The 53797-nt window shown below is 37.4% G+C and carries 37 protein-coding genes; 26 read left to right on the top strand and 11 right to left on the bottom strand.

Annotated features, from left to right (window positions below; genetic code table 11):
• Positions 1 to 366, top strand: a 366-nt coding sequence (locus tag Q0Y70_RS02860; protein ID WP_297816272.1) for an amidohydrolase family protein, incomplete at its 5' end; no start/stop codon positions are given.
• A gap of 69 nt (positions 367 to 435) precedes the next feature.
• On the opposite strand, the gene Q0Y70_RS02865 is transcribed toward Q0Y70_RS02860, so the two are convergent.
• Positions 436 to 912, bottom strand: a complete 477-nt coding sequence (locus Q0Y70_RS02865) for a nucleoside 2-deoxyribosyltransferase (RefSeq protein WP_297816274.1) — start codon at positions 910 to 912, stop codon at positions 436 to 438.
• 143 nt (positions 913 to 1055) lie between these two features.
• Between Q0Y70_RS02865 and Q0Y70_RS02870 the strand changes: the two genes are divergently transcribed.
• Positions 1056 to 1541, top strand: a complete 486-nt coding sequence (locus tag Q0Y70_RS02870) for a PTS sugar transporter subunit IIA (protein WP_297816276.1) — start codon at positions 1056 to 1058, stop codon at positions 1539 to 1541.
• 44 nt (positions 1542 to 1585) lie between these two features.
• Here Q0Y70_RS02870 and Q0Y70_RS02875 read toward each other — a convergent pair whose 3' ends face one another.
• Positions 1586 to 2320, bottom strand: coding sequence for a GntR family transcriptional regulator (locus tag Q0Y70_RS02875; RefSeq protein WP_297816278.1), 735 nt, complete (start codon positions 2318 to 2320; stop codon positions 1586 to 1588).
• A 17-nt stretch (positions 2321 to 2337) separates the two neighbouring features.
• Complete coding sequence (locus tag Q0Y70_RS02880; RefSeq protein ID WP_297816280.1) at positions 2338 to 3138, bottom strand: tyrosine-protein phosphatase; 801 nt, start codon at positions 3136 to 3138, stop codon at positions 2338 to 2340.
• 218 nt (positions 3139 to 3356) lie between these two features.
• Between Q0Y70_RS02880 and Q0Y70_RS02885 the strand changes: the two genes are divergently transcribed.
• From Q0Y70_RS02885 to phnE (Q0Y70_RS02915), 7 genes are all read left to right on the top strand, one after another.
• Complete coding sequence (locus Q0Y70_RS02885; RefSeq protein WP_297816282.1) at positions 3357 to 3851, top strand: universal stress protein; 495 nt, start codon at positions 3357 to 3359, stop codon at positions 3849 to 3851.
• Between the two features lie 188 nt (positions 3852 to 4039).
• On the top strand, positions 4040 to 4171 hold the full coding sequence (locus Q0Y70_RS02890) for a hypothetical protein (RefSeq protein WP_297816284.1): 132 nt from the start codon (positions 4040 to 4042) through the stop codon (positions 4169 to 4171).
• Between the two features lie 112 nt (positions 4172 to 4283).
• The gene (locus Q0Y70_RS02895) at positions 4284 to 5213 is read left to right on the top strand and encodes a phosphate/phosphite/phosphonate ABC transporter substrate-binding protein (RefSeq protein WP_297816286.1); all 930 of its coding nucleotides are present in this window, start codon (positions 4284 to 4286) and stop codon (positions 5211 to 5213) included.
• A 59-nt stretch (positions 5214 to 5272) separates the two neighbouring features.
• Positions 5273 to 6199, top strand: coding sequence for a phosphate/phosphite/phosphonate ABC transporter substrate-binding protein (locus tag Q0Y70_RS02900; protein ID WP_297816288.1), 927 nt, complete (start codon positions 5273 to 5275; stop codon positions 6197 to 6199).
• Between the two features lie 19 nt (positions 6200 to 6218).
• Positions 6219 to 7001 (top strand): phosphonate ABC transporter ATP-binding protein, encoded by a 783-nt coding sequence (gene phnC, locus Q0Y70_RS02905; RefSeq protein ID WP_297816290.1) that lies wholly within the window; start codon positions 6219 to 6221, stop codon positions 6999 to 7001.
• Entirely contained in the window at positions 6994 to 7800 is an 807-nt protein-coding gene (gene phnE / locus Q0Y70_RS02910; RefSeq protein WP_297816292.1) for a phosphonate ABC transporter, permease protein PhnE, read from the top strand. Before phnC ends, phnE (Q0Y70_RS02910) begins: the two co-directional genes overlap by 8 nt.
• Complete coding sequence (gene phnE / locus Q0Y70_RS02915) at positions 7800 to 8612, top strand: phosphonate ABC transporter, permease protein PhnE (RefSeq protein WP_297816295.1); 813 nt, start codon at positions 7800 to 7802, stop codon at positions 8610 to 8612. The genes phnE (Q0Y70_RS02910) and phnE (Q0Y70_RS02915) overlap by 1 nt, the downstream gene beginning before the upstream one ends.
• Positions 8613 to 8689: 77 nt before the next feature.
• Here the strand turns inward: phnE (Q0Y70_RS02915) and Q0Y70_RS02920 are convergent, their stop codons facing one another.
• Positions 8690 to 9079: a hypothetical protein gene (locus Q0Y70_RS02920; RefSeq protein WP_297816297.1), complete on the bottom strand. Its 390-nt coding sequence runs from the start codon at positions 9077 to 9079 to the stop codon at positions 8690 to 8692.
• 208 nt (positions 9080 to 9287) lie between these two features.
• On the opposite strand from Q0Y70_RS02920, the gene Q0Y70_RS02925 reads away from it, so the two are divergent.
• From Q0Y70_RS02925 to Q0Y70_RS02990, 14 genes are all read left to right on the top strand, one after another.
• The gene (locus Q0Y70_RS02925) at positions 9288 to 9770 is read left to right on the top strand and encodes a hypothetical protein (RefSeq protein ID WP_297816299.1); all 483 of its coding nucleotides are present in this window, start codon (positions 9288 to 9290) and stop codon (positions 9768 to 9770) included.
• Positions 9771 to 9830: 60 nt separating this feature from the next.
• Positions 9831 to 11225 carry a metallophosphoesterase gene (locus Q0Y70_RS02930; protein ID WP_297816301.1) on the top strand — a complete coding sequence of 465 codons (1395 nt, stop codon included), beginning with the start codon at positions 9831 to 9833 and terminating at the stop codon, positions 11223 to 11225.
• A gap of 41 nt (positions 11226 to 11266) precedes the next feature.
• On the top strand, positions 11267 to 13216 hold the full coding sequence (gene asnB, locus Q0Y70_RS02935) for an asparagine synthase (glutamine-hydrolyzing) (RefSeq protein ID WP_297816303.1): 1950 nt from the start codon (positions 11267 to 11269) through the stop codon (positions 13214 to 13216).
• Between the two features lie 22 nt (positions 13217 to 13238).
• Positions 13239 to 14570 (top strand): carboxylate--amine ligase, encoded by a 1332-nt coding sequence (locus Q0Y70_RS02940; RefSeq protein ID WP_297816369.1) that lies wholly within the window; start codon positions 13239 to 13241, stop codon positions 14568 to 14570.
• A 241-nt stretch (positions 14571 to 14811) separates the two neighbouring features.
• A complete protein-coding gene (locus Q0Y70_RS02945; protein ID WP_297816305.1) occupies positions 14812 to 17982 on the top strand; it encodes a mucin-binding protein in 3171 nt (1056 codons plus the stop codon).
• Positions 17983 to 18211: 229 nt separating this feature from the next.
• Positions 18212 to 20422: an anaerobic ribonucleoside-triphosphate reductase gene (nrdD, locus tag Q0Y70_RS02950; protein ID WP_297816308.1), complete on the top strand. Its 2211-nt coding sequence runs from the start codon at positions 18212 to 18214 to the stop codon at positions 20420 to 20422.
• The gene (nrdG, locus tag Q0Y70_RS02955; protein WP_297816311.1) at positions 20422 to 21135 is read left to right on the top strand and encodes an anaerobic ribonucleoside-triphosphate reductase activating protein; all 714 of its coding nucleotides are present in this window, start codon (positions 20422 to 20424) and stop codon (positions 21133 to 21135) included. The genes nrdD and nrdG overlap by 1 nt, the downstream gene beginning before the upstream one ends.
• A gap of 54 nt (positions 21136 to 21189) precedes the next feature.
• Positions 21190 to 21783, top strand: a complete 594-nt coding sequence (locus tag Q0Y70_RS02960) for an iron-sulfur cluster assembly protein (RefSeq protein ID WP_297816314.1) — start codon at positions 21190 to 21192, stop codon at positions 21781 to 21783.
• A gap of 66 nt (positions 21784 to 21849) precedes the next feature.
• The gene (locus Q0Y70_RS02965; protein ID WP_297816317.1) at positions 21850 to 23058 is read left to right on the top strand and encodes a DUF438 domain-containing protein; all 1209 of its coding nucleotides are present in this window, start codon (positions 21850 to 21852) and stop codon (positions 23056 to 23058) included.
• Positions 23059 to 23242: 184 nt separating this feature from the next.
• A complete protein-coding gene (locus tag Q0Y70_RS02970; protein ID WP_297816320.1) occupies positions 23243 to 37132 on the top strand; it encodes an MBG domain-containing protein in 13890 nt (4629 codons plus the stop codon).
• A 94-nt stretch (positions 37133 to 37226) separates the two neighbouring features.
• Positions 37227 to 38444, top strand: a complete 1218-nt coding sequence (locus tag Q0Y70_RS02975; protein ID WP_297816323.1) for an MFS transporter — start codon at positions 37227 to 37229, stop codon at positions 38442 to 38444.
• Positions 38445 to 38528: 84 nt separating this feature from the next.
• Positions 38529 to 40478 carry a M13 family metallopeptidase gene (locus Q0Y70_RS02980; protein WP_297816325.1) on the top strand — a complete coding sequence of 650 codons (1950 nt, stop codon included), beginning with the start codon at positions 38529 to 38531 and terminating at the stop codon, positions 40476 to 40478.
• A 238-nt stretch (positions 40479 to 40716) separates the two neighbouring features.
• A complete protein-coding gene (locus Q0Y70_RS02985) occupies positions 40717 to 40998 on the top strand; it encodes an LPXTG cell wall anchor domain-containing protein (RefSeq protein WP_297816328.1) in 282 nt (93 codons plus the stop codon).
• A 484-nt stretch (positions 40999 to 41482) separates the two neighbouring features.
• Positions 41483 to 43141, top strand: a complete 1659-nt coding sequence (locus Q0Y70_RS02990) for a phosphoenolpyruvate carboxykinase (ATP) (protein WP_297816333.1) — start codon at positions 41483 to 41485, stop codon at positions 43139 to 43141.
• 153 nt (positions 43142 to 43294) lie between these two features.
• Here Q0Y70_RS02990 and Q0Y70_RS02995 read toward each other — a convergent pair whose 3' ends face one another.
• The 5 genes from Q0Y70_RS02995 to Q0Y70_RS03015 all read right to left on the bottom strand — a co-directional run bounded on the left by Q0Y70_RS02995 (position 43295) and on the right by Q0Y70_RS03015 (position 47840).
• Complete coding sequence (locus Q0Y70_RS02995; RefSeq protein ID WP_297816337.1) at positions 43295 to 43678, bottom strand: type II toxin-antitoxin system PemK/MazF family toxin; 384 nt, start codon at positions 43676 to 43678, stop codon at positions 43295 to 43297.
• Positions 43671 to 43928: an AbrB/MazE/SpoVT family DNA-binding domain-containing protein gene (locus Q0Y70_RS03000; protein ID WP_297816342.1), complete on the bottom strand. Its 258-nt coding sequence runs from the start codon at positions 43926 to 43928 to the stop codon at positions 43671 to 43673. The genes Q0Y70_RS02995 and Q0Y70_RS03000 overlap by 8 nt, the downstream gene beginning before the upstream one ends.
• Positions 43929 to 44248: 320 nt before the next feature.
• On the bottom strand, positions 44249 to 46288 hold the full coding sequence (locus tag Q0Y70_RS03005; protein ID WP_297816346.1) for a KUP/HAK/KT family potassium transporter: 2040 nt from the start codon (positions 46286 to 46288) through the stop codon (positions 44249 to 44251).
• A gap of 123 nt (positions 46289 to 46411) precedes the next feature.
• The gene (locus Q0Y70_RS03010) at positions 46412 to 46843 is read right to left on the bottom strand and encodes a hypothetical protein (RefSeq protein WP_297816349.1); all 432 of its coding nucleotides are present in this window, start codon (positions 46841 to 46843) and stop codon (positions 46412 to 46414) included.
• Positions 46844 to 46931: 88 nt separating this feature from the next.
• Entirely contained in the window at positions 46932 to 47840 is a 909-nt protein-coding gene (locus Q0Y70_RS03015; RefSeq protein ID WP_297816354.1) for a hypothetical protein, read from the bottom strand.
• Between the two features lie 184 nt (positions 47841 to 48024).
• Here Q0Y70_RS03015 and Q0Y70_RS03020 point away from each other — a divergent pair, with 184 nt between their 5' ends.
• The 3 genes from Q0Y70_RS03020 to Q0Y70_RS03030 all read left to right on the top strand — a co-directional run bounded on the left by Q0Y70_RS03020 (position 48025) and on the right by Q0Y70_RS03030 (position 50643).
• On the top strand, positions 48025 to 48240 hold the full coding sequence (locus tag Q0Y70_RS03020) for a DUF1659 domain-containing protein (protein WP_297816357.1): 216 nt from the start codon (positions 48025 to 48027) through the stop codon (positions 48238 to 48240).
• A 61-nt stretch (positions 48241 to 48301) separates the two neighbouring features.
• Positions 48302 to 48541, top strand: a complete 240-nt coding sequence (locus Q0Y70_RS03025; protein WP_297816360.1) for a DUF2922 domain-containing protein — start codon at positions 48302 to 48304, stop codon at positions 48539 to 48541.
• Positions 48542 to 49026: 485 nt separating this feature from the next.
• Positions 49027 to 50643, top strand: a complete 1617-nt coding sequence (locus Q0Y70_RS03030) for an SLAP domain-containing protein (protein ID WP_297816363.1) — start codon at positions 49027 to 49029, stop codon at positions 50641 to 50643.
• 145 nt (positions 50644 to 50788) lie between these two features.
• On the opposite strand, the gene Q0Y70_RS03035 is transcribed toward Q0Y70_RS03030, so the two are convergent.
• Positions 50789 to 51985 (bottom strand): ATP-binding protein, encoded by a 1197-nt coding sequence (locus Q0Y70_RS03035; protein WP_297816366.1) that lies wholly within the window; start codon positions 51983 to 51985, stop codon positions 50789 to 50791.
• Positions 51986 to 52557: 572 nt separating this feature from the next.
• Positions 52558 to 53784 (bottom strand): ATP/GTP-binding protein, encoded by a 1227-nt coding sequence (locus Q0Y70_RS03040; protein WP_297816372.1) that lies wholly within the window; start codon positions 53782 to 53784, stop codon positions 52558 to 52560.
• Between the last annotated feature and the right edge of the window lie 13 nt (positions 53785 to 53797).

Below are 53797 nucleotides of genomic sequence, written 5' to 3' on the forward strand. Positions count from 1 at the left end.
AGAGGACCTGAGCATATTGCCCTAATTACTGACTGTATGCAGGCAGGCTTAATGCCAGATGGCGACTACATGTTAGGCGAATTGCCAGTGTATGTTAAAGATGGTATGGCAAGACTTAAAGACGGCGATAATTTAGCCGGTAGTATCTTACTACTTAAAGATGCAGTTAAAAACTTGGTAAATTGGAACGTTGTCACACCAGAAGATGCTGTTATGATGGCTAGTTATGTTCCAGCTAATAGTGTTCACATGACTGATAAGTGCGGCGTTATTAAACCAGACCATGATGCAGACTTTGTGGTTTTAGATGACGATATGACTGTAGAAGAAACTTACCTAAATGGTGTAAGTCGCTATCAAAGATAGGAACGAAATTTTGTTAGTACAATAAAAAGCAAGCATTTGCTTGCTTTTTTGTCTATAAAACTATTTTTCCTAATATACAGCACCGTCGTAGAAATTAAACTTAGGCTTGTTGAAGTTAAAGTCTTTAAGATCGCTCATCTTAATAACATTGTCAGCAACGCCCCAGCTCATCAAGTTAATTGGCTCACCAAATTGGTCATCTGGAACCACTAATAATACAAACTTACCTTGTGACATGGCATAACCTAATTCCATCCCTAAACCAACGTCTTCTTCTTTAGGAACATATACGCCAAGCATGACATCGCTTGTCTTGATACCAATTAAGTCGCCACTGTAAGTAGCCTGGGCCCATTCTTTGTCGTGTAAGTATTCAGGGTGTTCATCAACGCGAATATCTTTGTATTGGTTTTGAAGTGGAACATAGCTATTTTCAAGATCAATTGTTGGGTTTTGCTCCAAGGCCTTCATTGCATCTTTGTAAGCTTTGTTTTGAGTTTCAGTAAACCAGCCAGCACCAAAATAAACGGTTTTTTGTTTAGTCATAATCAAGGTCCTTTCATAAAAAACGATTACTTGTTAACTTTAGCAAAAAATATTAAAACGCAACAGTAGTCTTCGTGTTTTTGAAACCGGTTTAAGATATAATTGATTTATGACTTTTAACGACCAGAAAGGGATAGACGCATATGAGCATTGATAAGAAAAAACTTTTTGATAAAAAGGCTGTATTTGTAACTGATAAAACGGATCGGAATGAAATCTTTAGGGATGTTTATCAAAAACTCTTAGATTTAGGCTATGTTAAAGGTGATTTTATCGAAAATATTATTGAACGCGAAGATAAATACCCAACGGGTATTTCAACGCATCCCTTATCTCACGACTTGCCAAATGTTGCTATTCCTCATACCGAAGGCAAGTTTGTAAATACACAATTGATTGTACCAATTGCCTTGAAGAATCCAGTTAAGTTCAATAATATGGTTAATCCAACCGAAAGCTTTGATGTGAAATTTTTATTCATGATTTTGAATGATAATCCTGATCTTCATTCTAATATCTTGGCACAAATCATGGACTTTTTAGCTCAAACTGAAGTGGATGACTTAAATGAGTTATTTAATGAAACCGATCCTGCTGAGATCTATGATTTTTTAGAAAATAATTTTTAACTAAAAAAACTAGCCATCAAAAGTGATGAAGCTAGTTTTTTTTATTAAATTTCTGGGTAATCTGGAGTAGTGAATGAAACTTCCGTATAGTCAAGCTTTTTGTAGTTTACCATGTAAAGTAGAACTTCACTGTTTTTAGAAGATACAATCTTCTTTTCTTGTTTAACTACATAATCGCCTTCTTTTAACCCTAAAGCTTGGGCAACTTCGCTTGAAGCTTTAACAATACTATCTTTTTCTTTAAATGGTTCATCTAAAAGATAAATGTTTGAGTCTTGGCGAATGCGGACGTAGATGTTTTGGAAGTTTGTTTGTAGATCCTTGATTTTATTATGGTTAATAAACTTAGGAGCAAAGTATGCTTGATAGTAAAGAAACGGTACATCGTTGACACTACGTACTTGAATTAAGTGATAGTGGTAAGTGTTTTTATTGATGCCAAGTTCAAAGTTGATGCTTGGATCGTCTTCTTTTTCTAAGCTAATTACTTTGATATCTTCTTTTACTGCGCCATCTTTTTGAGGAAAGAGATTTAATTCTTTGAATCGAACTAAACGTTGGTGAGGTGAGTGAGAAACGAAAGTTCCTTTACCTTGATAGCGAACAAGATAACCAGCCTTAACTAAATCTTTAACTGAACGAATTACAGTGATTGAAGAAACGTTGAATTTTTCTTTTAGTTCTTTTTCACTGTAAAACTTATCAGCATATTGAAACTGTCCAGACAAAATTTCTTCTTTTAATTCATTTTCGATTTGTAAATATTTAGGTTCGACCATTTTGTATCCATCCTTACTTAATTAAGATAAATTCTTCTTAGGTCCATAATATCGCCAGCTGACAGGTGCATGACCTTGCGTAAGTACTCATGAATTCCACCGTATTCTTCATTCAGTACTTTGACTGCATGGTCAAGATATTCTGGATAAACGGATTGAATATCCTTGATTGATTGTAGTACCTTAGCACTAGCTCCATCATGGGCAGCTTGCTTGAGCATATTTTCTACAAATTCTTTAGTTGTGACGTTAGTTAATACATAATCATATTTTATAGTTGAAAAAGGCACTCCTAATGCGGATAAAACGAGTAAAGCGCCGTACCCAGTCCGGTCTTTTCCAGCTGTACAGTGGAATAATAAGGCTTCGTTATCTTTGCTATTAGTTAAAAGTAGATCAAAAAATTTACGATAAGCTTTTTGGGCAGTTTGGCCTTTGATCATATCCTCATAAGCAAAATACATATGTTTGAAGCCGTATGTCGGATCTTTTTCTGCATTTTCTTCTAAGGCAAAGATTCCCTTAGAAGCATTCGTTAAATCATCGCTAAAAACCGGATCAAACTCATAAACAGCACCCTCTGGAACACGGTCAGGATGGTCGTGTTGTTCTTTTGCAGTTCGGAAGTCAACATCGTATTTAACTCCGTAATCACGTAAAAGATCAAGATCTGTTGGAGAAAGATCAGCTAAATTACCGGTTCTCAGCAATTTATTGTACTTAATCTTTTGACCACTGATTGTTTCATATCCACCTAGTTCGCGGAAATTTCGGCCAGATTTGATGCCAATCAGTCTAGTCTTATAATTTTCGCTCATAAATGTAGTTCCTTAATCTATTTAAAGCGCGTAGTGTATAGCTTTTAGAAGCTACGCGCTTGGGATTGTGGTTAATATAGTAATAAAATGGCATTTAGATTTTAACACTAATTAAGGTAGAGTGCTAGATTATTTGAAATCTATAGCTAATTATTTAAGAAAGAGTTATGGTAAAATAAAAGTGTTAGAAATTCGCCAAAAAGCTGGAGATGATAAAGATGATGGAAGATTATAACAATATTTTAGTACCAGTCGATGGATCTGAAACTGCAGAAAGAGCATTTGATAAAGCAGTCCAAATCGCTATTGATAATAATGCACACTTAGATGTATTGAATGTTATTGATACTCGTCAATTTATGGGTGAAATGCAAGATACCCTTATCTCAGGTGACACTATCTATCAAATGACACAAGATTCTGAAGAATACTTGAAGAGTCTAAAGAAATGGGCTCAAGAAAAGATGGACTTCAGTGATGTGAGTTACCACATTCGTTACGGTTCACCTAAGAGAATTATTGCTGTTGATTTCATCAATGACCACCACAATGACTTGATTGTGATGGGCGCAACAGGGATGAATGCAGTTGAAAGAATGTTAATGGGTAGCGTTACTGAATACGTTAACCAACATGCTTTGTCTGACGTCTTAATTGTTAAGACCGATTTGGAAAATAAAAAGGTTCCAAAGAAAAAGAAAAAGAGATTTTAAGTTAAATCCGAACATTTGAAAGCTGGTCTAGTCTATTAAAAGATCGGCTTTTTTGTTTGTGATTGGACCGTTCCAATTGAATTATTTACAAAAAATTTGACTTTTTTAAAGAAATATATGTTCAACTCCGAATATTTCTGGTATTATACTTAAGAACAAACGCCAGTTGATAATGAAAGGAGTCGCAGATGCTTTTACCATACTCAATTGAAAAAGTTATTCGTATTGCATCCGTGGCTCGTTTAAAGGCTGTTTCTACTGGAGAAGCAGTCTTAGTTCGCGTCTTTGTTTTATTTTCATCATGGATTTTACAGGCTTAATGAGTCGTCGGTTTTTCGTCGACTTGTTGAGCTTTTTTTGTACCATGAGCAGGTTGTATGTTGGGTTGTTATAGTTGTTTTATTTTTGAAGTCTGGGAGGACAAAAAACAAGATGAAAAAGTTCAAAAAAGTGCTGGTTGGCCTTTTCGCAGTCTTGCTTGCAGTAGTTGCCACTGCTTGCTCAAATAAAAAGTCAAATTCGGGCGAAGGCTACACACCTAAGTCATTAAGCGTTCAATTCGTTCCAAGTCAAGCTGCTGACAAACTTGAAGGGCGTGCTAAGCCATTGGAAAAAATGCTTTCTAAAAAATTAGGTATTCCTGTAAAAGTTACCATGTCAACTGATTACAACACAGTTGTCGAAGCTATGAAATCTAAGAAAGTTGATGTTGGTTTCTTGCCACCAGATGGTTATGTATTGGCACACAAGCAAGGTGCAGCCGATGTTTTGCTTCAAGCACAAAGATATGGTGTCAAGCAACCAAATGGTCAAGCTACCAAGGACTTAGTTGATTCTTACCGCGCTGAAATCGTAGTTAAAAAAGGGTCAAAGATCAAGAACTGGAAAGATTTAAAGGGCAAGAGCATTTCTGTTCAAAATCCAACTTCTTCAGCAGGTTACGTATTCCCAGTTGCTGAATTAAAACAAAAAGGCTTGGATGTGCTTAAGAGCTGTAAGTTAGTTACTGTAACTGGTCACGATCAAGCTATCTTGAATGTGTTAAATGGCGATACTGATGCAGCTTTCGTATTTGAAGATGCAAGAAACATCGTTAAAAAGGATCAACCTAATATTATGAAAAAGGTTGTGCCAATTTACTTCACTAAGCCAATTCCAAACGATACAGTTTGTGTAAGAAGTGACATGTCAAAAGCCTTCCAAAAGAAGCTTGCTAAAGCATTCATCGAAGTAGGTGAATCTAAAAAAGGTAAAAAGTTGATTGAATCAATTTACAGTCACGAAGGCTATGTTCGCTCAAACGATAGTAAGTTCGGTATTGTACGTAAGTACGATAAGATCATCGAATCCACTAAAAAATAAAAACTAAATAAATTTAATGTGCTAAAAATCTAGATATTGAGTTTTAATGGAGAGAAAAAATGAAGAATGTAAAAAGGATTTTCGTTGCTGCCTTTTTATTCCTAGTTGCTATTGCTAGTGTCGCTTGCTCAAATAAGAGCGCCAAGTCTCAGTCAGGATATACTCCTAAGTCTTTATCCATTCAATTTGTGCCAAGTCAAAATGCACAAACTTTAGAAGCTCGCGCTAAACCGTTAGAAAAAATGCTTTCTAAGCGTTTAGGCATCCCGGTGAAAGTTACAACTTCCACTAGTTTCAATGCACCAATCGAAGCAATGTCTTCTAAGAAAATTGACGTTGCATTCTTACCACCAGATGGTTATGTATTAGCCCACAAGCGTGGTGTAGCTGATGTTTTGCTTCAAGCTGAACGTTACGGAATTAAACAACCAAATGGTCAAGCCACTAAGAATTTAGTGAAATCATATCGTGCTGAAATTTTAGTTAGAAAGAATTCTAAAATTAAGAGCTGGAAAGATTTAAAGGGTAAGAGTATTTCAATTCAAGACCCCACTTCTTCTGGCGGCTACTTGTTCCCAGTAGCAGAATTAAAACAAAAAGGTCTAGATGTAACTAAGGACTGCAAACTTGTGACAGTTACTGGACATGATCAAGGCGTTTTAAACGTTTTAAATGGTGATACTGATGCAGCTTTTGTTTTTGAAGATGCACGTAACACTGTGAAAAAAGATCAACCAGATATTATGAATAAAGTTGTCCCAATCTACTTTACTCATGACATTCCGAATGACACTATTTCAGTTAGAAGTGATATGTCAAAGGCATTTAGAAAGAAATTAGCTAAGGCATTTATTGATATTGCTCATACTAAAGAAGGTCATAAGGTAATTGAGCAAGTTTATACTCATCAAGGTTATGCTTACACCAAAGACAGTGATTTTGATGTGATTAGACGTTACCAAAAAATTGCTGGTCAAAGTAAATAAAGTTAAGGAGTAGTTATTCATGGCAAAACAGCCAATGATTCAATTAAAAGACGTTACCAAAGTTTATGATAACGGTACTGTAGGTTTAAAAGATATCAACTTAGAAATCGATAAGGGCGAATTCGTAGTAGTTGTAGGTTTATCTGGTGCAGGTAAGTCAACATTGCTTCGTTCAATTAACCGTCTGCAAGATATTTCTGAAGGTAATATTTTGATTGATGGCAAATCGATTACTCAAGCTAAGGGCAAGAATTTACGCTTAATTCGCCGTGATATTGGGATGATTTTCCAAAGCTTTAACTTAGTTAAGCGTTCAAGCGTCTTGCGTAATGTTTTAACTGGACGAGTAGCATATTATCCTACTTGGAAAACTACATTTAACTTATTTTCTAAAGAAGATAAGCAAAAAGCATATGAAGCTTTGCAAAGAGTGGATTTAGCAGATAAGGTTTATACACGTGCCGACCAATTGTCAGGTGGTCAGCAGCAACGTGTTGCTATTGCCAGAGTTCTTACTCAAAATCCTAAGATTATCTTGGCCGATGAGCCGACTGCTTCACTTGACCCTCAAACTTCACGCCGCGTAATGCACGACTTAAAGATGCTTAATGAAGATTATGGTATGACAGTTTTGGCTAACTTGCACAGTGTGGAATTAGCACGTGAATTTGGAGATCGTGTAATTGGTGTTCGTGCAGGACAAATTGTTTACGATGGCAAGATGAGTGAAACTCCACAATCAGTCTTTGATGACATTTACAGTGGTAAGAATGGTGAAAAGACGGAGGCTGAAGATGAGTAATTCACAAATTCCAAATCATGAATTGCCTAAGAAAAAGCTCAAGGTAATGAACATCGTTTGGGTGCTCGTCTTAGTGATTGGCTTTTTCTTATCTGTTGACACAACTAACGCACATATTAGTGTCTTACTTGCACCACAAAACTTTAGTCAATTTGCGGACATCTTTGTCCAGATGTGTCGCCCTGACTGGTCATATGCTTCAACAGCTATTCCTTTAGTTATTGAAACTATTAAGATGGCAGTCTTAGGTACTGTTATCGGATCAGTAATAGCATTTATCTATTCATTATTAATTGCGCGTAATATTATTAAAAACAAAGTAGTTACTGGCGTTTTACGCTTTATTATGAACATTATCAGAACTTTACCTGACTTATTGCTCGGTGCAATCTTTGTAGCAATTGTTGGTATTGGTCCAGTAGCTGGTGTATTTGCACTTTCAGTATTTACTTTTGGTGTGGTTGTAAAATTGTTTTACGAAGCAATCGAAACCATTGATCCAGGTCCAATTGAAGCATTAACTGCTGTAGGAGCTAATAAGTTTCAGATTATCTGCTTTGCAGTTATGCCACAAATTATCACTTACTTTATTTCTTATGTTTTATATGCATTTGAAATTAATGTCAGAGCTTCAACAGTACTTGGTTATATTGGTGCTGGTGGTATCGGTCTTTACTTACAACAAACTTTGCAAGTCTTTGCTTACGACAAGACTGGAACCATCATCATCGTAATTATCATTGTGGTTGTCTTAATTGACTACATTTCATCTAAATCACGGGAGGCGTTAATGAAATAATGGAAAATACTATGAAACAATTACCACCTAAACCCGTTGATTTGAAAAAGCGTATCTATCATTGGGCAATTGCAATTGTTACAATTGTAGTTATTGTCTGGTCATGTATTGGGATTAATTTTGGCAGAATTAAAGAAAGTGCTGGTCAAATTACTGGGGCGATCTTTGCTGGGATTTTTCATCCTGACTGGTCATATGTTTATAACGGTTCAGGCGAAGATTTGATTTCTCAATTATGGGAAACTATCTGTATTGCCTTCTTAGGTACCTTTATTTCAGCTATTATTTCATTGCCATTTGCCTTTTGGGCAGCACATACCAAGCACAAAAAGTGGTATGTTTCTAGAACTGGTAAGTTGGTTTTAGCTGTAATTAGATCATTTCCAGAAATTGTCTTAGCCTTGATGTTTATTAAGGCAGTAGGTCCTGGTTCTGCAGCCGGTGTATTTGCTTTGGGATTTCACTCAGTGGGGATGCTTGCTAAGCTATTTTCTGAAGCAATTGAAAACTTGGAAACTGGAGCCAACGAAGCTGTCTCTGCAGCTGGTGGTTCTAAGTGGAACATTATTACCTTTGCGACAATGCCAAACTTGATGCCAGAATTAATTTCAAATACTTTATACCGTTTTGATGTTTCAATTCGTTCCGCATCTATTCTTGGTTTGGTTGGTGCCGGTGGTATCGGTTATCCATTGATCATTGCTTTGCAATATCGTCAATGGAACCGTGTCGGCATCATCTTATTGGGTATTATCATCATGGTTGTGATTATTGACTGGATTTCTGGCTGGATCAGAAAGAAGCTAGTTTAATAATATGTAATTAAAAACGAACAGTAATTTTTCTAAAGTTGAAAAGTTCACTGTTCGTTTTTTGTATTATAAGTTACCTATCTAAACATATTGGCAATTCCGGTAAATAAAACTACTGTACTGATGAGATAAATTTGCCAGACGGCAAGGTTACTTTCGTTTTTACTTAATTTTTTGGACATTTGGTGGCCACGCTTGTACATTAAGAAAGCTACAATAACTAATATCTCACCTAAAATAATGAAGAGCCAACGAGGAAATTGAAGATTTGTATCACCCATCAAAAATAAAATTGGGACGATAATAAATACCCCACTAAAAAAGGTTCCAAAGTAAATGACGTAAGGAGCAGTGGCTACTAATTTTTCTTTTTGATCAGCCTTATAAAATTTGAACGTTTTGTATAGTTCGAAAAAGCCAGCTGACATTGCTACAAGACAGCAAATAGTTAATGCCCAGTTTTGCATTTTATCCACACTTTCTATATTGCGCTCAATGCATAATAGATATAATTAAAGCTATTAAAAGCTATTCATTTATAGATATAATTTTATCACTCTTCAAAAATTTAATCTGAAAAAGAAATAAAAATTAATATCCTATTAAATAGGATACAAAACCGCGACAAGTCCAACTTTTTTGCTATAATGGAACTTGTATTTCGAGGAGGAAATTATGGAAAATTTGACAACCATGACTCTGGCCGATGATTTGGCTTTATCACAAGATCAAATCATCAGTGGCCAACAAGCCCTAGATACTGAAAAAATTTATCAAGAAATTGATAGCTTGGGTATTTTAGAAAAGCCAATCAAGGATTATTTCTCAATGACTCAAGATGAATATTATAATAGTGAATCTGATGGTAAGTTAACATTACTTCATTTAAAAGAGCCGATGAGTGCATTACATGACCGCATTTTGACCAATCACGTTGATGGTTATGTTGATAAAGATGAACTTAACTTAACTTATAACCATGAAGATCCATATGAAGACGACAATTATGATCGCACAACTGATATGCACGTTTTACTTTACAGTTTAAAGGTAATTGGTGCTGTTCGTGCAATCGATGCAAGTGATTTGAAGAAAGTTTTATCTAAAGATGCTGTAGTTTCTTTAGGATTAGCCGCAAACGCTTTGGCAAATAATTAATTCTTAGGGGCCAGACGAGTAATCGGTCCCTTTTGTATTGAAATAGAAGTGATTCTAACCATGAACATTATTAAGAAGACTCAGGGGATGCTAGACAAACTTTCTGGTGCAGCTCAAAAATTACGCCAGAAAAAACGTGACATACCTTTTGATGAGATGCAGCAATATGTGACTGTAGGTGAGTATCGAGTAGGCGCTAGCCAAGATACTCCTGAGGATAAAGACTTTGACTTGATTGTTTATAAAGATGATGAAGGTGTCCTTCATCAAGCTTTACGCCCAATAGATGCTTCAGATTTAGCACCTGAATATGTAAGAAAATTTGATAAACGCTTGGGTCGTTATCAAGCCTTTATCAATAAAAAGACGGGTCGACGTTATATTGTTGAAAGACAATTAGATAATTTTGTTGACTATGTCAAAAAGCATGTTCGTCAAGGGGATAATTCAGTCAATATTGGAATTTTGACTGATACTCACTATAAAGACAGTGATAGTATTGATTTTTATGGACATAACGGACTCACTCACGTTAAAGAATTTAATTATTTGGAAGATAAAGATATCTTAGATCTCAAGGCTCACTTAGGCGATTGGATGGATGGTTCTGATCCAGGCTTAGTTGACGAGCAAGAATTAATTTCTTTAAGAAAGGCCTTCCGATCCAAGAAGACTAACTTTGCGATTGTTAAAGGAAATCATGATGAAAATGATAAGTTCGATGAACATCATGATTTGAAAGCTTCATTTCCCGAAAATGAATTCGAAGATATCATGTGGCCGACGATGTACTTTCAAAAGGGCATTCACTATATTTCGCGTAAGCATGGTGTAGCTTATTTTGACAAAGACGATCTGCGCTTTATTACGGTTAATACCTCAGATGTACCTTATATTTTAGATAAGCAAGGCAAAAAGAAATACGATACAAAAATTACCTTAGCGATTCGTGAAGATCAGATGCAAGAAATAATCGAAATTCTTGAACAATCAAGCGATAAGAAAATCATTTTTATGAGTCATGCTAATCCAATTAACCGTAAAGCTGGTAACGCCTTAAAGTATAATGGCCGCTCACTACATGAATTACTAGTGGCTTTTAACCAGCGTGAAAAAGGCTATTTAAATTCACGTGATGTTCCAGAAGAATTTTCATTAGCCAACAGTTTTGACTTTACTAAGATTAAGAATGCCAAAGTCATTGCTTACTTTTGTGGTCACCGTCATACTGAAGATCAATACCGCATTAATGGTATTCAGTATGTTTTATTCAACTGTTCGGCGCTCATGGGACCAAATCACGCTTTGACTACTCAATACAATAAGCATTGGAATCGTAAATATGACCACCCTAATGAATCAGCTGGTTATATTGTAAATATTGATCCTAAGCGTCATTTGATGCAGGTGTTTGGCTATGGAGCCAGCTCACGCCGACGCTTATATCGTATCTAATAGAAAAATAACTAAACATAAAATTAAGGAGAAAGCTTTTTATGTGTGGAATCTGTGCAATTGTAGATCCAAAACTGAAAGACAAAGATCATGCAATTCAAGCAATGATGGATACAATCAAACACCGTGGTCCATCTTCAGATGGTAAATTTGTTAACGACGAAGTAGCACTTGGTTTTAGACGTTTATCAATCATTGATTTACGTGGTGGTGCACAACCTATTTGGAATGAAGACCACACACGTGCCATTATTTTTAATGGTGAAATTTACAACTTTAAGCCATTAAGAAAAGAATTAATTGAAAAAGGACACACTTTCAAAACTAAGGCAGATACTGAAGTTTTGCTTCACGGCTATGAAGAATGGGGCATGGACGGATTACTTAAGAAAGTTCGGGGGATGTTTGGTTTTGCTATTTGGGATGATAATAACAAGACCCTTTACGGTGCCCGCGACTTCTTTGGTATTAAGCCGCTATATTATTCTGACCACAATGGTCAATTGATTTTGGGTTCAGAATTAAAGAGCTTTTTAGCCGTTCCTGGTTTTAAAAAAGAGCTCAACACACGTGCAGTTAAGCCATATTTGATGAACCAATACAATGACTTGAAAGAAACTTTCTTTAAAGGGGTTTATCGTTTTCCTGCAGGTCACTGGTTCGAATATAAAGACGGTAAGATGAATATCCACAAGTACTGGGATGCTGAATACGTTGAAAATAGTTTGAGTTTTGAAGAAACTTTAGACAGAATTAACGAAGATTTGAAAGAGACCGTTGATTTATACAGAAATGCCGACGTACCAGTTGGGGCATTTTTATCTGAAGGAATTGATTCATCTTACTTAACTAGCTTGCTTCAACCAGAAGATGTTTTCTCAATTTCATTTGATGACTCAACTTATAATGAAGCTTCCAAGGCAAAAGCTTTATCTGATTTGAATGGCTGGAAGTTCTTCGCTGATAAAGTTGACGCCGACGAAGCAATGCGTGACTTCCCAGAAATGCAATATCACATGGACGAACCGGATGCTAACCCATCGATTATTCCATTATGGTACTTATGTAAATTAGCTCGTAAGCACGTTACTGTAGCACTTTCTGGTGAAGGAGCCGATGAATTGTTTGCGGGCTATGTTAACTACGGTATGCACACTCACAATAATGTCATTAAGGTCTTTACTGCAGGACTTAAGAAGCTGCCTAAAGGCGCACGTGTTAAATTGGCACATGGCATTAAGAAGATGCCGAACTTTCCAGGTAAAGTTCACATGTACACTAACCTAGCTAAGCCGAGTGAATTTTATGTCGGACAATCTGTGATCTATGACATGGATTATCCAACTATCTTTTCTTCAAAAGATGCTAATGGCATTTTGAAAGAAAAATACCAAAATGATTTAACTGTAAACGGCAATTATCAAGAAGATTTCAAGAAAGTTGAAAATCTTGATAGTGTTAAGCAAATGCAGTACATTGACTTGCACCACTTCATGCTTAATGATATCGAACAAAAGGCCGACAAGATTTCAATGGCTCACTCATTAGAATTGCGTGTCCCATATCTTGATAAAAAGATTGCCGAACTTGCTAACTCAATTCCAACTAAGTATTTAGTTAACCGTCATGATACTAAGTATGCTCTTCGTAAAGCCTCTGAAAAAGTATTGCCTAAAGAATGGGCTCAAAGACCTAAGCTTGGTTTCCCAACTCCAATTAAGCAATGGCTTAAAGAACCACGCTTTTACAAGCAAGTACGCGAACTGTTTAGCGAAGATTTTGTAAATGAAATCTTTGATCAAGAAAAGATCATTAAGCTCTTAGATGACAACTATAAAGGTGACGGTAGCGCAAGACGTCAAATCTGGGCTATTTACACATTCTTAGTTTGGTATAAGCTTTTCTTTGTGGATTACGACAATACTGTTGAAAAATACCAACACGTTCAACCTGAAGTTGCTAGTTTGATTGCATCTGGTAAGTTAGTTTAAAAAATATAAACAGAAAGAAGTTATTGTTTTGCAAAAATTTACGCCAATTCTTTTAGGTAGTGATATTAACGTTTACGGAATGGCTCGTTCATTTAACGAAGCTTATGGAATTAAAGTTAAGGCATGGGCAGCTAGTCATTTAGCAGCTACACGTTATTCAAAGATCGTTGATGTGGAAGTTCATGAAGGCTTTGCGGAAGATCCTGGCTTTATGAATGTCATGAAGAAAAAGATCGAAGAATACAAAAACCATGAAGAACCAGTTATTTTGATTGCATGTGGGGATGGCTATGCAGAGTTGCTTTCTAAGCATAGAGAAGAATTGCAAGAAGCCTTTATTGTTCCTTACATTCAATATGACTTGCTTGAAAAGTTGATTTCTAAGGAAGGCTTCTACGAAATTGCTGAAAAGTATGGTTTGCCATATCCTAAGACCAAGATCATCACAATGGCTGATTACAAGGCTGAAGACTATTTGACTATTCCATTTGACTACCCAGTTGAATTAAAGCCTGAAGATCCAGTTTCTTGGCTTGATTGTCAATTTGAAGGTCGTAAAAAAGCCTTCACTATTCACGATGAAGCTGAATTAGCTGATATTGTTGGTAAGATCTACACTCACGGCTATAAAGAAGACTTGATTTTGCAAGACTTTATTCCAGGTGATGACTCTAATATGCGTGTGCTTAATGCTTATGTAGATAAAGATCACAAGGTGAAGATGATGTGTTTGGGACACCCACTACTTGAAGACCCAACTCCTCAATCAATCGGTAACTACATGGCAATTTTGCCAGCATTTAGCCAAAAGTTATATGACACAGTTCAATCTTTCCTTGAAAAGTTGAACTATACTGGTATGGCTAACTTTGACATCAAGTACGATGCCCGCGACGGTGAATACAAGTTCTTTGAAATCAACTTGCGTCAAGGTAGATCTAGCTTCTATGTAACTTTGAACGGTTATAACTTAGCTAAGTGGTACGTTGATGACTATGTAGAAGATAGTCTAAAAGACAAGCCAACTGTTTACGGCAATAAAGATGGTAAGGACTATGTTTTATGGCTCGGCGTTCCAGTTAAGGTCTTTAAGAAATACGCTTATGACAATGGCGCTAAGCGTTTAGCTGAACGCCTTATCAAAGAAGGCCGCTACGGCACCACTGTCTTTTATAAAAAAGACGAAAGCTTCAAGCGCTGGCTGCTGATGCATTACATGTTCCACAACTACATTGGCCGTTATAAGAAATACTATCAAGTAAACAAAGGCCAATACTTTGAAAAAGCTGCTCAAAAGATTGAAAAACAAGCAGCAGGAATTGGCGAAGAAGAAAATCACGAAAACGAAATTTAATCAATTAGGCCTGCTGAGTCCAATGCTTGGTAGGTCTTTTTATATAGGCAACACTACTTTATGCTTGTGAAATGTATACGGGATTGGAATTAAAATCATTGCTATATTAAGATAGACGTTAACTTAGTATTTTAAAAAATAAGTGAAATATAACAATTAAAGTAGTTGATTTTTAAATAACCGGTGTTATCATAATCCATGAAAGAATAAAAATTATCGATGTATTAGAAGAGATGGATGAATGATGCAACAAGAACAACACCCTCGTTTTTCAATTAGAAAGTTAACTATTGGCGCTGTTAGTGTAATGTTTGGTTTGGTATTATTTGGCAACCAAAACCAAGTACATGCAGCAACAACTAATGAAAATGATAAAGATGCATCAGCAGCTGTAAAAGCTGATGATAAAGACACGACTAGTCAGAGCAATGTTACTATCTTAAAAACTAAATCTGATAACTCTGTTGAATCAACTACAGAAGTAAAGGATTCACAGGGAGCAACTGCTTCAAATGATAAATTACAAACTAAGCAAGTTGCTAAATCTGAAGCTCCTAAGCCAGGCGAAGATTACAATGCAGAATATAAAAAGAATGCCGATGCTCTTTACGAAGATCCAAAAACTAAGAATGCCAACGAATCTAAACCAAGTTTTGTAGATAAAAACGGTGTAGAAACCAAACTTACGATTTCTGCTAAAAATAAGAATAATGGTAAAGAAAGTACTGTTGAAGTAGGTCCAACCAGCAAAAATATTGTCTATAATTCCGGTGTCGCTACTGACGCAAATGTAACAATAACTATTACTAACCCTACTGATAAAACTCAACCTATTACAGGCTATGGTGACTATGCCTATATCTTTCCTACTTGGCATGGTGATAATAACTTTGCCATAGACAGTGATCGCACAGGCAAAGACGCTCAAGGTAGTATTACTTTTGGTGGTAATTATACTGAGCAAGGCTTAACTTTAGGTGGTTTTTCACTTGCTAATCCAGTAGGCTCAACTGGTTTTGGAAAGTCGGCAGTAGAAGCTGCCCAAGATCCATCTAAGATTGGTGGATTTACTGTAAGTGGTAATTTAGCTGCTGGTAAGACAGCAACTATTGTTGTGCCTTTTAAATATAAGGATCCTACAAGTTATCCAAGTATTGTTACTTCAGATCAAATAGGTATTTGGTACAAAACTGGTGTTAATCAACACCATACTGAAGTAGAGACTACTTTGGATAATCAAATTGGAAAGGATTACTTCTTAGTAGATATTACTGGAGTTAATGCAAGTACTAGAGATCTTCACTCAGTTCCCCAAACTGTTATTGATGCGTTGGTAAAAGATGGCTTATATCCTACTTATCAAAAAGGTGACGCTCAAGTTAATAACTTCTCTGGAGATACTTACCAGCCAGGAAATGATGATTACTTAACCGCAGGTGCCCAGGTAAATCTCACTGGCCCTTATAAGCGCTTGGCAGATTTACTTAAAAACTATGGCTACAAGTTAGGCGACTATGGTCGCATTACCAATGTACCTAACGGTTACTACTATCATTCTGATTTTAAATTCTATGATGCTCAAGGTAAGCAAATTAAACTTGGCACTGGCAACATTTCTAACTTCTTTATCCCAGTTGAACAGGTTATTTCTCAAAATAGTGATTCTCCAACACTGTTACAAGCTCAAATGCCTGGCGATGACGACCAAACTTATATCCAAGAAGTTAAAAACATGTTTACTCCTGACTCGGTCGTAGATACTTCAAAGATTGATATTCATAAAGCAGGTGCATATCCAGTTAAAGTGTCTAAAGATGGAACGAGTCGCATCTATAATGTTGTCGTCTTTAATACATACACACCTGACGCATACAAGACAAACGATCGTCATCACAAAGATTTGACGGCAGATAGTATAATTTTCTCTGATAGTGAGCAGCTCTTAAAAGATAATCACTACACAGTTGAATGGGTTCAAGCACCAGATTATACCAAGGCAAGTGATAGCGTTCCCGTAATTATTAAAATTGTTGACGCTGATGGAAGAGCTTACGAAGTAAAAGATCACGTTAATGTTCAGCAAAAGATAACTGTTAACTTTACCAATGAAGGGAAAACAGTTGATAGTTTTGATTTGTATAGTTATGCTGATGGCAGAAATACTTTAGGTAGGCAAGTTACAACTGATGATCAAAGCGCAAAAGCTCGCTGGGATGATGTGTTAAGTAAATTACAAAAAGACTACGTAATTAATGAATCAGATCTTAAGCAAGCTTTGGCTACTAAGTTTTTATCTCAAGCAGATGATCAAACTCTTGAAATCAAGCTTGGTAAAAACTCAACCGGAACTCCATTAGTAGATCCCGCAAAACCTACTGTAGAACAAAGAAGTCAAAACTACACCAGAACGATCAACTACGTTGATGAAAACGGCAAACAGCTAAAGGACCCAACAGTTCAAACAGTAACTGTAACTAAGTTAGTTTCAGTAGATCCAACAACAAAGAAAGAAACTGACTTAACAAAATGGAGTACTGCAAACTTTGACGAAGTAACCTTACCAAAGATCGATGGCTACTTCACAACCGAAAAAGATATCGTCAAGGCCCCAGCTACCAAGGATGAAACAGTAACCATCCACTACACTAAGAAACAAAGTGCAACAGGGGATGCTTTAGTAGATCCCGCAAAACCTGCAGTAGAACAAAGAAGCCAAGACTACACCAGAACAATCAAGTATGTTGATGAAAATGGTAAACAGTTAAAGGACCCGACAGTTCAAACAGTAACAGTAACTAAGTTAGTTTCAGTAGATCCAACAACAAAGAAAGAAACCGACTTAACAAAATGGAGTACTGCAAACTTTGACGCAGTGAAATTACCAAAGATCGACGGCTACTTTACTACAGATAAAGATGTGGCAAAAGAAGCAGCCACTAAGGACGAAACAATTACTATCCACTATGCTAAAAAACACAGTGCAACTGGTGAACCATTAGTTGATCCAGAAAAGCCAGTTTATCCAATTCCACAACCTGAACCACAACCAACTCCAGATCCTCAACCAAATATTCCAGATACTGACAATGACAATACTTCCTCCGATGTCATTGATGTTCCAGCACCTCATGGTGAAGATCAACCAACTAAGCCAGAAACTGATAATGAAGAAACAGTTAAACCACATGCAAGTGTAGTTCCAACTGCTACTAACGTAGTTGCAGTGAATACTTCAACTCATGTAGCCGTTTCACATTCAGCTTCTGCAGCTAAGTCTGCTCAAGATGATTCAACTGTAAGACCATTGCCACAAACTGGTGCAAAACAAAACAATGCATCACTCATCGGTTTAGCAATTGCTGGAGTGGCAAGTTTATTTGGAATTGCTGCAGATCGTAAAAAGAAAAACTAAATAATATTCTTTCTTATAAATCAAAATGGTGAATTCAAAATCGAGTTCACCATTTTTTGTGTCTTCTGAAAGCCTATACAAAATTTGAAAAATATTTTTAAATTTTCTTATTCCTATCCTTACAGGCTTTTTGCACCTACAAAATGTATTGTTCGGATTCTGCAACATACAATATGTTGTGTTTTCTGTTAGAATAGACATATGCTATCTAACGAAAGAAGAATTAACTATGTTAAAGCAACGCCGCGAAATACAAATTAGAAACGACTTAAACATCCCCGAAAAAGTTACTAAACGTGACGGTAGCGTTTATAATTTCGGACTCTACAAATTACAAGTGATTTTGGAAGAATTAGGCCTTCAAGATCAAGAAGCAACTTTATTACCAATCATTCTTAAAAAATTGGATAATAAAACTAATGTCCGCGCCCAAGATATTGCGGCAAGCTTTGTTGCCACTCTTAGACAAGAAGGTTTTGTCAAACAAGCTCAAAGCTACATTGACTTCCGCCGTCAAGATGAGCTTAATTTTAAAGAGCAAACCAAAACTACTAACCGTTTGCAGCGTTTGGTCCACCACGATCCAACAATCGTTAACGAAAACGCTAATAAAGATTCGCGTGTCTTTTCAACTCAGCGTGATTTAACTGCTGGTGTGGTAGGTAAGACTATTGGATTAACAATGATGCCTGAACACATTGCTAAGGCTCACTTGCGTGGTGATATTCACTGGCATGACCTAGACTACACTCCACTTAGTCCGCTCACTAACTGCTGCTTGATCGACTTTAAAGAGATGCTGGGTCATGGCTTTACGATCGGAAACGCCAATATAGAGACACCTCATTCTATTGAAACGGCAACGGCCCAAATGTCGCAAATCATTGCTAATGTAGCTTCAAGTCAATACGGTGGCTGCAGCGCCGATCGCGTTGATGAAGTACTGGCTCCATATGCAGAAAAGAACTACCACAAAAATATCAAGGAAGCTAGCGAATTCTTTGATGACGAAGAAAAGATTAAGGCTTTCGCCAAAAAGCGGACCAAAAAAGACATTTATGACGCAATGCAAGCACTTGAATACGAGATCAATACTCTATTTTCAAGCCAAGGGCAAACGCCATTTACTACTTTGGGCTTTGGCTTAGGAACTAGCTGGATTGAACGTGAAATTCAAAAAGCTATCCTTAAGATCAGAATTGAAGGTTTAGGCAAAGACAAGAGAACTGCTATCTTTCCTAAGTTAGTCTTTACCTTGAAAGAAGGACTTAACCTTCACCCAGGCGATCCTAACTATGACATCAAAGAACTTGCTTTAGAATGTTCAACTAAGAGAATGTATCCAGATGTTGTAATGTATGACACCCTTAAAAAGATCACCGGTTCATTTAAAGCACCGATGGGCTGTCGTTCATTTTTGCAAGGCTGGAAGGATCCTGAAACCGGCAAAGAAGTTAACTCAGGCCGGATGAACTTGGGAGTTGTTACTTTGAACTTGCCAAGGATTGCGATGGAATCAAAGGGTGATAAGGATTTATTCTGGCAAATCTTTAAAGAAAAAGTCCAAACTGCCCATGAAGCTTTGCAAGTTAAAGCTAAACGCTGCCGCGATGCTGTGCCTGACAATGCGCCAATACTTTATGAATACGGCGCTTTTGGCAAGCGTCTGAATGCAGATGACGATGTTAATAAACTTTTTGTTAACGGCCGCTGCACTATTTCACTTGGCTATATTGGACTGTACGAAGTAGGAACTGTCTTTTATGGACCTAACTGGGAACATAACGAAGAAGCGCACCAATTTACGATTAATATTGTCAAGCAGCTTCATGATTACTGCGCTCAGTGGGAAAAACAAGATCCTAACCACTATCACTACAGTGTATATTCAACTCCAAGTGAAAGTTTGACAGATCGCTTCTGCAGACTTGATACTGAGAAGTTCGGCAAGGTCAAAGACATCACTGATAAGGAATACTACACTAACTCATTTCACTATGATGTTAGAAAACACCCAACTCCATTTGAAAAGTTGAGCTTTGAAGCACCATATCCATACTATGCAGCTGGTGGCTTTATCCATTACTGCGAATATCCTAACTTAAAGCAAAATCCAAAAGCCTTAGAAGCTGTCTGGGATTGGGCTTATGATAAAGTTGGCTACTTAGGTACGAACACGCCAATTGACCACTGCTTCAAGTGCGGCTTTGCTGGTGAATTTAAGGCAACGGCCAAAGGCTTTGAATGTCCTAAGTGTGGTAATCATGACCCTGAAACTTGTGACTGTGTAAAGCGTACATGTGGCTATCTTGGCAACCCTCTTAAGCGGCCAATGGTTCATGGACGCCACGAAGAAATTGTCCACCGTGTAAAGCACATGAACTTAGGCATGGAAAAGCAAGTGGCAAGTAAAGAAATTAGAAAGAACAAGGAATATTAATGCCTGAAAAGGATAAAAACAACCAAGAAGGACCTGACGTCCGCGGTAATTTAATTAAAGTTAATATTGGTGGCGACACTATCTTTGTCGACGCTAACCAATATAAGCCCCAAGTCGAGCACGCTAAACAGTTAAAAAAGCAGCACCGGATGCCAAAAAATCCTAAGCCCGGTGAGTGGATATCGCAAGATTATTCTAAGCATAAAATTGCAGACTATAAGCCCTTTAACTTCGTTGACGGTGAAGGGGTGCGCTGCAGTCTTTATGTCAGCGGATGCTTGTTTGATTGTCCGGGATGCTATAACTTAGCTGCGCAAAACTTTAACTATGGTCAGCCTTACACTCAAGAATTAGAAGACAAGATCATCGAAGATATGTCACAGTCTTATGTTCAAGGCTTAACCTTATTAGGTGGCGAACCGTTTTTGAATACGTGGGTTTGTTTAAAGTTAATTAATCGCGTCCGTAAAGAGTTCGGTCATAGCAAGGACATTTGGTCTTGGTCAGGCTATACTTGGGATGAATTACAAAAAGAAACACCCGACAAAAAAGAGATGCTTTCTAAAATTGATATTTTAGTTGATGGGCGTTTTATGGATGACTTAAAAGATTTAACTCTGCAGTTCAGAGGTTCAAGCAACCAAAGAATTATTGATGTCCAAAAGTCCTTCAAAGCTGGAAAAGTTGTAATTTGGGATAAATTAGTCCGCTAAGTTCGGTAGAATAAGAGAGACGAGTTGTTTCTCTTATTTTTTTGAGGTAAAAAGATGCAAGAAAAAAATCTGCAATTAGTTGATCAAATTATGACTGCTCTTCAAAAGGTGCAAGATCCCGAGTTGCTCGTCGATGTAGTGAACTTGGGGCTGATTTATGGAATTGATATTAAAGACCGCCATGCCACTATTAAGATGACGTTAACTATCTCGGGCTGCCCCTTGTCTTCATATTTGCAAAATCAAATTCAAAAAGCAGTCTTAAGCGTAGATGGCATTGATGAATGCGATATCAAGCTGGTCTGGTATCCGGTCTGGAGCCCAGAAAAAATGACGCAGGCAGCTAAAAAGCAACTAGGGATGCTCGATAATCAGCAAGCACTTGATCAAGAAGATGAAATTGAAGACACTGAAGCAAAAGAAAAGATCATTGACTTTAGTGTTCCAATTAAAAAGCTCGCTGACGAGTATCCTGATTTTATTCAAATTATGTACGATTGTGGCTTTAGCCGGATCAAGATTCCCGGCTTATTGTCAACAGTGGGGCGAGTGATGACGATTCCATTAGGTGCTCAGGCGATGCATTTAGATCTAGATAAAATAAAAAAAGCCTTTGAAAACAAAGGCTATAAAGTGATTGATAGCTAAATAAAAAGCTAATCGCCTGAACGATTAGCCCTACCAAAACCACACTATTTTTCAACAGGAAGCAAAATGAACCAAACTAGTAAAAGACAAGCAGCACTCTTAAAGATCCTCCATTTTATTCAAGATGGTGGAGATTTAGAGACTGCGAAGAAAATGTTTAAAGAAGAATTCGACCAAGTTGATGTCAGTGAAATTACGAAAGCTGAACGTGCACTAATTGCTGGCGGCCTTGATCCGCGACAAATCCAGTACTTGTGTAATGTCCATGTGGATTTATTTAAAGATAATATTGCCCGTAGTAAAGATAATCCTGATTTTTCTGTTCCAGGTCATCCTGTGCATACTATTAAGTTAGAGAATCTGGTAATTAAGTCACTGATTGAAGATGCACTCTTGCCAGATTTTGAAAAATTAAAAAATGGCGATTCAGACGCACTAGCTAAAATTCAAAAAGAATTGCAAGACTTATCTCAAATCGATAAACATTACGCCCGTAAAGAAACGTCGATTTTTCCATTGATGAATAAATATGGCATTACCGCACCTCCTCAAGTGATGTGGGGTGTCGATGACAAAATTCGCAAATTAATCAGCCAAGCTATTGAAATTGCAAACGCTCCAAAGCTTGATATGAGTCGACTTGAGTCGGCTATTAGAAAAGTAAGTTATGAAGTGCGCGAGATGATTGTTAAAGAAGAACAAATCATGATTCCAATGCTAGATCAAGTGGCAAGCGCCCAAGATTGGTATAGTGTTAAGCAAGAAGAAGATCAAATTGGCTATACATTAATTCAAAAACCAATGAATTGGAAGGTGCGTGTTGAGCACACTCAGCCGGCAAGCGATGCGGCAACTTTTACTAATTTAGCTGACTTGATTTTGAATTTTAAAGAAGGAAAGCTAAATTTAAAGCAATTACATGCAATCTTAGATTTATTGCCATTTGCGATAACTTTTATCGATGAAAATGATAAGGTGGCTTATTTTGGCGGTGGAGCTGAGATTTTTCCTCATTCAAAAAACGCACTTGGCAATTCTGTTTATTCATGCCACCTTCCAGAAAGCGTGCCAACCGTCAAAAAAATTTTGGATTCCTTTCATTCAGGCCAAAAGGATAAGTATGAATTTTGGTTTGAACCTAAACGTATGAAGCGATATTTGTACTTACAATATTTTGCGGTGCGAGACGAGTCAGGGCAGTATTTGGGCTGCCTTGAAGTTGCCCAAGATGTGACGAAAATTCGTAAGTTTAAACAAGAAAAAAAGAGCTTATAAAAATAACTCAGCTAGATAATGTGTCAATTCATCTAGCTGAGTTATTTTATTTTATAAGGTAAAAAGGGTCTTATCGTTATATTAAATTTCTATTATTTAGCGCTAAGTAAGCGGTATTGACCACCATATAGTGTTAAAATATAGAGTGATAATTTAGATTAATATTTAAGGGGATTAGACGCAAATGTTATTCAATAAAAAAGACCTAGATACAAAACAACGTTTTAGCATCAGAAAATTAACGATCGGTGCCTGTTCAGTCTTGCTGTCTACGCTATTTTTGACAGTGAATGAAGGACAAACTGTACACGCTGATACGAATACTTCAGACGATACGACCCAACAAAGTGATAAAAAAGGCGGAGGGGGACAGACTACAACGTCTACGCCAAATGCTCCCCTTAATTTAAATAAAAAAACTTCAAATCAAGAAACTTCTACAAACGAAAATTCAAATAATATTACTAATAATACTTCTACGCAAAATACTACTTCTCAAGATTCAGAAAAAAATCAAACTCAATCCCAATCAGAATCTGCAAAAATAGATAAAACTAAAGAAAATTCCATTCCAACTCCAGTAACTCCGCATGCCGATGAAACTGAAGAAGAAGTGGTTACATCATCAAAAGCAGATCAAACTACTAAAGAAAATAGTGCTAAAAACCAACCCCAAAACCAAGGCGATACCCAAACTCTATCTTTAACTAATAAACCAGCTACCCAACTTACCGCTAATGCCCTCAAGGAAAGTAAAGTAGCTACTGAAAACACTACCCCAATTGTCTACACAATTGGAGACGGTGCGATGGCTAACGCTGGTTCAACTTTAACAGAACGCGATGCTGCTAAATTTATCCAAAATGCAGCTCAGCTTGAAGCAGCTGGCGCCAAAATTACTTGGGATGGTACTCCTGACACCGGGACTGCAGCTGACGGAGTGAATGGTGGAACCGGTAGTGGTAAGATCAAAGTCACTTATGCAAATGGACAGTCAACAACTGTTGATGTTGAATTTACACTGAACGCTCAAGTTGGTCTTCAGCAAGGACACTCTTTTTACTATGTAGGAAATGTGGGTGACACTGTTACTTCACTTGATCAACCAGACGCTAATGGCTATGTATTATATGATTCCAATGATTCAGAGCATAGTCTAATTAGTCCTGGGCAAAGTGTGGCTGGAGGCGATCCAGCTGGTGTAACTGCTCACTTAGTAAGCCCCTTAGATACTTCAACTGAAGGAATTCACTGGGCAGATGTTTTTGTTAACGATACTTCTTTGACTGGTTATAACCAAGATATGGGAATAGAAACCCCATTTCTTAATACTGTCGGAACTTATACGATTAAGGTGCCGTACATTGTTAAGGGCTTAAAATTACGCACTGATATTCCCACGGATGCAGACGGCGATCCCGTAATCAATGCTCAAGGGCAGACTTATGCTAATGATGCCGATAGTACTTTGCTTCCGTCAAATAATACTCAGCAAGTCGGCTTTGATCCCAGTAAAGGTGCGCAGACGCTGGGCCAATATTTCTATCAAGATTATGCCTTAGCTTATAGTCTCGGGGTAACGACGAACGTTAGTGATTGGACTAATCCAGCTGATTTAGCTAGCGCTAAGACTAATCACTTTACGATGTCACTAGCGGGTTTACCAAACTCAGCTGGTCAAAATGTTCAGGTTAACTATGTTCCCTTGCCAAAATTGCAAGATTTATATTTCTATAATCAAGGGACAAACCCTAATGTGCCATACCTTTCACAGTTTAGTCAAAATAATGCTTATCTCAAAAATGATGTATTTAAAAATGTCGAAGAGTTAAATAAAGAGTGGCCAGCAAAGACAGATGGATATGCTTCAACCTCTCTTTCGCATTCCAGTAATGAGAATTGGCTAAAGCTTAAAGGTGCGCGCACTCAAGGGCAATGGGCGATTACGGTTAATGCTAGTTTTGGTCAAACCAATGCTAGCGATCAACCAGTGATCTTTTCGAACTTGGATGCAAACGGCAATAGCATTTCATATGACGGCACAACTGGAACTGAGAACTTTGTTAAACAAGTTGCCCAGTACACTACTGATCTCTTCCAAAATGTCGGAACAGGTGGCACTACCAATGTAGCTGCCAACTCGCCAACTATTTACTATGGTCTAACTGCTATAGCTAGGGCACTTTATCCGACAACTGCCACTAGTCCAAACCCAATTGATGTGAGTGATGGTCCAGTTGACACAGCAGCTGCTATTCAAGCTAATATTGAAAATTCACTCCGTCACGTCCAAGCAAATCCGATTCTGGACAATAATACGAAGTGGCCAGAAGGGACAAAATTTGAATGGTTAAATCCAGCAACTAATGAACCCGAAACAATTACTCTTGATAAAGCAGGACAAACCTATACAGGAACGGTTAAGATAACTCTGCCTACTGGTACGTCTACTTTAGTCAAAGATGTTACACTTTCAACAATTGCCAATGTTCACGTAAAGAGTGAAACGGTCGACTATGGTACTGTTTTAACCGCAGCTGATTTAGTAAAAAATAAGTCGGCTTTTCCTGAAGGTACGACATTCCAGTTTACTGATGGTGAACCAACTTGGACGGTGCCAGGTTCTTACACTAACGTTCAAATTACGGCAACTTATCCATTATTTAATGCGACTGATAACAAGCCAATTTTAGATAGTACTGGTAAGCAAGAAACGACGACAACGCCAGTAGCTACCGCGGCTGTTGCAATTAACGATTCTCGTGTAATTAATATCGTCGAAGGTAGCGAAGTCCCGTCTATTGATAGTATTTTGAACTTGCCAAGCAATTGGGAAGAACACACTGCAGCTTGGACGACTGACATTAATACTAATAAAACCAACGAAGGTTTAATTACTGTTCACTACCCATCAAGTGGCCTAAATCAGGAAATCAAGGTTTACGTTAACGTAATTCCGAAGCTGACTGCAGTTGATGGCCAAGAATTTAAAACTGATGGTTCCAGCTACAGCGGTCAAGGCAATAGTATTGCTAATGGTGAAAATCAAGGCGGTAATTTAACTAATTATGATGGTAATTCAGTTAACTACCAAGCTTACACTCAGACTGGTAAAGATGGTGAACAGAGTTCTTTCCCAGAGAAGGCAACAAGCTACAAGCCAACTTTCAGCTTATCAGGCTTACCGACAAATGCTGACGGCAGTTTAGTTAGTGGTAACCAAACCGCTACCATTCGCGTATCTGTTCCAGCTGGCACTTTAGGCGCCTTAACTGATGAAAATGGTTCATACTACAATGTTCAAGCTAAGGTTGTTGTAGCGCAGCCAGTAACGTTTGAATTTGTCGATCGTAAGACTAATGATATTGTAGGTGACACTTACACTCAAGAATTCATCGCAGGCAAAGACACCAAGCTTGACTTTACAATGAAAGTTCCTGACAATTACCAACTTGTTCAAGGTGCATCAATTCCAACTTCTTACACGCTTCCTAGCTTTACTGGCGATGAGACTGTTGTGAAGGTTTCGGTAAAACAAATTATGAACTTCACACTTAAGTTCTGGGATGATGATGAAAACAAAGAACTTTATTCAGATCACTTAGTTAACCCTGGTAATGGTGGATTTGATTGGATTAAATTCCCAGCAGGAACTTTCCCAGAAGGTGTAAATGCAGGTGATTATTATTCTGTTGGAATTGACGGTGTACCAACAGGTGCTACAATTACTGGTTCATATGGTGTACCATTTACTAATCCAGACTGTAACTGGACTGTTCCAAACTTTAAGTGGGAGACCACACCTGCGGTTGAAGATGCTTTAACTGGCGCAACAATGACCATTCACCTTAAGCATAGAACTCAAGATGTGACAAATTCTGATCCACAAGCCCAAGAAACCAGAAAAGTCACTGTAAACTACGTAAAAGCAAAAGTGAATGATGATGGCACCTATACTGAAGACGGTAATGCCTTTGATTCAGCCGTATTGGATGTATACTACACCAGAAAGGCTACCAAGGACTTAGTAACTAAAAATATCACTTATGGTCCATGGCAATGGAATACTCAAAAGACAGGTAATGGCGGCAAAGCAGGATACAATGTTGTTTCTGGAAAATGGACTAATTTGCCTGAAACCTGGGGAACTGTTACAGCTGATGTGCCAACTTTAACAGGTTATACAGCTTACGTTGGTGGACCCGCTTCAAACACTAATAAAGTTCCAGCTAACCAATTCGTATATCCAACTTGGAATACTGATGGTGAAGGTGGTCAAACAGATCCATCTAAAGCTTCAACAGCATATACAAGTGCTGCTACAGCTTATGAAGCTCAGCCAGTTCATACTATTTTATATGTTCCAAATAAAACCGAAGCTAGAACAATCACCGCTAAATTTCAGATTGTTGGCGGCGACCGTGATGGTCAAGCTTTCGCACCAGATTCTAAGATTCAAGTCTTTTATGATAAGACCGGTACTTTAGATCCGACTACCAACAAGATAGTTTATGATAATAACTGGCAATGGGATACTTCTGCAGGTGATAAGGCAAATCCAGGATTCCACATTATTTCTGGTTCTTGGGGTATTCCAACTGACGGTAAGCCAAGTTCATTTAATGTCATTCCGCCAGATCCTGGAAATGACTATGTTATTGCCTATATGCAATTGAATAATGCATATTCTACTCAAACTTTTGCTACTCCAACTTATTGGACGAATACAGTCTTTACTAATAATACTGATCCAACTTGGTATATGCGTAATGAACTAACTACATACTATGTAGCAAAGCCATTAGTTGAAGAGAAGATTACCCGTACGATTAACATAACTAAGCCTGGTCAATCTACTGTTACTACTAATCAAGATGTCACCTTAACTAGACCTGTCAGAGTTAATGCCAATGATACAGGTGTTGTTTTTGATGGATTTACTGGAAGCGGCTGGACAACTCCTAACTGGGCAACTAATCAGTGGCCGGCATATACAATTCCAACAGTAGATGGCTACAAGCCAGTAATTACTCAAACTGTTGATGGGGTAACAACTACAATTGATTCAATTCAGCCTCAAACAGTTAATAGCACCACTAAGCCAACTACTATCAATGTAACTTACACAGCTACAGCAACAGCCACTTTAACTGGTGACGGCTCAACTACTTACACTGGTAATCCAATTAGCATAGCTGATTTGAATAATCCAACTACTGGATTAAAGGTTACCGTAACTGGTCCAACTGCTAATGCTGGTTCAATGAGCCTCAGCTTAGGTGACGTCGAATTTTCAACTGACGGCACAACTTGGACAACAGCTTTACCAACTAATGCTGATCATTACCAAGTTCGTTTAACCACTCAAGGTGAAAATGCAATTAAGTCTAAGTATGGTAATAACAGTATCGTTTGGACTAAAGATGGCAAATCTACAATTACCAGTGATGCTACATTTACCATTAATCCGTTGAGTGGTGATGCTGTTTTAGCTAATAGGACAGAAGGTAACTACACCAAGGTTTATGACGGTGCACCAACTAGTTCAATTGATGCAAGCAAGTTTGCTATTACTACTACGCTTAATGGTCAACCAGTTAACCTTGATATGACAGGTATTGACAGTGCAAGTTACAAATGGGTTGATGCACAAGGTAATTCAATTAGCAATCCGCAAAATGTCGGCACTTACTACGTGAAGTTGACTAATAGTGGCTTTGAGACTTTAAAGGCCCACAACAAGAACTTCACTTTAACTAATAAGGGTCTTGGTGTATACACAATTACTCAAGCTAATGCAAGTGCGGTTTTAGGTGGCAGCGGCACTCGTCCATACAACGGTCAAGCTGTTACTGTTGACGAATTGAATGATCAAGGTGCTAACAACAACATCACTTTGACTTTGCACTATCCAAAAGATGGCAACGCCGATTACTCAACTACAGTTAAATTAACTGCTGATGATTTTGTTTGGAATACTCCAGATGGCAAGGCGCCAAGTGATGCTAACAGCCAGGCTTACACGATTTCACTTAAGCCAGAAGCTATTAAGCAGATTATCTTGAATGCAGTAGGCAGCGGTCAAAATGGTCAAGCTAACGTTAAATTTGCTGACAATGCAATTTCAGGTACAGCTAGCTACACGATTACTCCACTTGCGGCTACAGCTAATGTAAGCAATGTTGGTGATTACGGTAAGACTTACGATGCTCAAGTAACTAGTCAGATTGATCCAACTCAGTTGCAAATTACTACTACTTTAGGTGGTCAAACTGTAAAACTTGATACGACTGGCCTTACTGGTAGCGACTACGAATGGGTTGATGCTAGCGGTAATCCACTCACTGAAGCTGATTATCCTAAGAATGTTGGTACTTATGGTATTAAATTGAACGCTGCAGGAATTGCTAAACTTGCAGCTAACAATCCTAACTACGCTTTAACTGTATCAGGGACTGGTAGTTACGTAATTAGCCAAGCTCAAGGCTCAGCTGAATTAAGCGGCAGCAACTCTAAAGTTTACAATGGTGCAGCCATTAGCAATGCTGAAGTTAACAGCAATGGTCAAATCGTTGTTAAGTTAACTTTCCCAGGTGCAAATAATGCAACTTACACTTTGCAAGATGGCGATTACACATTTAGTCAAAATAATACTGCAGTCACTGATCCGGTTAATGTTGGCCAATACACGATTACATTGACTGAGGCTGGTAAAGCTCATATCGCTAAAAAGGTACAAGAACTTTCAGGTGCTGGTCAAAATGATCAAGCTAATGCAATTGTTGATGCTAGCGCAATCAGTGGGGATGCAAGCTTTACCATTACTCCATCTGAAAATGTTGTAAATGTTTCAGGCACACAAGCTGAAACCTACACTGGTTCACCAATCAACGTTGTCTACAATGCTGATGGCGCAAACAGTGTAACTGTAAGCTTTGCTAATGCTGCAGGTAACACTACTGGTGCAACTGCTTCAATGACGAATGTCCAACTTGAATCAGGCGACTTTGAAATCGTCGATGCAAGTGGTCAACCAATCACTGCTGAAAATGCTGGTGGAGTTTATCACATTGTTTTAACTGATGCAGGTGTTGCTAAGGTTCAAAATGCAGTAGGTAATAACTACAAGATTAGCCAAGGTACTAGTTTTGGTAATTTAGTAATTAATAAAGCTCCTGCTTCAGCAATCTTTAGTGGAGATCCAACTCATGTCTACACTGGAAGCGTTAATACTGATCTCTTAAATGGCTTCTCAGTTACCTTACATGAACCAAATAACCCAACTTATAAGCTGGTTAGCGGCGATATCGAATTTAAGGTAGGCGATACTTGGACAACTGAAGCTCCTCTTAACGTTGGTCACTACGAAGTTCGTATATCACAAGCAGGCTGGGATCACATTAAGGAAATTAATAAAGACAATGTTACTTGGAACGCAACTTCATCACAGGGTGAAGGCAGTTACACAATTACACCTGCTACTGCAACAACTGAACTTAGCGGCAATGGTTCAATGATTTACAACGGGTCTGCTGTAACAACTGCTGATCTTTATGCAAATGATTCAACTATTAAGGTAGCTATTAGTGGTACTAATATTGCTAACTTGCCAACAAACTTCACTTTGCAAGACGGTGACTACACTTGGAACACTGCAGATAGTACTGCTCCTAAGGATGTCGGTAATTACACCATTACTTTAACTGAGCAAGGCTTGAATAAGATCCAAGATGCAATTAACACTGCTGTCGGCGCTGGCAATGTTAACTTAATTAGAACTAATACAGGTTCAGCTGCATTTGAAATTAAGCAAGCTGTTGCACCAAATGTTCAGTTGCATGGTGAAGAAAAGAGCGAGTATAACGGTAAAGCAGTTGTCTTTGATCCAAATAATGCCGAAATCAAGAAGAACTTTGGCTTCAACAATACTGAAGGATTAACTATTCCTGATTTAACCAGTGCGGACTTTGAATGGGTAGATAATGATGGTAAGCCACTTTCTGAAGTTCCAGTCAATGCTGGAGATTACTACTTACAGTTGAATGAAGCTGGTAAAAAGGCCTTTGCGAGTGCTAACCCTAACTATATCTTCACTAATAAGGATGGCGCAAGCACCATTACTGGACGCATTACCTACCACATTTATCCAGCTACTCTCGAAATAGGTGTTTCTGGAACTGCTTCTAAGGTCTACAACGGTCAAAATGCTTCAGTTACTCAAAAACAGATTGATGATGGTGATATTAAGCTAGTTTGGGGTAATTCAGCTAATGAACCAATTGGATTAGGGAGCTTCACTTTAACTGCTGATGATCTTGAGGTTGTTGATGCTGCTGGTCAACCAGTTAAAGAAGCTAACTTCCGTGGTGGTGTTCAAACTGGACCAAATTATCATGTTCAATTAACTGCTGCAGCAATGGCTAAGATTAAGGCTTTAACCGGTGCTAACAACTATGATATTAGTCAGGCAACGAGCACAGCTAACTATATTATTTATGCTCACAAAGCTCAGTTAACATTAACAGGAAATCAAACAACTCCATATGGTACAGTTCTTCTATTTGATCCTGCCGCATATACAGCAGAATTAAGTAATTGGAATGATGCAATAACTCCTAAGCCAATTATTGGAAAGCTGCAAGCTGGGGATGTTTATATTCAAAACCATCAAGATGGCACTTTACCAACCAATGTTGGTTCATACAAGGTTGTAATTTCTGAGCAATTAATTAACCGTTTGAAGGAAGAATATCCTGACTATGATTTTGAAGGTACTGATACTAATGCCCTTTCTGAAAATGGAGATACAAATATAGTTGAAACTGAACATGATCCAGCTAGCTATGTAATTACACCAGCTGTAACTACTGTCACAATCAATGGTGCTCAGCACATTAAGTATGGTCAAGATCCTACTATTCAATATGGTGGCGACAATGGCTACACCATGACGATTACTGCACCAGTTCACAACAATACTGTGAATAATGATAAGCAGCCAATTTACACTAATATTCAATTGACTACTGGTGATTTGGAATTTGTTACAACTCCAGATGATGTTGGAACTTATGAAGTTAAGTTATCCAGCCAAGGCTTGAAGAAGTTGCATGATTTAACAGGTTCAACTAACTATGATTGGACGCAAGCTTCACTAGCTCGGGCTAACTTCTTCGTTGATCAAATGCCAGTTACGATTAGCGTTGGCGAAAATAAGTCAGTGGAATACGGCTCTACCGCATGGAAAACCGCAATTCAAAATGCTCCAGAAGGATTTAGTTTAGGAATTAAGACTGAAAATGGCACAACTTTGAATTACACAATTCAAGCTGGTGACTTAGTCTTTAATCAAACTCCTGGTAATGTTGGCTTCTATAAGGTTGTTTTAAGCGCTACGGGATTAGAGCACATTAAGGCAGCTTTAGGAACTAATTATGCATATCCACAAGTAGCTACTGATGTGCCTAGTCATGGTACATTAACGGTTACCCAAGGTGAGGCAACTGTGGAATTAAGTGGTACTGACAGTACAGGTTATACTGGTAGTTCAATTACACCAAACGATTTCAAGTCAGGAAAATACACTTATTCAGCAACGATTTATACAGCTGATGGTAGTGCAGCCCAAACTATTACATTGACGAGTGAGGATTTGCAATTTATCAATGGTGATCCAACTAATGTTGGTCATTACGCTGTTGAATTATCTGATAGTGGTAAAGCTAAGCTAAAGGCTCTTGATGGAAACCATGGTAATAACTATAAGTGGACGTTTAATAGTAATGCTACTTTTGATGTAAGTCAGGTAACTGCTAAGGCAAACTTATCAGGTTCTAACCAAAAGGTATTCGATGGTTCCAGTGTAACTACTGCTCAAATTAATGATGGTGGTGACATTATTGTCAACTTAAACTTCCCAGCTAGTGCTAATACTACGTACAAGCTCCAAGATGGAGATTACACTTGGAATACTTCACAGGGCCAAGCTCCAGTTAATGCGGGCACTTATACTCTTAAGTTGACCCAAGCTGGTTTAGCTCACTTACAAGCTGCAATTAATGCTAAAGCTGGCGAAGGGAATGTAACCATTTCTGTCGATAACTTATCAGGTCAAGCTACATTTATGATTACGCCAAAAGACATCACCAATGTCACAATTAACGGTGATGATCAAAGTAAGACCTACGATGGTCAAGACGCAAGCTTGAATGTTTCTGGTTTAACAATTAGCGGTGATGGTACGGTTGCTGATACTCCATTATCTGATACAGGCATTACTGCTAGTGACTTTGATTGGTACGATGCAAACGATAATAAGCTTGATGCAGTTCCAGTTAACGCAGGTAGTTACGAAGCACGTTTGAAAGATAGCGTTCTTAAGACTTTGCAAAACGCTAACCCGAACTACCACTTCACTGCAGTTAACGGCACTGTGAAGTACACGATTAATCAAAAATCTGCTACTGATACTTTAGGTGACAATAGTGAGAAGACTTACAACGCTCAAGGCACGACAGTTGATTCTGTTTTAGATCAACTTACTTGGACACCAAGTGGTTTAGTTGAAGGACAAAGCTTAGATCTTTCAAGTTTAACTGCTAACGACTACGAATGGTATGACGCTGAAGGTCATGTAATGACTGGTTTACCAACAAACGTCGGCACTTACTACTTGAAGATCAAGAATGGTTCAATCGATAAGATTAAGAATGCAAACCCTAACTACAGCTTTGCTGACGGCGCAATTAGTGGTGAGTTTACTTACACTATTAATCAAGCTACAGGAAGTGCTGCTCTTAGCGGTCAAAACGATAAGACTTACGACGGCCAAGCTGTCACAACTGCTGAAATTAACAGCCCATCTGGTAATATCGAGATTACTTTCATCTTCCCAGGTGACAACAATAGCAGCTACAAGCTCAAAGATGGTGACTATGACTGGTATGATGCGAATGGTACTAAGTTAACTAGTGCACCAACTAATGCCGGTACTTACACAATCAAGATTAATCCTGAAAAACTTCAGGCAATTATCAACAGTGTTGCTGGCAATGGCAATGTTAAGATTGATGGTGAAACTGGCAGCGCAACCTTTACCATTAATAAGAAGGACTTAAACGTCACTCTTGGTGAAAAGACTGGTGTTAACGCTGGTAAGACTTATGATGGACAAGCAGCAACTCTTAACCCAGCTGACGGTTCATTTACTCCAAGCGGATTAGTTGATGGCGAAAGCTTGAACACTGCTAATATTTCTGCTGATGATTACGAATGGCTTGATGCTAGTGGTAATAAGATTGATGCGCCAACTAATGCCGGTACTTACTACATTGCATTGAAACCATCTGGAATTACTCAATTGCAAGCAGATAATCCAAACTACAATGTAACTGAAAGTGGCAAGTTTAAGTATGTAATTAGCCCAGCTGAAGCAATGATTAAGATTTCTGGTAGTCAGGAAAGCACTAATGCTGAAATTGATCCCGCTAACTACCATGTAACTGGTGCAACTGGAGTTACGATTCCAGAAGGATTAACTTATGAATTTGTCGGAAATCCTGATCAAGCTGGTACTTATGTAATTAGTTTGACTCCAGATAGTATCCAAAAGCTTAAAGCTGCAAATCCAAATTATGCTTTGAAGATTTCTTCAACTGCTGAATTTACTTTGGATGCTACTTTGACAATTACTTTTGAAGATACAACTGAAGGTAATAAGCAAGTTGGGAAGGCTATTACTAAGATTGGTGCTTATGATTCAACAATCGCTGATCTTGGTTTGAAAGTTCCTGACAACTATGAATTGGCACAAGGTCAAGACTTGCCAACTACCTACACATTTGGTAAAGACTTGCAACAAAACTTGAATATCAAGTTAGTTCATAAAACGGTTCCAGTTGATCCAACTAAGCCAGATACCAACCCAGATCCAAAAGACAAGGATTGGTTCAAGCAAAATGGTTTAGTCAAAGATATTACTCGTAAAATTAACTATAGTGGTTTGACTCAAGCTCAGCTTGACAAAATCCCTGCTGATCAAAAGGAACCACAAACAGTTGAATTCACTAGAACAGCAACTTATGATCTAGTAACTGGTAAATTGGTTGCAAATAGTGAAGGTAAATGGACCGCACTTGATGGTAAAAGTACTTGGGCAGGCTTTACTCCTAAGGAATTTGCTGGCTACACTGCTAATAAGACGGTTCCACCTGTTAATGTGCAAGCAACTGATAGTGATAGTTCAATCACGATTACTTATACGGCTAATGAGCAAGCAGTAACGATCAAATTTGTTGATGATGATAATAATGAAAGCCAAGTTGGTGAAACAATCACCAAGACCGGTGTAACTGATCAAACAATTGATAATCTTGATTTGAAGGTTCCAGATCATTACGAATTAGCTGATGGACAAACTTTACCAACAAGTTACAAGTTCACCGCAGCTAAGGATCAAACAATTACTATTCACTTAACTGAAAAGAAAGTGACAGTTGATCCAACTAAACCTGATACTAATCCAGATCCAAAAGACAAGGATTGGTTCAAGCAAAATGGTTTGGTTAAGGATATTACTCGTACAATCAACTACAGTGGTTTGAGTCAAGACCAACTTGCTCAAATTCCAGCTGATCAAAAGAACCCACAAACAGTTGAATTCACTAGAACAGCAACTTATAATCTAGTAACTGGCAAGTTAGTTGCTGGTAGTGAAGGTGAATGGACCGCGCTTGATGGTAAGAATACTTGGGCAGCCTTTACTCCTAAAGAATTTGCTGGCTACACTGCTGACAAGACGGTTCCAGAAGTTACGGTGCAAGCAACTGATAGCAATAGTACAATCACGATTACTTACACTCCAAACGATCAATCAGGTAAGATTTCTTACGTTGATGGTGATGGAAAAGAAATTAGTAATACACCAATTTCTGGTAAGACCGGTGAAAGTGTTAAGATAACTCCCGAAGTTCCAGCAGGCTGGGAGATTGTTCCAGGTCAAGACATTCCTGAGGCAGTGACTGCAACTGCAGATGGGGTTCCAACAGTTACTATTAAGATCAGACATAAGACCATCAAAGTAACCCCAGATACACCAAAGGATCAAATTCCAACTGGCAAGGTGCCTGGTAATCCAAATAGGAACTATCCAGCAATGAAGGATCTTGTAAAGACTCCAACTCGAACAATTACTGTGATTAAACCTGACGGCACTAAACAAACCCTCCCTCCTCAAGTAGTTAAGTTTACAAGAACAGCAACTTTTGATGAGGTTACAGGTGAAGTAACTTACAGTGATTGGAAGTTGGCAAGTTCATCTGATGGGTGGGATGCTTATACTCCAGAAACAATCCCAGGCTACACTGCGCATATTACGCAAACAGTAGATGGAAAGACTACTACCATCACTTCAATAGGTAAAGTAGATGTAACGGCAGATACTGGAAATGTGACTGTAGAAATTAAATACACTCCGAATGCTCAACCACCAATTCCGCAAACCGCTCAACAGATTGTGAAATTCGTCGATAGTGACGGCAATGTAGTTGATTCTAAGACCTACACTGGAGAATATGGTTCAAAAGTTTCAGTTGATCTCAAGCTGCCAGAAGGTTACAAGTTAGCTGATGGAGAAAAATTGCCAACTACAATTACGATCGAAAATGGTGTAACGATTATTAAGATCGTTAAAGATAGTGGCGGCACTCAACCTGACGATAAGCCAGATGATCATCCACACACTAAGCCGGATGATAATAATAAACCAAACAACAAACCTACTACTCCAAACAAGCCACATACAAATGGCAAAGGTCAAGTCGTTACACCAGACGGCAAGGTCTTCCCTAAGGGTAGCCACATTGCTACTAATGGCGATGTAATTGGACCAAATGGACGCATTCTTTACCACGCAGGTAAACTTACCCGTATCGGTGAAAGAGTCGTTAAGAAGACACTTCCTCAAACAGGAGCTGTTTCAGATAATCCATTTGTGGCTGGTTTAGCAATTTTAGGTGCAGGTTTAGGACTCTTTGGCTTAGCCGACAGACGCAAAAAGAAAAAAGAAGATAAGTAGTTGAACTTACTTCTTTAAGCGAAAAGACATGGAAATATCCATGTCTTTTTTGCTAGACTAGAGTTTGAATGGTAAAGAATTGGAGGAAATAAGATTGCATACTGCACATGGAAAACAGCCAGCTGATGAAATAAAACTGCATTGGCTTTTATTAGGTGAATTATTAACCTGGATTGGTGCAAGTTTTATCTGGCCTCTAACGTCAGTTTATTTAAATAAGCGCCTGCATGTTTCACTTGCGATGATTGGGGTTGTGCTGCTTTTTAACTGTTTAGCAAACATGCTAGGGTCATTTGTAGCAGGCTGGGCATATGATCATTTGAATCCATACTATCTCTTAATTGCGGGTGGTAGTTTAGATGCCTTAGTCCTATTTTTAATGGCAGCTTTTCACGGCTGGCCAATTTACTGGGTGTGGATGACCTTGACAGGTCTTTTAGGTGGCTGGAATGGAGCCTTGATCAATTCGATTGCGACTAGTATTAAGTCTAAGCCAGGGCGCTACGTCTTTAACGTGATTTATTTTGCCCAAAATCTTGGTGTCGTATTAGGTACATTAACAGTTGGTTACTTATATGATTATTCAGTCACACTCTTGTTCATTATTGCAGCATGCTTGTTTGTAGCGGTTAGTGTAAATACGATCTTTAATTACCGTCCAATAATTCAATTTCATAAAGAACGGATGGCTAATAAGGATAAGCAAGTTAAACAAAAACTTCAACCGATGCCTAAATCCAATTTGATGTTGACGATCGGCTTTTATACCACGCTAGCGGTGATTTGGCTGATGTACATGAACTGGGAGTCAAACTTGTCAGTTTATATGGTTTCACTGGGAATTCCGTTCCACTTATACAGCTTACTGTGGACAATTAATGCCGGAATTATCGTCTTTGTTCAAGCACTCTTGAGTAAATTTCCCAATATTTTTAAATCGATTTTTCACCAGGTGATCTTTGGGGTAACAATGTTTGCGATTTCTTTTGTTACGCTAATTTTTGCCAAAGATTATGCGCATTTTGTATTTTCTATGGTAACTTTGACAATTGGTGAATCAACTGCGATGCCAGCTATTCCTGCTTACGTCAATGACTTGTCACCGACTTCAAGTAAAGGTAAGTATCAAGGCTTAACCTTGTCGACATCGGCAATTGGCCGTGCGTTAGGTCCTTTATTTGGAGGACTAGTGATTGATCGTTTTGGTTACATTAATTTCTTTATTGTGGCGGCTTTAGGGATCTTTTTGATGATTGTAGTTTTGATTCCACTACATGCTAGATTGAAAAATAGCTTGGAAATATTCAAGTAAAAGTCCTGTTAAAATTAGACTAAAAAATTTAATAATGGTATCATTTGTTTTGAAAACTTTTTTCTCTTAAGGAGGTATTATTTAATGACTCATTTTAATGTTCGTGGTGGAGCTGGCGATATTACTAAGCCAGATACAAATGCTCGCATTCAAGATAACTTATATTTAGCAGTAAACTCTGAATGGCTTGAAAAGGCTAAGATTCCTTCAGATCGCTCCCGTATCAGTAGTTTTGATGGCATTGATCTTAATATTGAAAAGACTTTGATGCAAGACTTTGCTGATTTTGCTTCTGGTAAAAAAGAATTGCCTAAGGTTCCTAACTTTGGTAAGGCTGTTGCACTTTACAGAATTGCTAACAATTTTGAAAAGAGAAACGCTGATGGTGCTGAACCAATTAAGGCTGACTTAGCAGTTTTGACTGATTTACGTGACTTTGCAGACTTCAACTTGAAATCAGCTGATTTATTTAAGAATGGCTTTGGCTTGCCATTTAGTTTTTATGTTGATGCTGACATGAAGAACACTAAGGTTCACGCACTTCACTTTGGTGGAGCTGGCTTAATTTTGCCTGATACCACTACTTATGAAACTTCAGCAGCTAAGGATTTACTTGATGTTTGGGCAAAACAAACGGTTAACTTATTAACTATGGCTGGAATTGATGAAGCTCAAGCTAATGAATATGTAGCAGCTGGCTTGAAGTTTGATGAAAAACTTTCTAAGGTTGTTAAGTCTACTGAAGAATGGGCAGATTACCCAGCAATGTACAACCCAGTTTCACTTAGTGACTTTGAAGATAAGTTTAAGCACTTCAAGATTGATTACTTCTTGGGTGAAATTTTTGATAAGAAACCTGACCGTGTCATTGTTACTGAACCACGCTTTTTGGACCACTTTAATGAATTAGTAGGCCCAGAAAACTTCGATGAAATTAAGGGCTGGATGGTTACTGGCTTTATTAACAGCGTTGCTAGTTACTTATCACAAGACTTCCGTGAAGCTGCCTTTCCATTCCACAAGGCTTTGTCAGGTCAACCAGAATTGTCATCTGGTACTAAGCAAGCCTACCACATGGCAAACAGCTTATTTAGCGAAGTAGTTGGTGTTTACTATGGTCAAACTTACTTCGGTGCTGAAGCTAAGGCTGACGTTGAAGACATGATTCACAAGATGATTGATGTTTACGAACAAAGAATTAACGACAACTCTTGGCTTAGTGAAGAAACTAAAAAGAAAGCTATCGTTAAGTTACGTGCCTTGATTTTGAAGATTGGTTACCCAGAAAAGATTGAACGAATTTATGATCTTTACGAAGTAACCCCAGAATCTGAAGGTGGAAGCTTGTACGCTAACGAAGCTCAAGCTGGTAAGGTCGCATTGAAGTATAACTTAGATAAGCTATACAAAGATGTTGACCGCACTGTATGGCGCATGCCAGGTAACTTAGTAAATGCATGTTACGATCCACAAAGAAACGACATTACTTTCCCAGCTGCAATTTTGCAAAAGCCATTTTATGACTTGAAGCAATCACGTAGCTTGAATTACGGAGGAATTGGTGTGGTTATTGCCCACGAAATTTCTCACGCATTCGACAACAACGGTGCTAAGTTCGATGAATTTGGTAACTTGAAGAATTGGTGGACTGACCAAGACTTTGCCGAATTTAAGAAGCGTACTCAAGATGAAATTGACTTGTTCAATGGTATTGAATACGGTCCAGTTACCTTAAATGGTAAGCAAATTGTTTCTGAAAATATTGCTGACCAAGGTGGACTTACTGCTGCAGTTGAAGCTAACAAGGGTGAAGGGGGAGATATGAAGGAAGTCTTCGAAAACTTCGCTCGTGTTTGGGCAAATAAGCAATTGCCAGAATCAATTAAGACGCAAGTTTCTGTTGATGTTCACGCTCCTGGTCCAGAAAGAGCTAACGTACAATCACAATGTCAAGAAGAATTCTACAAGGCATTTGATGTAAAACCAGAAGATGGTATGTGGCTTGATCCAGAAAAACGTGTTGTTATTTGGTAAAAATAAATTTAATAACAAATTTAAAGGCATTGAACTATTTATAAGTGGTTCAATGCCTTTTTTGTATAGATAAAGCTAATAGTTGTTGAAAAATTTAATAACAAAACGTATTAAATAACAAACTGAGATGGTATTATTGAACTATAAAATTAAATTAATTAGTAGTTTTAATAGTATTGCAACTTAATATATAAATCAAATAGCTATAGTTAGCCAGTATATTAACAAAATGATTCGAATGAGTGGAGAGGAAAGCAATGTAGAAAAGAAACCTACTGCGACTGGCAAAGAGAATCACTTGGTAGACGTTACTGCTACGGAAAATATTCAAAATAAAGTTTCTGTGAATACAGTAGCTAAGTCGACCCAATCTCTATCTCAAAATAAAGCGCAGTCGTTACCACAAACTGGAAATAAGGAAAACGATACTTTAACCTTGATTTTAGGCTTAGGTAGCGTATTAGGTGCCTTAATTACTGGTTCATGGTCTTTGAGAAAAAAGAAGGATAATGAAAAATAATCATTAGGTTTTAAAGAGCTCTCGGAATTCGAGAGTTCTTTTTTATTACCGGAGTACGTGGATCTGGTAAAACGGTGTTTTTAAATGCGGTTGGCCACCGACTAGATGAAGATAAAAATTGTATTCGCATTAATTTGTTAAATAATGACCAACCTTGTTGAAAGCTTTACTAAGAAGTTACTACATCCAATTTCAAAAAATCAACATAAGTATGTCGTCGTTACAATAGACGAAATTAGCAACTCTGATATTCATTTTAATGACAGGGCTGCCAGACTTAATTTTGAATTTACAAGCGGAGAAAAACTTTACCATTCAGACCAAATTATTTCTTTGCTACTTGTATAGGAATCTTCCCCTTAGACCAATATTTTATAAAGAGGCTCAGACCAAATTTGTGTAGCTATGCACAAATAGTTATGTTATTATAAAGGTGTTAATTGATGAAACCGCTTACTTTGGTTTCGGAGGAGGAAAATTTTAAATGAGTACACAAGAACGCTACTCTAGCGCAGAGTTAAGGAAAGATAATCCAAAATTTAGTCGTGTTCGTTCTACTATCGAATCAGCATTTTATGGCAACAATGTTCACGAAGTAACAAGCGTTGCTGAAGCCTATAATTTGGCTAAGGTACAACCAGGTGTTATTGAAACTGATTTGCCAATTTTACATACTAAAGATTTAGGTTTACCACATGGTGCAAAGCAATTAGTTTACAACCACGGTAAAATTCTAGGTAGAACTGCTAGTGCTCGTCACTTTGTTGATGATCCAAAAGAAGACCCAGAAGCATTGGCTGGAAATTTACGTGAAGATATTTATAAGGGTCATAATGAAAAGTTCTTGAAGGCTACTGTATTAGTAGGGCTGGACCCTACCTACACCGTAAAGGCTCACATTATGATGCCTGAAGATCAAGCATTTAATTTACTTTCTTACATTTTGAACTTCCACTTCTATGATGAAGAAGCTGAAGAAATGTACAAGAAGTCTAAGTTTTATGACGAAGGTGACATTTACTTCTACTTTGATCCAAATGTTACTGATGACGATTATCCAAAGGGCTTTGGTGTGTTTGATGCACCTCACAACTGTGCTGCAGTCTTTGGTTTACGTTACTTCGGTGAACTTAAGAAGGGTACTTTAACCTTGGCTTGGGCTATGGCTCACAGACACGGCTATACTGCATGTCACGGTGGTGAAAAGTCATTCCACTTTAAGGATAAAGACGACAAGGTATTTGCCTTCTACGGCTTGTCAGGTTCTGGTAAGTCAACATTGACTCACGAAATGTATGATGGTAAATATGACATCACTGTTTTGCACGATGACGCATTCATTATTTCACGTGAAGATGGTTCTTCTGTAGCGTTAGAGCCTTCATACTTTGACAAGACTCACGACTACCCAGCAGGTCACCATGAAACTAAGTACTACACAACTATCATGAACTGTGCTGTTACAGAAGATGAAGATGGCAAGAAAGTTATCGTTACTGAAGACTTACGTAACAACAACGGTCGTGTTATCAAGACTCGTTACACTAGTCCTCACCGTGTAGACTTTGAAAAAGCTCCAATTACTGCTTTGTTCTGGATTATGAAAGATGGCTCATTGCCACCACTACTTAAAATTGATGATCCAGTTTTGGCAACTACGATGGGATGTACTTTGGCTACTAAGAGAACTAGTGCTGAAAACTTACCTAAAGGCTTTGACATGAACACTTTGGTTATCGAACCGTTTGCCGACCCATTTAGAGCATACCCTGTTTCTGGTGATTACAGAGACTTCAAGGAATTGTTCACTAAGCGTGGCGCTAGCTGCTACATCTTGAACACTGATGCATTTATGGGCAAAGACATCCCTAAGGAAGTAACTAAGAAGATCGTTGAAGACTTGGCAACTGACAAGATCAAAGACAGCGACTGGAAGCCATTTGGCAACTTCAAGGGTGTAAGCTACTTGCCAATTGAAGGCTACGAAGTTCACTTAGATGATCCAGAATACCAAAAGACCTTGGCTAAGAGAATGCAAGATCGTTTGGACTGGCTCAACAGTTACGATGAACAACACCCAACTCAAAAGATCCAAGATGAAGCAAAGGAAACTTTGGAAGGTATCATCAAGGAATTAAGTTAATAGTTTTTACCGCGTAAGCAAAAAGCTCCTCAGTTGATGAGGAGCTTTTTTTCTACGTAAAGCCAAACATACAATGATGTTTAACTTACGTAGAAAAAACCTCGAAATTCTTGTCCGAATTTCGGGGTTCATATCATTTGTCACTATACTTTTTTATCTAAAATTAAAAATCGCTTTAACAAAGGACATTATTTCATCAAGGTATCTATTAGTAACATGATTGATGACTCGTCCTTTTCTTGCCGAATAATCATAATTTAATATTTGATATAAACAAACATAGCCTTTAACACCAGTGCCTGTATCTCCCATCACCAGTATAGGCTTATAGTGTTCATCATTTTTATATTTATCACTGGTCGTTATTGGCATACCAACAATGAATCCAGAAGATCGATTATAAGGAGTTGCACTGACTATTAGCATGTGTCTTTCAATGTTGCCTTTAGCAGTATTGTGCCCACCCCATTCATGTCCTGCGTGAGGTTCAGCATTAATTATTATAATGTCACCTTGCTTGGGAAAATCATTATTCATTATCCTGCCAACCCTCACGTCCTTGATTATAGTCGCCCATTTGTAATTCGGGATCTTGGGCCACTGCTTTCTTAAAATCGTAATTGCCCCAATCGGTATCATACAAATTTACTTCTTTATGAATTTCAATATTATTATCAGAATTAACAGAAAAAACTAATCGACTGCCTTCTGACCAATTACGAGACTTTCTAATTTCAGCTGGAATTGTAATTTGTCCGCGTTTTGTTATTTTAGCTACATATTGCATTATTTCTTACCTCATCAATCATATGCATTGTGCATTACTTCCGATAAATATATTGTATCATATATTTATATTAAATAAATGAGGCGTAATGGTTGAAGAATAGAGATTGCAAAAGATTTTTTTGGTTTTATTTCTGTTTAGTAGTTTTAACTTTTAAAATTTTCCATTTGATGTGAGTCACCCCTCACCAAGGCTTCAAAAGGCATTAAAAAGTAAAGACTATTATGAGTTTGATTCTGTAAAGGAAGGATTAGACTGTTTAAATGACTAAAACCCTATTAAATGAAGGTTTATTACCAACATTTAATAGGGTTTTTAATCTATATTTGTCCTTCTTGGATCTTTTTCTTCATTTGCTCATATTTCTTAGGAGCAATGTGAGTGATCTGCTGCTTGCGTTGGTCACCTAAGATCAATGGCACACGTTCAATGACCGTGTCTGCATAATCTAAGCCAAACCATGAAGCAGGATTAGAAGACAAGTTTTGAAGCCATACACGAGCTTCTACTAAGAATTTTTCATAGTTACGCAATTGAGTTTGGGGGCTAATTACGTCGTTAACAATAACGAATGAGAAGTCACCTACATCACGACCTGGGGTAGTGGTGTATTCTTGTGGCTGTGATTCAATGGTGCCGTCAGCGATCAAATCGTGAACAATCTGACGTAAGTAGACGTTAACACGTTGCTGCTGTTTAAATCCTAAAAATAGCTGAACGTTAATTACGTTCTTGGTGCCATATGTATTAACGGCATATTCCGCAGTAAATGGCTCGTTAGTAACATTTACTGTTACAAACCAATATGCCTTAGCACGTTTAGGACGCTTGTCTAAAATTGAATATAAAATTTCTCGCTTGATAAATTTATTATATTTAACCTTGGCCATGTAAACTAGGTTTGTAGCATAAGTTGGGTAGTCTTCGTCATGACTTAAATCAGTTAACATATCTACATATTCATCTAATCGTACATAAGCATTACGTGATTCGCGCTTGTCGCGGACTTTGTTTCCGTAGAACCAAATGTACATGATAATACCAATAAAGCCAGCGATAACTAATGATACGTAACCACCATGAGTAAACTTGCTCAAACTTGCGGCCATGAACATGATGTCCAAAAAGCCGAAGAAGATGAGGAATAACCAGTTCCAGAACCAGTTGATGCCTTTCATAACGAGCCATTCATAAAGCAGAATCGTTGTCATCAGCATTGAAATAGTGATAGAAAGGCCGTAGGCTGCTTCCATGTGAGCTGAAGTTTGGAAGAACAAGACAATTGAAATAGTGGCTACACAGATCATCTTGTTAACAGATGGAATATAGATCTGACCTTTTTCAGTTGAAGGGTAGACAATATTCATTCTTGGCAAAAACTTCAAACCACTGGCTTCAGCAACTAAAGTAAATGAACCAGTAATCAAAGCTTGCGAAGCAATAACCGCAGCAATAGTAGCTAAGACAATTGCTGCTAAGCGAATGTTTTGTGGGATGATTTCAAAAAATGGGTTGAAGTCACCGTTTCCCGCATTATAGTTAGGATTATTTAAAATCCAGACACCTTGACCAAAGTAGTTAAGTGCCAAACATACGAAAACATATGGCCAAGAACCAATGATGTTGCCTTTGCCGACGTGTCCCACATCAGAATAAAGTGCTTCAGCACCGGTAGTTGCCAAAAAGATTGAACCTAAGATAAAGATTCCGGCCTTGTTATATGGACTAAATAATAGCTTAATAGCGTAGTATGGGTTAAGAGCTTCTAAAATGCTCCAATCACCAGCCATATTCATAATGCCGACAATTCCTAAGAAGGTGAACCACACAAACATGATTGGTCCAAATGCCTTACCGATAATGCTAGTACCCATTCTTTGGATAGAAAACAGAACCAGCAAAATAACGACAGTAATTGCAATAACCGTACTTTGAGTATTGACCGGAATATTGCCGTGCCCAAATTCGATACCTTTTAATCCTTCGATAGCTGTTGTAACGGTAACTGCTGGAGTTAACGTACCATCAGCTAAGATAGCAGCCCCACCGATTAAAGCGGGCAAAACCAGCCATTTTTTACGCTTACGAATCAAAGTGTAAAGGGCAAAGATACCACCTTCACCGTGGTTAGTTGCTTTCAAGGCAATAATCACAGTTTGCAAGGTAGTAAGCAAGGTAACTGTCCATAAAACTAGAGAAATCGAACCGATAATAAAATCACGGTTAACGTTGCCAATTCCGCCGTTACCAGCAACAATTGACTTCATAACGTACAGTGGACTCGTTCCGATATCCCCATATACAATCCCAATAGCAATCAGTAAACCGGCTGCGGTGAGATTTTTTCGTTTGTTATTCATGAATAAATACTCCTAATAAAAGCTATAAGCTTATCAAGATAATATAAAAATCAAAAAAAGAATGCAGTTGCATTCTTTTTTAGTTACTTTATTCTTATATATTTTTCTTAAAGTTGCAAGCCTTTAAGACATAGTTTGTGGAATATTATTACGACGATCAGTATACCACTTGTCCCAATCTTCGTATGTCTTCATGCTTTGAGGATCTATACCAGTTTCTTTTTTGATATTAGCTAAAATATCTTCAAATCTCTTGGAATGGATGTTTAAAACATGCTTAATTAAGTTTTGACGAGAAAATGCTTCGTTGTTAGTAATGTAAGTGTTAATTTCTACAACGTCGTGGTTGCCGTCAAAAGTATCCATAATTTCGAGGTCAGCTTGTTCAAATTTTGCAATGTAAAAGTTAGCAAAAACTTTTAAATAATCTGGTTGAACTGCAAATTCGGTTGCTGGCATCTCAACACGGTTAGCTTCAGGGATGACAACTTGGAACTTTTCGTCTTTTTCTTGCTGCGTATTTTCAGCGGCTGTTTTTTTGCTTTCTTCAGTCAAAGTTAAGAGCTCCTTTAAATAATGTCGTACTAGTACAAAAATTCAATATAATCTTACATTGAAATTCTTATAAAAGCAACTTTTCTTCTTATTTATTAAAGTTGTTTACGTCACTTTGAGTATAAGAATCAATGGTAGTGTGGCCGTTTTTGGCAGCTGAGTTCATGAAGTTAACAACATCTTGATCACTCCAAGAAGCTGTGGAAACGCCCATAGCGCTCAAACGATCACGTACTTGGGCAATCACACGTGCAGTAACTGCTTGGCCGCCAACAGTCATATTATTTGAATTTGAAGATGATTGGTTAGAGTTATTAGATGAAGTATTTGAATCGTTTTTATTAGATTTGTCAGATTTTTCATCATCGTTATTTTTGCTTGCGCTAGTGTTAGTGCTAGTCTTGTTTGAGGACTTTTCGCTATCACCACTTGCATCTTTAGCATCATCTAATAAGTCATTAACCTTATTTCTAATTTGGGTGTAGTATTTACCATTAATATAAGGTAAGTCTAAGATTTGAATGCAGTATTGTTGAGCTTGCTCGTAGTTACCATTATTGTAAGCAGCTTTTGCATTCTTATATAAAGGATTAATTTCGTTTTTAATATTACTTTGAACACGGCTAATTGTTTGATATTGCTTTTTAGCGTGCTTAATCATAACTGAATAGCCGTTAGTTTTGTAAATTACCTTATTTAAAGATTTTAATGCATCACTAAAATCATATTCGCTGATATCATCTTTGGCATCAGCCATATGGTCAGCTTGGTCGGCATAAACTTTAGATTCTTCAGTAGCCTTCACCTTGTGAGCAGCTTCAAACTTATCTTCAGCTTGAGAGTACTTATTTTGGGCTACGTAATCTTTACCTTCCTTCATTAAAGTAGAATAATCACTTCCACTATTATTAGATGAAGAAGCTTGATTACTGCATCCAGCACCAATTAAAACTACAAAGACTGCTGCAAGAGCAATCCATAATTTGGATTTTTTCATTAAAAAGATCCCCCTTGAATTATTGATCAAATTTGATTGTACACCCCTAATTATAGCAAACCCATAATTTGAACACTTTTTTTAAAAAACTTGAGCCAAATTTAAGATTTATTTCGTTAGTAATAGTGTAAGGCAACTCACCGGTGAGCAACTTACAAAAAATATTTATTAATGAGGTAGAAAAATGAAATCAGCTTTAGTAGAACAATCAGTTAAGTTTACTTTTACTGGCAGTCAATATAAGAACAATACCAAAGAACGTACTTTAAAGAACTTGAAGTTAGATGCAGCTCCTGATGCAATAGCGCAAGTAGGAAAGGCAATGTCAGAACTTCAAAAAGACGACGGCTTAGGCGCAGCAGTTCTTATTCAACACCATGCAATTGAACTTGGTGAATAATTAGACAATTTATAGGTGAATAATTAGACAATTTATAATAGAAAGAAAGAGGAATTTTAAGATGCCAACAACTAAAACCTTACGATTAACTTTTATTACTTCAAATAACAAGAAAGCTTCCATCAGCATGCCAGATGCGGCTAGCGATTTAAACGAGGCACAAGTTAGAGCAGCAATGGACAAGATTGCAAGCGCTAATGCATTTGAAAGAAAGGGAGTAGATCTATATACCAAAGCTCAGTCTGCTCAATACATTGAACGCACTACTACTTCTGTGTTTGATGATTCTAAATCAGTGTAGGCTTATTTTTGGAGAAATAAGAGAATTAAATAACTTATTTTGGAATATTTATAAAATTTTGAAATATTTTTGAAATAATTTTTGACAAGATAAAACTCTTCTTTGATGATTATCGTAAACAATAAGTAAGTATAAGGAATCCCGCTGCTATGGGGTTCCTTTTCTTTTGTGGAAATTAAATAAGATAGTTGAGAGGTCAAAAAGTATATTTTTGTGATTATTACAACTATGTTAAAAAACATAAAATATGCAAGTAAACTTTGCAAAAAGTCAGAAACAAGATATAATATGAGTCGTGGTAAGTAATAGGACAAATGCTTCAGGCGTGATGCCTGTACAGCATGCGGATTTCTTATCAAGGACTGACTACCTCAGAGGATTTATAGACCTCTGATCTTTGATGAAGGGATTTTGTACAATTATGGGCGATTTCACGATGAGCCTTTTGCCTATTACATTTGTTTTATCAAGGAGGAAAAGACCGCATGAAGAAAAATGTTAAATATTTAGGTATGGCTGCTGCTGCTTTATTAGCAGTTGCTCCAGTTGTTGCTTCAACTTCTGTTGCTAATGCCGCAGCTATTCAAGTTGTAGGAGGTACTACAACAAATCAAACTAAAGGTACTGTTGCTGTAACTTTAACTGTTAATAACCTTTCATCTTTAAAGGCTGGTGCTAACGCTGATACTGTGTCTGCTGACTTATCTGCAACTTTAGATGGAAAAGCTATCTCTCCAAAGGTGTTTGGTACTGGTAAAGCCTACGTTATCCCAGCAGATAAGAAATCTTTGGTAACTAATGAAGCAACAGCTAAACAATACGCTGTTCAAACTCTTGCTGCTGACACTCCATACGTTTTAGTTGCACCTGAAGTTGGTGTTCAAGGCTTAGTATACGGTGGTAACTATAACAAGGGTGCTGTTGTTCCAGATCAATATGGTAACACTAAGCCAGAACCAGTATTTAGTGGAGTATTTACCATCTCTCAAGGTAACACTTACTTCACTCAAAAGATTAATGGTAAGGACACTGTTGTAAGTGGTACTACTTCAATCGATTTGGGTAGTGTAAACACCGTATCAGCTTTGGCAACTAAGATTCAAAATGAAGTTGTTGCAACTAATACTAACCCTAGCTTACAACAATCAAACAAAGCTGCTTTGGAAACTCAAATTAAGAATGCATTAGCAAATGCTGGTGTAGCAGTTACTGGACAAAATGAATCATTTGTAAAACCAGTTGTTAACTTTACTGTTCCTTACACTGCAACTTTCCCTAATGGTTCAACTGCAACTATTAACGTTATTGTTAAAGTGGGTACAGCTTCAACTAGCCAATACTCAGATAATGGTCCACAATTTACTTTGAATGGTTCAAACTCTCACCTTACTAAGACTGCTAACACTAACGATCAATACGTATTGAACGTTGCTCAAAACGCAAGCTTCAATGCTGCAGACTTACTTAAGGCATTCAACGTAACTTATTCAAAGGAAAATGGTGCTGTATTAACTAGTGCATCAGTACTTTCAAACAATGTTAATACTGCTGTTCCTGGTAAGTACGCTGTAGTTCTTGCTGCAACTAACCCAGCAGGTGTAACTAACAAAGTTACTGTTACTGTAAATGTTGTATCTAACGGTCAAACTACTAGAACTGTTAACTACGTAAAGGGCTACTCAGTATTTGCATGGAACATTAATGGTAACCGTGCAACTATTAGCTCAACTAAATTTGAAGCAGGTTCAACTGTAAACACTGAAGGTGCACCTGTAACTGTTGGTGGAGTTCAATACTACAAGCTTGCAGGTACTAACGAATACATCCAAGCTCAATACGTAGATGGTTCATGGAAGCCAGCTACTAAGCCTTCACACAACAACGCTTCAAACGAAGAAAAAGTTTCTGGTGTAGCAACTGTTGTTTACCACGGTCGTGGTGGCGTAAAGCTTCTTAACGGCAAGGGTGAATACCAAACTCAAGTTGTTAAGAACGGTTCATCATGGAAAGTATTTGCTAAGAAGACTATCAATGGCAAGACTTACTACCGTATCGGTAACGACAACCAATGGATTCCAGCTCAATACGTTAACTTCCGTTAATATTTTGAACTGATCTCACCAAAAAGAGCTGTCATTTAGCAGCTCTTTTTTCTTTATTAATCTAATCTTTACACAAACCGTTGAACAAAAAAGTCGGGATTCACAATGAATTCCGACTTTTTTATTACCAATTATGCTAATCTTGTTATTCTTTTAAAAGCCAATCAAGTAAGTACTTCACCGGAATGCCTTCAACTACTCCAGTATCAAACTGTGATAAAGATAAAACACACTTCTTATAGCCATCCGGAATGTAGCGTAAGTTATCAGTTTCTCTTGTATTATTTTCTGGTAAATGTTCAGTAACTTGATAATATTCAATTTCATTGCCTCTACGTGCAACAAAATCAATTTCTTTACCAGAATAATCACCAACATCAACGCTGTATCCACGGCGCAATAATTCAATAAATACAATATTTTCGATTTGATGACCTAAGTTGTCACGATAATTACGTTTGAGTCGAGTATTTCGCAATCCTGTATCTGCTACATAGTACTTTCCAAGAGTGCTCATCATCTTTTTACCACGGATGTCATATTTTTTTGCTTGATAAAAAAGATAGGACTGAGTGAGCAAACGCAAATATGAAATTACAGTTGAAGTAGTTGTTTTAAATCCGTTGCTGCGTAGCGTATTAGAAATATTCGTTGCTGAAACAGGACTGCCCAATTCTCCCATCAAATACTCAATGATTGCAACGATTGCTTGATCATCACGCGTATGTGCACGCAAAGCAATATCACGTAGAACAACGGAATCAAAGATTCCTTTTTTTAAAGCCGTTTTCAAATCTTCATTTGGTGCAATATCTACAGCCGGAAAGCCGCCTTCGATCAAATAATCAGTAAATAATTGATACTGGTTACCAGGATTACCGTGTTTGAAATCATAATATTCCTTGAATGATAATGGAAAGACCTTAAGTTCAACGTATCTTCCTGCTAGGAGCGTTGCCAATTCTCCAGATAGAAGATGAGAATTAGAACCAGTGACATAGATGTCAGCATTCATGTCAACTCTAAAGCTATTGACTGCCTTTTCCCAATTTTGTACATTTTGGATTTCATCTAGAAAGATATAATTCTTCTTTGTCTTATTTTCATGTCTGTGAACATAGTTATAAAGATCCCATTCATTGTGGAGTTTGCTGAAGGCCATATCTTCAAAATTAATATGGATTATTTGATCGTCTTCAATACCTTCTTTATGAAGTTCGTCAATAAACATATTCATTAAGAAAGTTTTACCTGAACGTCGAATTCCAGTAATAATTTTTATAGCTTCATTGTCTTTGAATTCTTTCAAGAAATTAATATAGCGATCGCGCTTTATTATCATAATGTACCTCTAAATTTTATAAAAAAGTTAAGTACGTATTTTGGCTTTTTATCTTATATATAATATATTATCACAGCTAATATCTTCTATAAAAGATATTCTACTCAAATTTGAGATTTTATCTTCTATAAAAGACAAAATGCTATTTTTATTAAGAATATTTTTTATAAAAGATATTCTCTACTTAAAAATACAATTGAATATTCAAACTATAACAAAAAAGCCGAGATTTACACCGAATCTCGACTTTCACTTTTTTCTGAAGATACTTCTAATTTTTTATAAACTCGCTACCTATAATTTATCCCAATCAATGTCGTCTACATTAGTCCATTCTGAATCATCATGTTCACGCTGGACAATAACATTATTTACACCATGCTTGATAAGATATAACGTTTCCTGCATTGCATCCCCATCTTTTGTGCTTAAAATAAGTTTATCCATAATTATCATCTCAAATGCTTTCGGAAGATTAAAATTTTCAACTCTCGAATCTAATATACAACAAGCATGAATTAGCTTGCTACAGCCTTTATCTAAAAACTATCTTACACTTTTTTCTATAGCGATCAATTCATTACTTCTGACTTCTTTTGCATCATTTGCTTCAGTGCCATATAAGCCGAATACTCTGGAGCAGTACCACCCAGATAGTCAGATTCAAAGACTTCTGCCTTTTTTAATTCATTTCTGACATTGGCAGCTGAATATCTTTGCAGTTCAATCTTTTGATTTCTCTTAGCAACATAAATCTCGTCACCTCGTTCCAAATCATTAAGCAATTCAGAATAGTGAGTACTAAAAATTAGTACAACGCGGTTCACATTGATCTTAGAATCCGCAAAATCTTCAATAAATGACCTAACAATCGCATGATTAAAGTGATTTTCTAATTCATCAACAAACATTATTCCACCAGTTCTTAAAGCGACCATTACACGTCCATAAAGAGTGATACCCTTTGCGGTTCCTGAAGATAAATAATGCTCGATTACATCGAATCCTGTCGCTGTAATTTCTTCTTTGGAATTTTTAAACTTCAAATGATAAATAATCTTTTTGATATCGTTAGCATCATCAGTCTCAGATTCAATATTTAAATATTCAATTGAAGGATCTAAAAAGTTTAAAATTGCAGCTGGGACCTTTTCATCATTGTAAAAAAGAGCATTAATATTGGCTAACATCAAATTATCAATGATTGGTTGAGGATGATATTTTTCTTTTGCTAAAACCATTCTAAATATAGAATCATCTGGCGATAAAATAGATGAGGCAAGTTCGTCTAAATTCTGACGTTCATATAGTGGCTTGATATTACCAAACTTCAGTATTTCTTTCTTAGTAAATCTATTTTTGAATTCTTTTTTGTAAATTAATTCATTGTCAATAATCCACTTTTTATTTAGCTTATCAGTATTTTGTTTAAAAGTTACTATATCCTTGTAAAGTACCTGATCTGATCCATAAAAATAAGTGGTAATCTTAATCGGTTGATCACCAATTAAAATATCTTGCAGAGAAGTTTGGTCAATAGAACTGCGATATAACAATAATTGAAGAATACCTATTATTGTTCTCATGATAGTTGTTTTACCAGTAGCATTTTTTCCTACAATAGTGATTAAGTTATTGATCCAGAGATTGCCAGAGAGATTGGTTAATTGATCTCTAGTATTTTCTGTAATACGAGCATCGCTCATCAAAGAAAATTCTAGTCCATCTTCAAAGCGCGGATGATTTTCAATCTGTGTCTTTAGAAAATACAATTTATTTTCCACATTTGTTGTTTTCATCTCAATTTTCTCC

The sequence above is a fragment of the uncultured Lactobacillus sp. genome, assembly GCF_947367085.1.
Lineage (GTDB): Bacteria > Bacillota > Bacilli > Lactobacillales > Lactobacillaceae > Lactobacillus.

What these genes read in the sequence shown, in the direction of transcription:
- Q0Y70_RS02870 (WP_297816276.1), top strand. Translation starts at nt 1,056, where the DNA reads ATGAGCATTGATAAGAAAAAACTTTTTGATAAAAAGGCTGTATTTGTA.
- Q0Y70_RS02985 (WP_297816328.1), top strand. Translation starts at nt 40,717, where the DNA reads ATGAGTGGAGAGGAAAGCAATGTAGAAAAGAAACCTACTGCGACTGGC.
- Q0Y70_RS03015 (WP_297816354.1), bottom strand. Translation starts at nt 47,840, where the DNA reads ATGAAAAAATCCAAATTATGGATTGCTCTTGCAGCAGTCTTTGTAGTT.
- Q0Y70_RS03000 (WP_297816342.1), bottom strand. Translation starts at nt 43,928, where the DNA reads ATGCAATATGTAGCTAAAATAACAAAACGCGGACAAATTACAATTCCA.
- Q0Y70_RS03030 (WP_297816363.1), top strand. Translation starts at nt 49,027, where the DNA reads ATGAAGAAAAATGTTAAATATTTAGGTATGGCTGCTGCTGCTTTATTA.
- Q0Y70_RS02875 (WP_297816278.1), bottom strand. Translation starts at nt 2,320, where the DNA reads ATGGTCGAACCTAAATATTTACAAATCGAAAATGAATTAAAAGAAGAA.
- Q0Y70_RS02880 (WP_297816280.1), bottom strand. Translation starts at nt 3,138, where the DNA reads ATGAGCGAAAATTATAAGACTAGACTGATTGGCATCAAATCTGGCCGA.
- Q0Y70_RS02895 (WP_297816286.1), top strand. Translation starts at nt 4,284, where the DNA reads ATGAAAAAGTTCAAAAAAGTGCTGGTTGGCCTTTTCGCAGTCTTGCTT.
- Q0Y70_RS02885 (WP_297816282.1), top strand. Translation starts at nt 3,357, where the DNA reads ATGATGGAAGATTATAACAATATTTTAGTACCAGTCGATGGATCTGAA.
- Q0Y70_RS02900 (WP_297816288.1), top strand. Translation starts at nt 5,273, where the DNA reads ATGAAGAATGTAAAAAGGATTTTCGTTGCTGCCTTTTTATTCCTAGTT.
- Q0Y70_RS03025 (WP_297816360.1), top strand. Translation starts at nt 48,302, where the DNA reads ATGCCAACAACTAAAACCTTACGATTAACTTTTATTACTTCAAATAAC.
- Q0Y70_RS02995 (WP_297816337.1), bottom strand. Translation starts at nt 43,678, where the DNA reads ATGAATAATGATTTTCCCAAGCAAGGTGACATTATAATAATTAATGCT.
- Q0Y70_RS02965 (WP_297816317.1), top strand. Translation starts at nt 21,850, where the DNA reads ATGAACCAAACTAGTAAAAGACAAGCAGCACTCTTAAAGATCCTCCAT.
- Q0Y70_RS02920 (WP_297816297.1), bottom strand. Translation starts at nt 9,079, where the DNA reads ATGCAAAACTGGGCATTAACTATTTGCTGTCTTGTAGCAATGTCAGCT.
- Q0Y70_RS03035 (WP_297816366.1), bottom strand. Translation starts at nt 51,985, where the DNA reads ATGATAATAAAGCGCGATCGCTATATTAATTTCTTGAAAGAATTCAAA.
- nrdD (WP_297816308.1), top strand. Translation starts at nt 18,212, where the DNA reads ATGTTAAAGCAACGCCGCGAAATACAAATTAGAAACGACTTAAACATC.
- Q0Y70_RS03005 (WP_297816346.1), bottom strand. Translation starts at nt 46,288, where the DNA reads ATGAATAACAAACGAAAAAATCTCACCGCAGCCGGTTTACTGATTGCT.
- Q0Y70_RS02865 (WP_297816274.1), bottom strand. Translation starts at nt 912, where the DNA reads ATGACTAAACAAAAAACCGTTTATTTTGGTGCTGGCTGGTTTACTGAA.
- Q0Y70_RS02890 (WP_297816284.1), top strand. Translation starts at nt 4,040, where the DNA reads ATGCTTTTACCATACTCAATTGAAAAAGTTATTCGTATTGCATCCGTG.
- Q0Y70_RS02925 (WP_297816299.1), top strand. Translation starts at nt 9,288, where the DNA reads ATGGAAAATTTGACAACCATGACTCTGGCCGATGATTTGGCTTTATCA.
- phnE (WP_297816292.1), top strand. Translation starts at nt 6,994, where the DNA reads ATGAGTAATTCACAAATTCCAAATCATGAATTGCCTAAGAAAAAGCTC.
- phnE (WP_297816295.1), top strand. Translation starts at nt 7,800, where the DNA reads ATGGAAAATACTATGAAACAATTACCACCTAAACCCGTTGATTTGAAA.
- Q0Y70_RS02990 (WP_297816333.1), top strand. Translation starts at nt 41,483, where the DNA reads ATGAGTACACAAGAACGCTACTCTAGCGCAGAGTTAAGGAAAGATAAT.
- Q0Y70_RS03040 (WP_297816372.1), bottom strand. Translation starts at nt 53,784, where the DNA reads ATGAAAACAACAAATGTGGAAAATAAATTGTATTTTCTAAAGACACAG.
- phnC (WP_297816290.1), top strand. Translation starts at nt 6,219, where the DNA reads ATGGCAAAACAGCCAATGATTCAATTAAAAGACGTTACCAAAGTTTAT.
- Q0Y70_RS02960 (WP_297816314.1), top strand. Translation starts at nt 21,190, where the DNA reads ATGCAAGAAAAAAATCTGCAATTAGTTGATCAAATTATGACTGCTCTT.
- Q0Y70_RS02945 (WP_297816305.1), top strand. Translation starts at nt 14,812, where the DNA reads ATGATGCAACAAGAACAACACCCTCGTTTTTCAATTAGAAAGTTAACT.
- Q0Y70_RS03020 (WP_297816357.1), top strand. Translation starts at nt 48,025, where the DNA reads ATGAAATCAGCTTTAGTAGAACAATCAGTTAAGTTTACTTTTACTGGC.
- Q0Y70_RS02970 (WP_297816320.1), top strand. Translation starts at nt 23,243, where the DNA reads ATGTTATTCAATAAAAAAGACCTAGATACAAAACAACGTTTTAGCATC.
- Q0Y70_RS02930 (WP_297816301.1), top strand. Translation starts at nt 9,831, where the DNA reads ATGAACATTATTAAGAAGACTCAGGGGATGCTAGACAAACTTTCTGGT.
- Q0Y70_RS02980 (WP_297816325.1), top strand. Translation starts at nt 38,529, where the DNA reads ATGACTCATTTTAATGTTCGTGGTGGAGCTGGCGATATTACTAAGCCA.
- asnB (WP_297816303.1), top strand. Translation starts at nt 11,267, where the DNA reads ATGTGTGGAATCTGTGCAATTGTAGATCCAAAACTGAAAGACAAAGAT.
- nrdG (WP_297816311.1), top strand. Translation starts at nt 20,422, where the DNA reads ATGCCTGAAAAGGATAAAAACAACCAAGAAGGACCTGACGTCCGCGGT.